Origin of the sequence: Azospirillum sp. SYSU D00513, assembly GCF_017356015.1 — a bacterium.
Taxonomy (GTDB): domain Bacteria; phylum Pseudomonadota; class Alphaproteobacteria; order Azospirillales; family Azospirillaceae; genus Azospirillum.
Genome location: NZ_JAFIQV010000019.1, coordinates 1 through 54,307, shown reverse-complemented (window position 1 = coordinate 54,307; position 54,307 = coordinate 1). Strand labels below are relative to the sequence as shown.

Genomic DNA, 54,307 nt, shown 5'->3' with positions numbered 1-54,307 from the left:
GATGACGGTGGAGGTCGAGGCGGTCGGGCTCGCCCGTGCCGAATCCGACCACATCGGCAACTGCCTGCGCCAGCTTCCGATGGTCGCGCAGGTTCGGCTGGCCGAGCGCACCGTGCCGGCCGAACTGCTGGGGGCCGAACTGCTGGCCTGCGCGGAGTAGCCCCGGCTACTCCGCCTTCCCCGCCGGCGAGGCCGACGCGTCGCCGGCGTCCTCCGTCTTGTCCGTATCCTCCTCCTTCATCAGCGCAGCCGCGCGCTGGAGCTTGCGGAACTGCATGACGGAGAAGGGAAGGCTGATGACATAGACCAGCCCGACGCACAGCAGCGTCCACCAGGGCTGGCTGACCAGCGACGCCGCCAGCAGGCCGACGCCGACCAGACCCGGCACGACGTAGCTGGTCGGCACCCGGACCCCCTTGAAGGAGAAGGTCGGCAGGGTGCTGACCATCAGGATGCCGACGCCCATGGTCCAGGGCACGACCAGGGCGGGATGGCCCGCCCATTCCGGCCCGGCCACGAATCCGGCGATCAGCGGCAGCAGCGCCAGCCCGGCCCCGGCCGGGGCCGGAACGCCGGTGAAGTAGTTGAAGGCCCAGGGCGGCAGGTCCACGTCGCCCAGCCGCGAGTTGAAGCGCGCCAGCCGCAGGGCGCAGCACACCGCGTAGGCCATGGCGGCGACCCAGCCGAGGCCGCCCGCCTCCTGAAGCACCCACTGGTACAGCAGCAGCGCCGGCGCCACGCCGAAGCTGATGACGTCCGACAGGCTGTCCAGCTCCGCTCCGAACTTGCTCTGCCCGTTCAGCATCCGCGCGATCCGCCCGTCCAGCATGTCGAAGATGGCCGAGACGACGATGGCGACCACCGCCGGTTCCCAGCGCTCCAGCATGGCGAAGCGGATGGCGGTCAGGCCGGAGCAGAGCGCCAGCACCGTCAGCACGTTCGGCAGCAGGTGGTTCAGCGACAGCCCGCTCAGCCGCGGGTGCGGCCGGCGCGCGCGGCGCTTGCGGAAGACGGAGGGCTTGAAGACGGGCGGACGCTCCATCAGCGGACCTCCCCCTGGCGCTGCGGCTCGGCCGCATTCAGGTCGGCGATGACCGTCTCGCCGCCGATCGCGTTCTGCCCGACGCAGACCAGCGGGACGACGCCGTCGGGCAGGTAGATGTCGGTGCGGCTGCCGAAGCGGATCAGGCCGAAGCGCTGGCCGGCCTTCACCTCGTCGCCCGCCTTGGCCCAGCACAGGATGCGCCGCGCGACCAGCCCGGCGATCTGCACATAGGCGATCTCGCGCCCGTCGGGCAGCCGGTGGCGGAGCGCCATGCGCTCGTTCTCCTGGCTGGCCTTGTCCAATGCGGCGTTGACGAAGGTACCCTTATGATACTCCGCCGCGACGATGGTGCCGTCGGCGGGCACCCGGTTGATGTGCACGTTGAAGACGTTCAGAAAGATGCTGATGCGGGTGCGCGGCGCCTCGCCCATGCCCAGCTCGGGCGGCGGCACGGCCGGCACGATCATCGTCACGCGCCCGTCGGCCGGGCTGATGAGCAGGCCGGGCCGCGTCGGCGTCACCCGGTCGGGATCACGGAAGAAATAGGCGCACCAGAGCGTCAGCACGAGGCCGATCCAGCCCAGCGGCTCGGCGACGAAGAAACCCAGGATCAGCGAGACCACGGCGAAGGCGGCGATGAACGGCCAGCCGGCGCGGTGGATGGGAACGACTACGGTTTCGATGGCGGACATCGCCGATTTTTCACCCTCTGCCTTCGGAGCGGGGCATTCTAGTCGTCATGGGCCGGCCTTTACAGAATTTTAGCAAGGCTCACGCCATGCTGGTCCCGATACATGAATGAGCGAGGGCCCGTGTCCGTTCCGTCCGCCGCCCGCCTGGAGGCCATGCAGACCATGGCCGAGGTCGCCGAAACCGCCCTGCCGCTGAGCCCCAGCGCCATTTTCATGACGCCCGAGGGCGTTCTCGGCATTGCCAAGCCGCCGCGCCCGTCGAAGCTCCAGTTCACGGTGGACGGACTGTCCTTCAACGTCGCCGTTACCTTCGACGGCACGGAGTCGGTCTGCCAAATCCTCGCCGAGGTCGGCCACGTCCCCTACACCGCCCAGTCGCCGGACCGCCGCCGCAACATCCTGGCCCTGCTGCGCGGCCTGCACGGCGTGAAGCACATCAAGTTCCTGGTGCAGGAAGGCCAGAAGATCCTTCTCTTCTCCGAGTCGCGGCTGGACGGCCACGCCACGCCGGAGGATCTGATCCATCAGACCGTCCTGGTCCTCCAGGAGGCTCGCCCGTTCCTGAAGATCCTGGCTCGGCACCTGTAAGGGGAATGAGGCCGCCGCGCTGGAAAGGCGGGCTGCCTTTTCTGACCACCGGAGCACGGGCAGGCAGCGGTTTCCGCGTTCAGTGTCCGCGCAGATAGACCGGGTCGGGGTCGGCACGATCGGGTGCGTTGCGGCCGGAAGCCAACTCGATCACGGGCCAGGCGCTGCCAGCCTCTTCGACGCCATAGTCGTCGCGGACCCACTCCAGAAAGGTCTGCGTGCACAGCAGGTTGACCGCTGCCGCGGGCTCCCCGGCCATCAGCACGATGATGGCGGCCCGCAGGTTCCGGTCGTCCGCAAGCGTCACGACGCATTCGCCGGCTGCCAGGACTTTGTTGGCGGCCTTCACGGCGGGCAGGATGCTCTCGTCGCCGCGGTCCTTCCAATCCGGAAGCGCGGGGCGCAGGTCTGGCGGGCTGCCCGCACGGCGCCAAAGCTCCAAGGCTCGCCCGTAGCCATCCATGTCCGCCTCGTATCGTTGGCCGACCTCGGTCGGGATGCGCTTGATGCGGTGACGGTTCCTGTCCAGCCATTCGGCGATCTCGGCCCGGTGCTTCACGCGCCGGTCCTTGCCTTCGCCGGGGTCGCGCAGAACCTCATGCCAGACCATGTCCGTGATCCAGAGTTCAGCACCCGGCGCGAACAGCCAGTCGAGCCCCCGCACCATCCCGAGCAGCGAGAGCGGCGTCGTGTCGGGAATGAGGATCCTCGGACGAAGTTCGTCCTGAGCGGGTTCGTCGGTCATGTCCGGCACCTGCCGAACAGCTTCCGCACCCGAGCCAGTTCCGCCTGGACCGCCGCGCGTTTGCTGCCCGACCGGACATCGTCGAGCATCTGCCGCACCGCCGCGTCGAAGTCGCTCACATCATAACCGAGCGGATCGTCGATGCCGCGCACCGTTACGGCGTTCCTGGTCCGTGGCGGCGCGATCGCTTCGTCGGGCACGGGCTCGCCCGCGATTGCCTTGAGGCGGCGGTACTCCTCGACGGACATCATCACGCTGCGCGGCTTTCCATGGCTGGTGACCACGACCGGTTCGCGGACCACGGCACGTTGGATCTCGCCGGTCTTCTGCTGAAGGTCGAGCGAACTGAACACCTGCATGAGCCACCTCCGTCCTAGAAAATACGTGTTTCACGTAATTTTTCAAGGAACGGGATCGGCAAGCCCGCGCGGACGCGCCGTCGATTGGCAAGCGGTCTTCTCAGTTCGACGCGACCGGCAGTTCGAAGATCTGGCCGGGGTAGATCAGGTTGGGGTCGCGGATCTGGCCGCGGTTGGCCTGGTAGATGAGCGTGTAGTGAAGGCCGTCGCCGTAGCTGGTGCGTGCGATTCGCCAGAGGCTGTTGCCGGGCTGGACGACCAGCTTGCGGCCGTCGGGCAGGGATTTCGGCAGGTCGGCCACCTGCACCGGCAGTTCGACGCGGGCGGTCACCTTGCCCTTCTCGGTCACCTGGTCGGCGCGCAGCGTGTAGACGCCGGGGTCGATCTTCCGCTCCGGGCTGTGCTGCCAGCGGCCCTGGCTGTCGGCCTCGGCACGGCCGACCAGCCTGTTGTCGAGATAGAGCTGCACGTCGCTGCCGGCCTGGGCGCGTCCGCCGAGCGCCACCCGGCCGGCGGCGTCGTAGTCCAGCGTCTCCACCATGACCCCGTTGCCCGGCGCGGCCGCGGGCTCCCTCACCGGAGGCGCCATGCCGGACGAGGCTCCGCCCGGATCGGGCAGGTCTGTGGCGGCGACGGTCTGCGGCTTTGGCTCCTCCTTCGGCGCTTCGGGCGCCTGGAGAAGCTGGCTGGCGCCCGTGCCGTCGCGCGGCACGGCGAGCGCGATCACACCCGTCGGCTGCGCTTCGACGGCTTGGCCGGACGGGGTGGTTTCCTGCTCGGACGGCGCCCCGGCCACGGCCTTCGGCGGCTCGGGCACGACGAGCAGCACGACCTTCTCCGCCGCGACGGCCTCGCTGGAACCGGCGTTGCGCGCCGACAGGCTCAGTTCGCGGGAACCCGGCGGCAGCGGGGCGGTGGGCACCAGCGCCCATTCGCCACGGGCGTCGGCGGTGGCGGTGCCCAGCGTCCGGCCGCCGTCCATCACCATGACGGCGGCACCGAGGGCCGCGCGTCCGGCGATCACCGCCTCGCCCTCCGGCGTGACGCGCACGATATCGAAGCTCGGTGCCGCCGGCTTTGCCGGTTCCGCAGCCTTGGCGGCACTGGCGGCCGGTTTGGAAGCCGCTGCGGGCGGCGCGGAAGACGCCGGAACGGGCGCCGGCGCGGCGGCCATGCGCTTGGGTTCCGGAGCCGGTGCGTAGGCATGGTAACCGGTCACGCCGGCCGCGAGCGCGGCCGCCACGCCACCAAGGAGCAGGATCTGCTTCACCGTCGCACCGCCGTTTCGCCCGAGCAAAGGAACTTTGTCACGAGCATAGCACAGATGCGCGTGGAAGCTGAACAGGGGCGAAAGCGATACGGGTAATCCGGATGAACCTTGGGCTTGGCGGTTCTCCTTTATTTCGGAGCCGGGACGGACTTCAAATAGGCGGCGATGGCGGCGCGGTCCTCCTTCGTCAGCTTCGAGGTGGAGTTGCGGACCACCTCGCCCATGGACCCGCCGACGAAGTCGCCGTCCGGCGTCATGCCGAGTTCCAGGAGAAGGGTGATGTCGCCCTCCGACCAGTCGCCGAGCCCATGCTCCGGACCGCCGTGGATCGCCGGCACCTTGTCGCCCTCCACCCCCTCCGGGTTGCCGGCGAGGTAGCGGCCGGAATCCAGCCCGCCCAGCTGGCCTCGCGGCGTGTGGCACTCGCCGCAATGGCCCATGGCATCGACGAGATAGCGCCCGCGGTTCCAGTCCGGCGGCTTGGCCGGGTCGTCGGGAACCGTCCCCTCCTCCAGATAGAGGAACTGCCAGGCCGGCAGCAGGAAGCGCCAGCCGAACGGGGCCGACAGCTCGTGCGGGCGGTTGGGCGCCGGGGACGGGGCCTGCGCGAACAGATAGGCCTTCAGGTCCAGCAGGTCCCGGTCGGTCATCTTGGTGTAGGCGACGTAGGGAAAGGCCGGGAACAGGGACTGGCCGTCCGGCCGCTTGCCCTCGCGGAAGGCGCGGATGAAGTCGGCATCCGACCAGCCGCCGATGCCATGCTCGCGGTCCGGCGTGATGTTGGGCGTGTGGAAGGTGCCGAAGGGCGTCTTCAGCGCCCGCCCGCCGGCCAGCCGCGACTCGGGTTTGTCGTCCTTGGTGTGGCAGCCCAGGCAGCCGGACGCCTGGAAGACATATTCGCCGCGCTGAACCGGATCGGCGGAGTCGGGGCCGCCGGAAACCGGTTGGGCCCCCGCCCCTCCCGCCCAAAGGGCGGACGGGAGGAGCAGGGCAAGGCTGAGGCCTAGGCGCCGCATGGGCTCACTGCTTCTTCTGGCGGAAGTCCTCGTGGCAGCCGCCGCAGGTCTTGCCGACCGCCTGCATCGCCTGCACCACCTGGGCGCGGTCGCCGCCTTCCGTCGCCTTCACCAGGGCGTCGGCGTTGGTCTTCATGGAGGACCACAGCTCCTGGCTCTTGCCCCAGTTCTCCCACAGGCCCGGCTTGGTGTGGCTGTCGCCGACGCCGATGGCTGTGCCCTGCGGGAAGACTTCGGCGACCGGCGTCGCCGCGGCCTTGGCGAGGTTGACCGCACCCGCCTTGGCGGCGTCCAGCGGGCCCTCGTTCTTCGCGAAGGCGGCGACCGGCTTCATGCCGTCGGCGAGCGCCTTCATGGTCTGCTGGCGTTCCTTGATCTGGGCCGCGGGATCGGCGGCGTACGCCGAGCAGAGGCCAAGGCAGGTGAAGAGGACGGCCGTGGCGGCGGTGCGGGCGGAACGCATGTGCAGCATGATGGGGCGAGTTCCCTGTTGTTGAAGGCGCCGGAGGGACCGGCTGGGGTAGCTTGTCACAACCGGGGCAATGGTGTAACCGGCAGCGGCTTCAGGCCAGTAAAAGGATCGTGAAGCCCGGCGGCGGTGTATCGTCCGCCGTGGATGGGCCAGCCAAGGATGGGGAAAGCCATGAAGAAGCCGACATCGGTCTGTGTGTATTGCGGCTCCTCCAGCCGGGTCGCCGAGGTCTACAAGGAAGCGGCGCACGCGCTCGGCGAAGGGCTGGCGCAGCGCGGGATCCAGCTCGTCTATGGCGGCGGGCGCGTCGGGCTGATGGGGATCGTCGCGGACGCCGCGATCGGCGCCGGCGGCAAGGTGGTCGGCATCATCCCCGAGCACATCCAGGCCGCCGAGGTCGAGCACACCGGCCTGAGCGAACTGCACGTCGTGGACAGCATGCACACCCGCAAGCGCATGATGGCGGAGCGGTCCGACGCCTTCATCGTGCTGCCCGGCGGATTCGGCACGCTGGACGAGGCCTTCGAGATCCTGACCTGGAAGCAGCTGGAGCTGCACGACAAGCCGGTGGTGATCGCCGACGTGGACGGCTACTGGCGCCCGCTGCTCGGGCTGATCGACCACATGATCGCTCAAGGCTTCGCCCGGCCGTCGAACCGCGACCTCTTCACGGTCGTGGACCAGCTCGACGACGTGTTCGAGGCTCTGGAAAACGCCCCCGCCCCCACCCGCCCGGTGCTCGGCGAGCGGCTCTAGCTCCAAACCAGGCAGCTCACGCGAGGCCGCGCCGCGCCGCACCTGCGAACTTTCTTTCCATCGCGCGCGGGTGCTATATAACCGCCATCGTTTGGACCGGGGAACCGGGCCGGCGCCCTTCGCGCCCGCCCGGCCCGGCGCCCGCTGGATGGCGCACCCGGCGTTCAAGGAAAAACAACGCCCTTACCCGCTCGGGGAGACACTGTTCACATGACCAAGATCAAGGTAGCCAACCCGATCGTCGAACTCGACGGCGACGAGATGACCCGCATCATCTGGCAGTTCATCAAGGACAAGCTGATCCTGCCCTATCTCGACGTCGACCTGAAATACTACGACCTGGGCATCGAGAACCGCGACAAGACCGACGACAAGGTCACCGTCGAGTCGGCCGAGGCGATCAAGAAGTACGGCGTGGGCGTGAAGTGCGCGACCATCACCCCGGACGAGGCGCGCGTCGAGGAATTCAAGCTGAAGAAGATGTGGAAGTCGCCGAACGGCACGATCCGCAACATCATCGGCGGCACCGTCTTCCGCGAGCCGATCGTCTGCAACAACGTGCCGCGCTACGTCCCGGGCTGGACCAAGCCGATCGTCATCGGCCGCCACGCCTTCGGCGACCAGTACAAGGCGACCGACTTCAAGGTGCCGGGCAAGGGCAAGCTGACGATCAAGTTCGTGCCGGAGGACGGCGGCGCGCCGATCGAGCACGAGGTGTTCGACTTCCCCGGCGCCGGCGTGGCGCTCGGCATGTACAACCTCGACGAATCGATCGAGGGCTTCGCCCACTCCTCCTTCCTGTACGGGCTGGAGCGGAACTTCCCGGTCTACCTGTCCTCGAAGAACACGATCCTCAAGGCCTATGACGGCCGCTTCAAGGACATCTTCCAGCAGGTGTTCGACGAGCATTACGCCGACAAGTTCAAGGCCAAGGGCCTGACCTACGAGCACCGCCTGATCGACGACATGGTCGCCTCGGCGCTGAAGTGGGACGGCGGCTTCGTCTGGGCCTGCAAGAACTACGACGGCGACGTGCAGTCGGACATCGTGGCGCAGGGCTTCGGCTCGCTCGGCCTGATGACCTCCGTGCTGATCACGCCGGACGGCAAGACGGTCGAGGCGGAAGCCGCCCACGGCACGGTGACCCGCCACTACCGCGAGCACCAGAAGGGCAAGGAGACCTCCACCAACCCGATCGCCTCGATCTACGCCTGGACGCAGGGCCTGGCCTACCGCGGCAAGTTCGACGGCACGCCCGAGGTGGAGCGCTTCGCCAAGACGCTGGAGCAGGTCTGCGTGGAGACGGTCGAGGCCGGCTTCATGACCAAGGACCTCGCCATCCTCATCGGGCCGGAGCAGCCCTGGCTGACCACCAAGCAGTTCCTCGACAAGCTCGACCAGAACCTGCAGAAGAAGATGGCCGCCTGAGCCTCGCGCTCGGCCATACCGGTCATGTGAACCGGACTTGTGGACGGGGGGCTTCGGCCCCCCGTTTTTCGTTGGGGAACGCACTTTCCAGAGCGGCAGGCCACCCCCACATCGTCTGCTCGACCTTGGAGGTGCCGCGGATGGATGGGATGGAACGGCTGCATGCCTCGGCGCGGCTGCGCCGGCTGGGCGAACGGCTCACGGGCGAGCGGCCGACGCTTGGCGAGGTCTTCGCCGATCTGGGCGACCGCGCGCCGGGATTCCTGCTGCTGGCCCTGGCGGTGCCGGCCATCGTGCCCACCCCCGGCGTGCCGGCCGGATTCGTGTTCGGCACGATCCTGTCGTTGATCGCCATTCAGATGATCGTCGGGCGCGGGCGGCTGCATGTCCCGGACTGGCTCGCCCGACGCCGGATCCGCCGCACGGTGCTGAGCGCGGTGCTGGCGCGCGCCACCCCCATGATCGAACGGATCGAAAACCGGCTCCTGCCCCGCTACCCGGCCATGGTGCGGGCCGGCATGTTGCGCCCGCTGGGCCTCGTCGTGCTGGTGATGGGCGTGTTGATCGCCCTGCCCATCCCGCTCGGCAACACGCTGCCGGGCCTGGCCGTGATCGTCATCGCGCTGGGGCTGATCGTCGGCGACGGGCTGGCCGTGCTTGCCGGACTCGGCATCGGCGCTCTGGCGGCCGTCACCTCCATCGGGCTCGTCTTCGGCACCATGTGGCTGATCGGCGTGTCGCCGATCTGACGGGCTATCGCCTCTGTCCGCCAGTTCCGCCGGGGAACAAAGCCGGCGGCCGCCGCATTGTCCGGAGGGATTGGACGACGCGGCGGGCGGGGACGGCATGGCCGGATCGCGGAATGAGGAAAGCTATCTCCGGGCGCTGGGGCGCGCCTTCGCCGGTGCGGTGATCTTCGCCTTCCCGCTTCTCATGACCATGGAGATGTGGGAGCTGGGCTTCACCATGAACCGGCTCCGCCTGGGGCTGTTCGTGCTGCTGAGCCTGCCTTTGCTGGTGGCGCTGTCCTACTATTCGGGATTCCAGCGCACGCGCTGCCGGCGGGATGACGTGATGGACGCGCTGACCGCCTTCGCCGTCGGGTTTCTCGCCTCCACCGTGCTTCTGCTCATGTTCGGCGTCATCGAACTGAGCATGCCGGTCAGCGAGATCGTCGGGAAAATCGCCCTCCAGACCGTCCCCGCGAGTATCGGCGCGATGCTGGCCCGCCGGCAGCTCGGCGAGGAAGGCCACCCGGACGAGCAACGCCGCAAGGAGGCCACCTACGCGGGCGAGCTGTTCCTGATGGGGGTCGGCGCGGTGTTCGTCGGCTTCAACGTCGCCCCGACCGAGGAGATGGTCCTGATCTCCTACCGGATGTCGGTCTGGCACGTGGCGGCGCTTGCCCTGCTGTCCATCGGCGCGATGCACGCCTTCGTCTACACGCTGGGATTCGAGGGGCAGGAAAGCATGGGCGACGGCTCGCCCGGCGGCACCTTCCTGCGCTTCACGCTGGTCGGCTACGCCATTGCGCTGCTGGTCAGCCTGTACCTGCTGTGGACCTTCGAGCGGACGGTCGGCCTGTCCCCCATGGAGCTGGCCTCGACCGTCGTGGTGCTGGGCTTCCCCGGCGCTCTGGGGGCCGCGACCGCCCGTCTGATCGTCTGAGCCGCCGTAGGAGAGGCCCGCATGTCCGCAGCCGAACAGACCGCCCGCAGCCGGGACCAAGACCGGAACCGTGACCGGCGGGGCAGCGCGGGAGATCGCGGGGAAGACCACGGCGACCAAGCCCCGCCGAAACCGCCGAAGCTGGCCTATGCCGGGGCCGCCATCGGCGCGCTGCTGTTCGCGCTGTGCGTCGGGCTGCTGGGCTATGAGGGGCTGTCCCCGACCGAGGGCAAGCCGGCCATCGAACTGCGCGTGCTGGACGTGACGAAGACCGGGTCGAGCTGGCTCGCCCGGATCGAGGCGCGCAACGATGGCGACGCCACCGGGGCCGGCGTCATGGTCGAGGGCACGCTGATGTCCGGCGGGTCGGAACTGGAGAAGGCGCAGGCCGAATTCGACTATGTCCCGAGCGGATCGAGCCGCCGAGGCGGTCTCTTTTTCAGCCGGGATCCGGCGGGGTTCGAGCTGCGGCTTCGCGTGCTGGGCTACGTGGAGCCCTGACCTGAACAAAGCGGGGGCCGCGCTGTTCTTCGTGGGCATCATCGAACCGGGAGCCCGAACACTATGAACCGCCTGACCATCGAGGAGGCGCAGCGGCGCGTCCACCAGTTCCTGACCCTGGACATGGTGGAGGCCCTGCGCTCGGTCGAGTACGAGGCGCCTCCCCTGTCCGACTGGCCCGCCGACGTGCGCCTGTCGGACCAGCACCGGGCGGTGGTCACCTTCAGCCATGTCGACGGGGCGTCCGACTGCCTGTACCGGATCGCGGCCTTCGGCGACGCGATGATCATGCGCCTCCAGCTCAACGTCCGGCGTTTCGTCGTGGTCTATCAGGTGCCGGCCGACGCACCCGGCGGGGACTTGGCCGCAACCCGGATCGACAGCGACACCGTCGCCGGCCATTTCGAGCGCTGGGCCATCGGCGCCCGTCACGCCGGCTGGCAGATCGGCTGGCGCGACGGAACCGACCCTTGGCGTCCGGACCGGCGCGCGGTGGAGACCTACTGCTATGCCATGCTGGCCGAGGACTTCCTCGACAACCCGCTGGAGCAGCTCTACTGGCGCACGGACATCGTCCAGATGACGCGCGCCTTCATGCTGGAGTCCCGGCGCATGGGGATCCGGCTCGAGGCACCGGAGCGGATCCCCTGACGCACTCTTGCCGTCAGGCGAGGTCGAACAGCAGCACCTCGGCGTCGCCGGTGCCCTCCAGCAGCAGCGCGGTTTCGTCCTGGATGGCGGCGCCGTCGCCCTCCTTGAGGTCGATGCCGTTCAGCCGCGCCTGCCCGCGCGCCACCTGCACCCAGCCGTAACGGCCGGGGCGCAGATCGTGGCCGACGCGGTCGCCCTCGCGCAGGACGGTGCTGTAGAGGTCCACGTCCTGGTGGATGGTGACGCTGCCCTGGCGGCCGTCACGCGAGGCGACCAGCCGCAGCCGGCCCAGCTTCTCCTCCAGCGGGAAGGCCTTCTGCTCGTAGCCCGGCGCGATGCCGCGCGCTTCCGGCAGGATCCAGATCTGGAGGAAATGCACGGGATCGGTGGCCGACGCGTTGAACTCGCGGTGGCGGATGCCGCTGCCGGCGCTCATGCGCTGGACCTCGCCGGGGCGGATCACCTCGCTCGTGCCGGTGGAGTCCTTGTGGGCCAGCGCGCCGTCCAGCACGTAGGAGATGATCTCCATGTCCGCGTGCGGGTGGGGCGGGAAACCGCCGCCGCCGGCCACCCGGTCGTCGTTGATGACGCGCAAGGACCGGAAGCCCTGGTGGCGCGGGTCGTGGTAGTGCCCGAACGAGAAGCTGTGGCGGCTGCTCAGCCAGCCCATGTCGACCGCGCCGCGCTCATTGCCGTGACGTACCGTGATCATGCTCGGTCCTCCTTGTCGGTGGCGCGGCGCCCGGGTCGATGCCCGTGGAGCGCTTCGGCCGTGTTCGTTCATCCTGTCTGCGGCTAATATCGGCCGGAAGGGGTGTTTGAACAACGCCACCAATTGGGCTCTATCTGTTCCTGTATCCGCAACAATCGGACGCGCCATGCCCGCCATGCCAGACGTCGGCTCCCTGCTGCTCGCGATGGACCTGATCGGCGTCTTCGTCTTCGGCCTCAGCGGCGGGACCCTGGCGGTGCGCCGTCGGCTCGACCTGTTCGGGGTGGTGGTCCTGTCGATGGCGGCCGCACTGGCCGGCGGGGTGGCGCGCGACCTGCTGATCGGCGCCACCCCGCCTTCCAGCTTCCGCGACGACCGCTACCTGATCGCCGCACTCGTGTCGGGCTTCGCCGCCTTCTTCTTCCACGGGACGATCAACCGGCTGGTCAAGCCGGTGCTGGTGCTGGACGCGGTGGGGCTGGGGCTGTTCGCGGTGGCCGGCTGCAACAAGGCGCTGACCTACGGCATGGCCCCGGTGCCGGCCATCCTGCTCGCCGTGCTGACCGCCTGCGGGGGCGGAGTCGTGCGCGACCTGCTGGTGATCGAGGTGCCCCGGGTCCTGCGCGAGGAGATCTACGCCTCGGCCGCCCTGCTGGCCGCCCTCATCGTCGTGGCCGGCCAGCAACTCGGCCTTCCCGAACAGCCCGTCGCCATCGCCGCGGCGCTCGCCGCCTGCCTCCTGCGCATCCTCAGCGTCCTGCGCGGCTGGAACGCGCCCCGCGCGCCGGGGACGTAGGGCCGTATAGGATCGGACTCACAAACTCCCGCATGAGGGACGCTCCCATGCCTGCATCATCGCCGAACGGCCCCGGTTGCCGTCCTCAACGCCGGGCCTTCCTCGTGTCCCGGCAACGGGTCCGACCGCTCAGTCCGCCAGCAGAAGCGCTAAACAAGGCGCGCAAACGGTTCCGCCTCGGCATCGTGAGCCGAGTCATCGAAGACGTCCTTTTCCGTCGGGCGGTTCTTCGGGTTAGCGAAGATCGCTTCGATGCCCTCCTGACTCAGCTGGAGGCGGCACCGAAGGTCAATGCCCGGCTGCGTGCCCTGATGGCGAGAACGCCACGCTGGAAATAGAGGCCGCGGAGGCTTAAGCCCTCTACAGCCCCAGATAGGCCTGCTTCACCGCCGGGTCGGCGAGCAGCGCCTCGCCCGTGCCCGACAGCACGACGCGGCCGTTTTCCAGCACATAGGCCCGGCTCGCGAGCTTCAGGGAGGCCGCGACGTTCTGCTCGACCAGAACGATGGTCATGCCATCGGATGCCAGGTCGCGGATGATGCGGAACAGCTCCTGCACCAGGGCCGGCGAGAGGCCGAGCGACGGTTCGTCGAACATGATCAGTTCGGGCTTGCCCATCAGGCAGCGCCCGATGGCGAGCATCTGCTGCTCGCCGCCCGACAGGGTACCGGCCGCCTGGCCGAGCCGTTCGCGCAGGCGCGGGAACAGGTCGAGCACCCGGTCGAAGGTCGCGCGCGCCGTCGCGCGGGCGCGCGGGATGACCGCACCCATCTCCAGGTTCTCGCGCACGCTGAGCGTCGGGAAGATCTGCCGCCCCTCCGCCACCTGGCCGATGCCGAGGTCGCAGACGACGTGGCTCGGCAGGCCGGCGATCTCCTGCCCCTTGAAGCGGATCGAGCCGCGCGTCGGCTTCCAGATGCCGGCGACGGTGCGGATCAGCGAGGTCTTGCCGGCCCCGTTGGCGCCGACGATGGCGGTGGTGGCGCCGGCATCCACCGACAGGGTCACGCCGTCGAGCGCCTGGGCGTCGCCGTAATGGAGGTCGAGATCGGTAACGGTCAGCATGGCCGCGGCATCCGGGGAAAGGACCGGCACTTTAACGCGGGCGCGGCCGTTGTCGAGCCCTTCACACTCCCTTTCACAGCCCTTCTCACGCCGGGGAGACCCGGTCGCGCAGCGCCCGGCGGATGATCTTGCCGGTGGTGGTCATGGGCAGTTCCGCCACGAACTCGATGGCGCGCGGGTATTCGTGGGCGGCGAGCCGCGTCTTCACATGCTGCTGGATCCCGGCCACCAGCGCCTCGTCCGGCGTCACCCCGTCCTGGAGCACGATGAAGGCCTTCACGATCTCCGTGCGCAGGGGATCGGGCACCCCGACCACGGCGGCCATGCGTACGGCGGGGTGGCCGATCAGGCAGTCCTCGATCTCGCCGGGGCCGATGCGGTAGCCGGACGACGTGATCACGTCGTCGTCGCGCCCGACGAAGCGGATGTAGCCCTCCGCGTCCAGCTCGCCCTGGTCGCCGGTGACGAGCCAGTCGCCGACGAACTTCGCCTCCGTCGCCGCCGGGTTATTCCAGTAGCCGAGGAACATCACCGGATCGGGCCGCCGCACGGCGATGAGCCCCAGCTCGCCGGGGCCGAGCCGCCGCCCTTCCCCGTCGATCACGGCGACGTCGTGGCCGGGCACCGGACGGCCCATGATGCCGGGCTTGGAGGGCATCACCGTGCCGCAGGAGGACACGATCATGTTGCACTCGGTCTGGCCGTAGAACTCGTTGACCGTGACGCCGAAGGTCCGCCGTCCCCAGTCCAGCAGCTCCGCGCCCAGGGTCTCGCCGCCGCTGGCGATGGAGCGCAGGCTGTAGTTCCAGCGCGCGGCCGGGTCGGCGACGCCGCGCAGCATCTTCAGCGCGGTCGGCGGCAGGAAGGCGTTGCGCACGCCGAACTCCGCCATCAGCGCGAAGGCCGCCTCCGGATCGAACTTCTCGAAGCGGTGGGCGACCACCGTCACGCCGTGGTGCCAGGCCGGCAGCAGCACGTCCAGCAGCCCGCCGATCCAGGCCCAGTCGGCGGGGGTCCAGATGCGGTCGCCCGGCTGCGGGAAGAGGTCGTGCGAGATCTCCACCCCCGGCAAATGGCCGAGCAGGACGCGGTGCGCGTGCAGCGCCCCCTTCGGCTGGCCCGTCGTGCCGGAGGTGTAGATGATCAGCGCCGGGTCGTCGGCGCCCGTGTCCACCGGCCGGAAATCCTCCGACGCCCCGGCCAGCAGCGCGTGGAAGTCGAGGCAGCCTGTCGGCGGGTTGCCGGCCGCGTCGATGCACAGCACCAGCCGCAACGCCGGAAGCCGGTCCCGGATGGCCGCCAGCTTCGAAGCCCCGGTCCGGTCGGTGACCACCGCGACGGCGCCGCAATTGCCGAGCCTGTATTCCAGCGCCTCCTCCCCGAACAGGGAGAAGAGCGGCACGGCGACGGCGCCCATCTTGTAGGCCGCGACATGGGCGAAGGCGGTTTCCGGCGCCTGGGGCAGCAGGATGCCGATCCGGTCGCCCCGCCCCACGCCCTGCCCGGCCAGCAGGCTGGCCAGCCGGTTGGAGGCGGCGCGCAACGCCGCGAAGCTGTACTCCTCGACCCGGCCGTCCCGGCGCTTGTGAATCAGCGCGAGCCGCTCCGGGTCACGCTCGGCCCACTTGTCGCAGACGTCCACGCCGATGTTGTAGCGCTCCGGCACCGTCCAGGCGAAACGGTCGCGCAAGGCCTCGTAGCTGTCCGCCTTCGGCAGCATGCCCTTGTCCTCCCCCGGCTTGCGGACCGGCCTGCGCCGGACCATTTTCCACGATCATAGGAGCAAGCCAGCCGCGGCGGAATAGTTTGCGGACATGGCCTGTTCATGGAGTCAGGTTCAACCACGTTCGGCCGGGCTTCCCGGGCGGACCGCCCCTCACGCGAAGAGAAGCGATATGACAGCCAAGCCGTTCGTTGCCGCCGCCCTTTCACTCGGCCTTCTCGCCGGATGCGCCGCGCCCGGCAACCAATATGGCTCCGGTGGGTACGACAGCGGGTATGGAACCAAGCAGACGGCGGGCACCGTCCTCGGCGGCGTGGTCGGCGGCCTTGCCGGCTCGCAGATCGGCGGCGGCACCGGCCGCATCGTCGCGACGGGCATCGGCACGCTGCTGGGCGCCGCGCTCGGCAACGCGGCGGGCCAGTCGCTCGACCGTGCCGACCTTGCCTACGCCGAGCAGGCCCAGGCCCGCGCCTACGCCGCCCCGACGGGCGAGACGATCCGGTGGCAGAACCCGCAGTCCGGCAACTGGGGCACCTACACCCCGACCCGCGAGGGCTACACGCCGTCGGGCCAGATCTGCCGCGAGTACCAGACCACCATCACCATCGACGGCCGGCTCCAGCAGGGCGTCGGCCAGGCCTGCCAGGAGCCGGACGGCCGCTGGCGCGTCGTGAGCTGACGCTCCGCTCCTCGGGCGAAAAAAGGGCGTGCCGGAAACGGCGCGCCCTTTTTTTCATGGTTCCAGCCTTTCGAGGTTTTCAGATGCCCTCGGCGCCGAGATAGGATTCGATGACGCGCGGGTCGGCGACGATCCCGGCTGGCGTGCCCTCGGCGATCTTCTCGCCATGGTCGAGCACGACCACATGGTCCGACAGCGCCATCACCGCGCGCATCACATGCTCGATCATCAGGATGGTCAGCCCCTCGCGGCGGTTCAGCTCGCGCAGGACCTCGGCCATGCGGTCCACCTCGGTCGGGCGCAGCCCCGCCAGCACCTCGTCCAGCAGGAGCAGGGTCGGCCGGGTGGCCAGCGCCCGCGCGACCTCCAGCCGCTTGCGGTCGGGCAGCGTGAGGCTGCGCGCCGGGCGCGCCGCCTGGTCGGCGAGGCCCAGCCGCTCCAGCACGGCCCTGGCCTGACGGCGCGCGGTCTCGACCGACCGTTCGCGGGCGAGCGCGCCGACCAGGACATTCTCCTCCACCGACAGATCCCCGAAGGGCTTGACGATCTGGAAGGTCCGCCCGATTCCGGCGGCACAGACCTGGTTCGGCCGCAGCCCGGTGATGCTCCGGCCCTGGAGCATGACCCGTCCCTCGTCGGGCGGGAAGACGCCGGCGATCAGGTTGAAGGTCGTCGTCTTGCCGGCGCCGTTCGGGCCGATCAGGGCCACGATGCCACCCTGCGGCACGGCGAAGCTCACCTCCGACACTGCCTTCAGCCCGCGGAACCGCTTGGAGACTCCGGCGACCTCGAGAAGCGCGGTCATCGCGTGCCCTCCCTGTTCGGCGGCACCGCCGTTTCGCCCGGCCGGCGGGCGAGCCCCAGCCGGCGCGCCAGCCAGGGCCAGACGCCCTCCGGCCGGAACACCACGATCGCCACCAGCGCCACGCCGTAGAAGAGCTGCTTCAGACCCGGCAGGTCGTAGCCGGTGACCTCGATCAGATAGGTCAGCAGCTCGCCCAGCGGCGTCAGGATGAAGGCGCCGAGGATCGGGCCGAACAGCGTGCCGATGCCGCCGACGATGGCCGGCAGGATGATCTCGATGGAACGGCCCATGGAGAAGACCTGCTCGGGGAACAGGTTGTTGAAGTAGAAGGCCTGGAACACGCCACCCAGCGCCGTCAGGGCCGAGGACACGACCACGGCGGACATGCGGGCGCGGAACAGGTCCACGCCCGAGGCCTCGGCGGCGTCCGGCTCCTCCCGCACGGCGAGCCACTGGTAGCCGAGGCGGCTGTGCAGAAGCGCGCGGGCAAGCGCTAGCGCGCCAGCGACCAGGGCCAGCGCCACATAGTAGAACAGCACCGGCGAGCCTCGCAGGTTGGCGAGGTCGTTGCCGGCCTCTTCCGCCACCGGGATGAAGAAGCCGGCCGACCCGCCGAGCCAGCCGATATGGTCGAAGCCGATGCGGGCGACCTCGGCGAAGGCGATGGTCAGCAGCGCGAAATGCACCCCCCGCACGCCGAATCGGAAGCTGAGGAACCCGATGAAGGAGCCGGCGGCGACGGCGGCGAGCATCGCCGCCCAAAGGCCGAGCCAGGGACCGATCCCGAAATGGACGAAGAGTGCCGCCGCGACATAGGCGCCGAGCCCCACATAGAGCGCGTGGCCGAGCGACAGCAGGCCGGAAAAGCCCATCATCACGTTCCAGGCCTGCCCCACATAGGCGAACCACAGGACGGTGGTCAGGACCGAAAGGACATAACGGTCCGCGACGAGCGGTGCCGCCAGCAGCAGTGCGCCGGCCAGCGCCAGCAACAGGATGCCGCGCCCGGTCATGCGCGTTTCCCCAGAAGGCCCTGAGGGCGCAGCAGCAGCACCAGGATCAGCACCAGATAGGTGAAGAGCGACTTCATGGAGGGCATCAGCAGGAATCCGGCCAGTGCCTCGGTCACGCCGATCAGGACGCCGCCCAGAAGCGCCCCCGGCAAGCTGCCGAGCCCGCCCACGATGACGATGACGAAGCTCAGCAGTGTGTATTCGGGCGCCAGCTGCGGGCGGCTGTCGACCAGCAGCGTCATCAGCGCACCCGCGACGCCGACGACGGCGGCGCCCAGCCCGAAGGTGAGCGCGTAGAGCCCGTCGATGTTCAGCCCGACGACGCGCGCACCCAGCGGGTTGTCGGCGCAGGCGCGGATCGCCTTGCCGGTGCGGGTGAAGCGGAAATAGGCGAAGAGCGCCGCCGCCACCAGAACCGCCGCGATGCCCGCCCGCACCTTCACCGCATCGAGCAGGAGCGGCCCGATCTCCACCGTGTCGAAGGAATAGGGGAGCATGATGTTGCGGGAATCCGGCCCGAACAGCATCAGCATGGCGTTCAGGATGATCGTCGCGATGCCCAGCAGCAGGATGAACTGCATGTGTTCCGGCCGTTCGACGAAGCGGTTCACGACCCCGCGCTGGAGCAGCCAGCCGAAGGCGAAGAGCGCCGCCGCCACGAGCGGCGCCGACAGCAGCGGGTCGAGCCCGGCCCATCCCGCCAGCAGCACCGAGCCGTACATGCCGGCCACCATCATCTCGCCATGGGCGAAATTCACGACCCGGACCACGCCGAAGATGACCGACAGTCCGAGCGCTGCCAGCCCGTAGACCAGTCCGGTCAGCAGGCCGGAGGCGACGATGTTGAGGTAGAAATCGAAGGGCATGGCCGGAGGGGCACCGTCGCGCGGGAACGGAAGCCTGCCGGTTACCAGCCCCCGGCGGCCCAGGCAAGCAGGAAGATGGACGCGAACCGCCGAAAGACGGCGGCTTCCGGCCGTCCCGCCAACAGTGCCGGTGGTAACTTCGCCGCCGCTCGCCTAAAACAGGGTATGGACGGGCACCCGGATCGGACGGCCACCCGGATCGAGCAGCAGGAATATCCATGGACAGCATCGAACAGACGCTCGCGGTCGCGACCGAACACCACCGGGCCGGCCGGACCGCCGAAGCCGAACGGCTCTACCGCGAGGTCCTCGACCGCTCTCCCGGCCATCCGGACGCGCTGCATCTGCTCGGCGTCGTGGCCCTTCAGTCCGGACGGCCGCAGGACGCGGCCGAGCTGATCGGCCAGGCCGTCGCGCGGGACGCGGAATCCGCCCTGTTCCACGCCAACCTCGGCCACGCGCTGCACGCGCTGGGCCGCAAGCGCGAGGCGGCGCTGAGCTTCGCCCGCGCGCTGGCTCTGCTGTCCAACCGGGGCGAAGGCTGGGGCAACGTCGCGGCGCTTGCCAACCTCATCCGGCGCTACGACGACGAGACGCGCCGGGCCGCGGCGGCCGAACTGGACGCTCGCTACGCGCTCGGCGACGTGATGCGCCGGGAATCGCTGCTCTTCCACCTGTCCGGCGACGTCACCCATTACGAAAATCTCGCGGCGGCCGTGCTGGACGATCCTCTGCGCTTCTCCGTGCCCTCGATCCATTACGCCTACTGGGGCATGGCCATGCAGATGTTCCAGGGCGCCGTGCGCTCGGGCAACGCCGGCCGCTTCACCGGCGGCGACTATCTGCGCCTCTACCGCCTGCTGGTGGAGGAAACGCGGCGGCGCTACGGCCTGACCAGCCGACTGAGGCCGGTTCCCCCGCGCGCCGCGGTGAAGCGCATCGCGCTCGTCACCAACCAGATGCTGGGCGAGGGGCACCAGCCGACCGTGGACGCCTTCGATTACGCCCGGCGCCTGCAGGACGAGTTCGGGTGCGAGGTGCTCGTCGTCAACAGCAACATGATGGCGATCACCGCCGAGAACGGCTTCGTTCCGGAATACGCCTACAACGTCACCGAGGAATACCGGGGAGAGCAGACCATCAACGCCTTCGGCGCGCAGGTGCGGATGGCCTCCTTCCCGCAGAAGACCTTCGACGAGGAGAAACTGCGGTCGATCATCGACTGCATCGAGGGCTTCGATCCCGACGCCCTCGTCGCCTTCGGCGGATCCAACATCGTGCCCGACCTGTTCGCAGGTTTCCGGCCGGTGGTCTGCGTCCCGACCTCCTCCGGCCTGCCCCCGTCGCTGGCCAGCCTGATCCTCGGCTATGACGAGGAAGACAGCGCCGCATCCTGGCCCGCCGAGCTGCGGGGCCGCTTCCGTCCCTTCTCCTTCGGCTTCACCCTGCCGCCGACCGCTGAAGGCGGCGGGCGCGCCGGCTTCGGATTGCCGGAGGACGGCCCCCTCTTCGTCGCCGTGGGAAACCGCCTGGACCAGGAGGCCGGCGCGGAGTTCCTGGCGCTCGCCGACGAGCTGCTCGACCGCCTGCCGGAGGCACGCCTCGCCTTCGCCGGCGCCGTGGAGGAGCTGCCGCGCCGGCTGGCGGGGTTGCGCAACGCCGCGCGCGTCCAGGCGCTGGGCCATGTCGGCGACGTGCGGGCGCTGTACCGGACCGCGACCGCCTACCTCAACCCGCGCCGCCAGGGCGGCGGCGGTAGCGCGGCTTTCGCCTTGGCGGAGGGGCTGCCGGTCGTCACCCACGCCGCAGGCGACGTGGCGCGGGTGACCGGTGCCGCCTTCGCCGTCCCGGACGACGCGGCCTTCATCGGGCGGGCCGCCGCCCTTGCCACGGACCCGGCTTTCCACGAGGGTCAGGCGGAGAGCGCCCGCACCCGCTTCGCTGCCATCGGCGACCGCAACCGGTCGGTCGAACGCCTGCTGGCCTATTGCCTGGAAGCGCAGACGGCGGCCTGAGGCGGACGTGCGCGCGGCCGGCGACGCCGGCCGCTTCCGGACCTGTCAGGCCCGCTTGGCCCAGCCCGGCGCCGGGAAGACCGGCTCCATCTCCGCCGAGCCCTTGGGCAGGACGACGGTCGGGCGCTGGTTGCGGTTCTGCACGCAGGCCGAGACGAGCTGGGTGTTCTGCCCCTTCTCGTCGAAGGTGATCGCCGGCCCGACCATCAGCTTGTCGGTCAGGTTGGTCCGGCGCAACGCCTCCAGCATGGCGGCGGGTTCGGCGGTTCCCGCGCGCTTGAAGGCGTCGGCGGCGACCAGGATCGCCTCGAAGGTGAAGGCCACGTTGAAGGCGTAGCCCTCGAAGCGGTCGTTCGGGAACTGCTTCTTGAAGGCCGCCGAGACGCGTTGCGTCAGTTCCGCCTTCGGGTCGTACCAGGGCAGGTTGGTGATGGCGTAATCCGAGTATTTGCCCAGCACCTTGTAGAACTGCTCGTCATAGAGTCCGGGCGAGCCGGGCGAGACGATCCCCGTCGGTTCCCAGCGCTGCTTGACCATCTCGCGCACCAGCATGATGGCGTCGTTGGCCCGGGTGGTCACGATGGCGAGGTCCGCACCCGTCGCCCTGGCCTTCGCCACCTCAACCGCGAGATCCTGCGCCTTCGGGTCGTAGGCGATCGAGTCCAGCAGCTTGAAGGGCATGCCCAAGGTCGGGAACAGGGCGTCCATGGCCGCCTTGTTCGCCATGCCGAAGGTGTCGTTGGCGTGCAGGAACACGGCCGACTTGGGCGTGGTGCCGGTGGCGGCGAACAGGTCCTTGGTCAGGGCCATGCCGTTCGACACGAGCATGGTCGAGGTCGGGAAATTGCGGAAGATCGTCCTGTAGCCCTGCTCGGTCAACTTGTCGGCGGCGGCGACGTTGATCACCAACGGGACGCCGCGCTGCTCGCAGACCTGGGCGGCGGCGGCGGTCTGGCCGCTGTCGAAGGCGCCGACGATGACGTTGGCACCGTCGTTGATCAGCTTTTCCGTGCGCGAGCGCGCGATGTCGGCGTTGGACTCCGTGTCGGCCGGCAGGATCTCGATCCGGTGGCCGAGGTCGGAGAGAACCGCCGGTGCTATATCCGCGCCGCGCTGGCAGGCTTGCCCGGCCTGCGCCAGATGGCCCGAACGCGGCAGCAGCACGCCGACCTTCAGCAGCTTCTCCTGTGCGATGGCCGGCGCACCGCCGAAGGCGGCCAGCGTGCCCGCCGTGACGGCGGCACCACCGAGCACGCCGCCGAACTGCCGGCGCGTCAAGCCAACCGGAAGGCGTCCCCCGGCAGCGCCGTTCTTCTGCTTCGTATCGTCGTTCATGTCAGGGCCATTGTCCTTACCAGTGGTCCGGTGCCGCGATGATCGGGCCTGCCGATTTTCCGCCATGCCCCGCCGCAGTAAAGTGGAATCCACCGACGGGCCATCGGATTCCGCTTCCGTGCCCCTGGCGGCGCTGCTTCCGGCGGATCATCCGCCCGTCCGGAACGTTGCCCCTGCGGACCGTCACCGCCCGAGACGCACGCCATGCCGCCCCGCCCCCGCACCGTCGCGCCCGCCACCTCCGCCCCCATGTCGGCCGCCCTCGAGCCACCCGGCAAGGAGGAGTTCGACATCGACGAGGTCTTCCGCCGCCTGCGGGAAGCGGTCGCGGGCTTGCCCAAGGCGGCGATGTTCGACCTGCGCGACCAGGGCCACGCAACACCCTTCGAACAGCTCGTCGGAAGCCTGATCTCCGCGCGCACGCGGGACGAGACGACGACCGCCGTCTGCAAGCGCCTGTTCGCCGTCGCCCGCACCCCGGCCGAAATGGCGGCACTGGACGAAGCGGACCTCGTCCGCCTGCTCGACGGCGCCACCTTCCCCGAGCCCAAGGCCCGCGACCTGATCGCCCTGTCCCAACGCATCCTGGCCGATCACGGTGGGGAGGTCCCCGACAGCCTGGAGGAGCTGATGGCCTTCCGCGGCGTCGGTCCGAAGATCGCCGCCCTGACGCTGGCGGTCGGTTATGGGCAGCCGGCCGTGGCGGTGGACGTCCATGTCCACCGCGTCACCAACCGCTGGGGCTATGTCGCGGCCGGAACGCCGGAGCGGACCATGCAGCAGCTCATGGAACGGCTGCCGCGCGGCTACTGGATCGAGATCAACGAGCGGCTGGTGCCCTTCGGCAAATGGATCTGCACGGGCGAACGCCCGCGCTGCTCCGGCTGTGCCCTGCTGTCCATGTGCCGCCAGGTGGGCGTCACCGCCCATCGGTAAGTCAGGCGGACATCACCCCGCCCACCGGAAAAAGCGATGCCGCCACGGCTCAGCGGCGCCGGTCGCCGCCCAGGCGCGGGCCGGCGGTCAGCTCGTCGCGGCGGCCGCCGAAGGTCGGCTCCAGCCGCGCCTCGCGCCGCTCCTGCCGGACGGGCGCCTGGACCGGTGCCGAGGCCCGGCCGCTGCGCCACCAGGCGAAGCCCAGCCCGCCGACGGTCGCCGCCAGCACCGCCATGAGGACATAGCGCAGCGCGCCCGTCGCCCAGGACGGCAGGAAGGAGCCGCCTCCCAGCGCGCTGGAACCCGGCTCCACGGTGGGAACCGGCTCGCCGGAGGCGGTGGTCGCGGCGACGTTGGGACGGGGGGCCGCCTGGGGCGCCGGCTCCGCGCCGCGCGGTGCGGAGCCGGCAGTGCCCAGCGTACCGCCGGCGGCGGCACCGCTGCCGGGGAAGCCGCTGGAGAAGGCGGCGCCGCCGCCCTCCTGCCCGCCCAGCGCCTCGACCTTTCCGGTGGAGTTGGCCGCGCGCGGCGCGACCTCGCGGGTCTGGCGCGGGGTCTGGCCCGGCCCGCCGCCGCCCGGCTTCTGCTGGGCGAGGTTGCCGACCGTCGGTGCGGCCTTGGCCTGCCGCTCCGCCATCATCTTGCTCACGGTCGCCTGGTCGAGCTTGCCGGTGGCCGGAAGCCCATTGGCCTTCTGATAAGCGCTCAGCGCGGCGCCGGTCTGCGGCGTCATCTGACCGTTGGCCCGGCCGCCGATGTTGTAGCCCTTGTCCTTCAGAATCGTCTGCGCCCATTGCAGGTCGCCGGCGCTCTGCGCCAGGGCCGCCGTTCCCGGCAGGCCGCTGGCCGCCAGACCAATCACAACCGGCAGCACGAGAACCCGGCGCGCACGGTTCGATCCGCCAGACATGTCCACCCTCCGTCCAAGATCCCCATGGATCCACAAGCGAAAGGATTAGTTAGCAGATTGCGGGCTTTTTTCGGGCGCGATTTTTCTGTGTCCCGAGCCTGCTGAAAGGGGGCATGCCGATAGGACCCATGCCGATGGGGGCAAGGCCGTTCCGCCATGGCCGGTCCATAAAATGCATGGTATCTTCCGCAGGGTGAAGAAAGGGGACCGCCATGACGATGCGGAACGCGGTGCTTCTGCTCGGAAGCGTCCTGGCCCTGGCGGCCTGCGGCAGCACGCCCACCCACCGCGAGTGGGAGGCCACCGACGGCTCGGCCACGCTTGCCTTCGACGAATGCGACGAGCAGGTCGACACCACCATGCGGCTGCGCGGCTATCCGGTGAACCCGCTGCCGGAAACCCCGCAGTTCAGCTACCGCAAGGAAATCTTCGCCCAGTGCATGCGCCGCAAGGGCTACGTGACCGAATAGCCGGGCCGGCCAGGCGCGGTCCCAAGGCGCAAACCGACGCGTTCAGCCGCCCGAGATGCGGTGGTCCAGCCGGTCATCGGCCAAGCCGGCCGGCTCCTGATGGATGAGCACCTCGGCGTTCGGGAAGGCGCCGCGCAGGACGCGTTCCACCCCGTCCGTGATGTCATGGGCCTGCGCGACGTTGAGGTGCGGGTCCAGCTCCAGATGCAGTTCGATGAAGATCGCCGTGCCGGTGCTGCGCGTGCGCAGGTCGTGCATGCCGTGGGTGCCCGCATGGCCGTTGACCAGGTCGTGGATCCGGTCGCGGTCCTCCGGCGGCAGCTCGCGGTCCATCAGGATGTGCAAGGCGTCGCGCGCGACGTTCTTCGCCCCATGCAGCAGGAAGGCGGCGATGCCCAGGCCGAAGGCCGGATCGAAGGAGGCGATGCCCGTCCACTGGCTCAGCAGGATGGCGACGATCACCGCCGCGTTCATCAGCAGGTCGCCGGAATAATGCAGCCGGTCGGCGCCGATGGCGACCGAGCCGGTGGCCTTCACGACCCGCCGCTGGAAGGTGACCAGCCCCGCCGTCAGCAGAATGGACATCACCATGATGGCGATGCCCACCGTCCCCTCCCCGACCGGGGTCGGGGAGAAGAGGCGGCGGATCGCCTCGATGGTCAGGAAGACGGCCGAACCGGCGATGAAGGCGGCTTGGGCCAGCGCCGCCAGCGCCTCCGCCTTGCCGTGCCCGTAGCGGTGCTTCTCGTCCGCCGGGCGCAGGGCTTGGCGGACGCCGAACAGCATCACCAGCGAAGCCATGAGGTCCGTGGTCGAATCGATCAGCGACGACAGGATGCTGACCGAATCGGTCAGCAGATAGGCCACCAGCTTCGACGCGATCAGCGTCGCCGCGACCGAGACGCTGGCGTAGGTCGCGCGGCGGCGCAGCTGGTCCAGCTCCGCCGGCTCCATCGCACGCTCCGCCCCCAGCATCATGGGTAGAGATGCTCCGTCGTCCAGGCCGCCGGCTCGGCGCCCTCGGCGTTGGCGCGCAGGTAGAGAGTCCGTTCGTGCAGGCGGAAGGGGCGGTCCTGCCAGAACTCGATGCGGCGGGGCAGCACGCGGAAGCCGGTCCAGTGCGGCGGGCGCGGCACGTCGCCGAGACCGAACTTCGCGGCGAACTGCGCCACCCGCTTCTCCAGCTCCCAGCGCCCTTCCAGCGGGCGCGACTGCTGCGACGCCCAGGCGCCGATGCGGCTCTCCCTGGGGCGGCTGTTGTAATAGGCGTCGGCCTCGGCGTCCGAGACCTGCTCGACCGCTCCCTCCACCCGGACCTGGCGCCGCAAGGTCTTCCAGTGGAAGCAGAGGGCGGCGTTCCGGTTCGCCAGGAGCTGCTCGCCCTTGCGGCTTTCCGTGTTGGTGTAGAAGACGAAGCCGCGGGGGTCGGTCCCCTTCAGCAGCACCATGCGCACCGACGGCAGGCCGTCCGCGTCCGCCGTGGCGAGCGCCATGGCGTTGGGGTCGTTCGGTTCGGACGTCCCCGCCTCCGCCAGCCAGTCCTGGAACAGTTCGTACGGATCCCGTTCGGCCATCGCGTCCCTCTCATCGGATTTCCGGCCCGCCCGCCGGGGGCGCGGCCTGTCACAGCTTCGTCCCAGCGAACAGGACAATTCACAGATAGCATAAGGTCGCATATACCAGTGTCCAGCAGCGCGCCGTAAGCAGGGCGCCCGGCCATACATCTTTCGAGGCAACTGTCGATGTTCGTGAAGTCACTCGTTCCGGCCGTCCTGGCGCTCGGGCTCCTGGCCGGATGCACCGCCACCTCCAAGACCGAGAGCGCGGCCGCCTCCGGCAGCGTCATCGGGGCGAAGTTCGGGAACGGCGGTAAGTTCGCCGACAATGGCGTGGACAGCCTCGTGGGCGCCTTCATCGGCCCGGACATCCGCTCCTCGCTGAGCCAGGCGGACCAGGAATACGCCGAGAAGGCCACGCGCACCGCCTATGCCGGCCCGATCGGCGAATGGGTCCGCTGGCAGAATCCGCAGTCCGGCAATTCGGGCACGATCATCGCCCTGCGCGAGGGCTACAGCAGCAACGGCACCTACTGCCGCGTGTACCGCATGACGGTCAGCGCGGGCGGCAACTCGGACCTCGCCTTCGGAACAGCTTGCAAACAGGCCGACGGTGCGTGGAAGATCGTCCGCAACAGCTGATCTTCCCGTGAACCGGCCCCCGAGGTGGCGATCCCTTGTCCGTGTCCTCCATGCGTGATCCCTACCAGATCCTCGGCGTCTCCCGTTCCGCGAGCGCGGACGACATCAAGAAGGCGTACCGTCAGCTCGCCAAGGTCCACCACCCCGACCTGAAGCCGGGCGACGCCGGAAACGAGGAGCGGTTCAAGGAGATCTCGGCGGCCTATTCGCTGCTGTCCGATCCCGAGAAGCGCGCCCGCTACGACCGCGGCGAGATCGACGGCTCCGGCCAGCAGCGCCACGCCGGCCGCTCGGGCTTCCGCTCGGGCGGCGCGCGCAGCCGCTCCTTCAGCGACGACGACCCCTCCTTCAACTTCGGCGGGGAGGACTGGTTCTCCGACCTGTTCGGCGGCGGACGCCGCCGGAGCGGCGGTGGTGCCGGACCGGGCGCCGGCTCCTCGGGCGCCAAGGCGCGCGGGACCGACATCGCCTATTCGGTCACCGTCTCCTTCGTGGAGGCGGCGCAGGGCACCAAGCGCCGCATCAACCTGTCCAACGGCAAGAGCCTGGAGGTCGCGGTGCCGCCCGGCACCGAGGACCAGGCGAAGCTGCGGCTGAAGGGCCAGGGGCTGGGCGGCATGGGCGGCATGTCGGCCGGCGACGCCATCGTCGAGGTGCATGTCGAACAGCACCCCTTCTTCACCCGGCAGGACGGCGACATCCACATGGAAATGCCGATCACCCTGTACGAGGCGGTGCTCGGCGCCACGGTCCGCGTGCCCACCGTCAGCGGCCCCGTCGCCGTGAAGGTGCCGCCGGGCTCGAACACCGGCTCCATGCTGCGTCTGCGCGGCAAGGGGGTGGTGAGCCAGAAGACCAAGCAGACCGGCGACCAGTATGTGAAGCTGAAGGTCGTCCTCCCGGAGCCGCCGGACGCCGAGCTGGTGAAGTTCATGGAAGGCTGGTCCAAGACCCGCAGCTACGACGTGCGCAAGAAGGCCGGGCTGGAGTAATACCGGGTTCGGAAAATTCCGACCTCCGAACCCGGTATAGGGCCGCGACTGCGGCCCCGCGCCCCGCCCCCCGCGCCACGGGGCGCGGAAGTCCTGACCACAGGTCAGCACTTCATGAAAATCGTATAAAGCCCCGCTCCTTCCCCAGCCCGCCCGCGCACAGCGCGGGCGGGCTCCATTCCCCTCAGCTGTGCGTGCGCACCGTCCGCTGGCCCGGACGGAAGGGGAGCGCCGGGGTTCCTTCGTCCGGCGGCGGGTCAGACAGCAGCAGCTTGATGGGCACGCCCAGCATCTCCTCCTGCTTGCGTTCGGCCTGCTCCAGCAGATGCGCGGTCCGCTCCTGCCAGGCCAGGTTCAGCCCGCCGAGCCCCCGCACCGAGCCGCGCAGCCCGATGCCCAGCGACTTCATGAGGTCGAGCAGCGTCGACTCGCTGAGGTCGCGGGCGACGACCCAGGAATCGCGTGTGGTGTGCGCGACCCAATGGGCGTCGCGCAGCTGTTCCAGCATGCCGTCGATCAGCACGGCCCCGACCGGCACGCGCCCGACCAGCGTGCGCCGCCGGATGCCGACGCCGAGACGGCTGGCGTCCATCATCTCGTGCAGCACGGCGAGCGCCAGCGCCAGCCGCTGGCCGGGCAGAAGCCCCTCCGGCCCGCTGCGGGTGATCTTGCCGGCCCGCCATTCCGGGATGGCCGCGGTCACCACCGCCCCGAACAGGACGGTGGACCAGGCGATGTAGAGCCAGAACAGGAAGATCGGCACGGTCGCCAGCGCGCCGTATATGGTCTGGTAGGCCGGATATTCCCGCATGTACCAGGCGAATCCGGCCTTCGACGCCTCCAGCAGGAAGGAAGCCACAGCCCCGCCGATGGCCGCGTCCAGCCACCGCACCTCCCGGTTCGGGATGATGAGGTAGAGCAGCGTGCAGCCGATCAGCTGGAGCACGAAGGGGGCCACGGCGCCGATCCCGACCAGCGGGTCGGCCACCCCCTCCAGATGGGCGTACTGGAGCGCCGTCCAGAGCGCGCTCGACAGGGACAGGCTGGCCCCGGCGAACAGCGGGGTCAAGGACACCACCGCCCAGAAGGATAGGATGCGGGTGATCAGCGAGCGCGGCTGCCGCACGCGCCAGATGCCGGCGAAGGACCCTTCGATGGTCCAGATCAGCAGCACGGCCGACACGGCCAGCCCGATCACGCCGAAGATCGGCATCTGGCCGGCGTTGGACATGAAGCGGCCGAGATACTCCAGGATCGCGTCGCCGATCTCCGGCACGAGATTCTTGAAGATCAGCGACTGCACCTGGCTCTGCAACGCGCCGAAGGCCGGGAAGGCCGAGAAGATCGCGAAGCCGATGGTCATGATCGGCACGATCGCCAGAAGCGACGTGTAGGTCAGCGCCGCCGCCGTCTGGAAGCAGTTGTCGTTGTAGAAGCGCAGGGCCGAATAGCCGACCAGCCCGCCTATGTCCCGCAACTTGGCGACGATGCGCTCCCATGGTCGCTTGCTGTGCGTCTCGTCCCTCATGGGGCTCCTCCCGGCGTCATTCGCCCGACCTTATCTTGACCCATCCCCAAGGGGGTGGCCTTAAATTGACTGGCCAGGGCTTTCGTGTAGGATGCGCCGCACTTTTCACGGCACAGCAGTGATGCACGAGGTTCTGATGTCCAACCCGAAGCCGCTCATGGACGGCAAGCGTGGCCTGATCATGGGCGTGGCGAACGACCGCTCCATCGCCTGGGGTATCGCCTCCACCCTGGCGCAGCATGGCGCCGAGCTGGCCTTCACCTACCAGGGCGACGCGCTCGCCAAGCGCGTGAAGCCGCTCGCCGAGCAGCTCGGTTCGCGCATCGTCGTGCCGTGCGACGTGACCGACGAGGCCAGCATCGACGCGACCTTCGACGCCATCAAGGCGGAATGGGGCAATCTCGATTTCGTTGTCCATGCGATCGCTTTTTCCGACAAGAACGAGTTGGACGGCAAGTACCTCGACACGTCGCGGAACAACTTTCTCCGCACGATGGACATCTCCTGCTACTCCTTCACCGCCGTCGCCCAGCGCGCCGTGCCGCTGATGAACGAGGGCGGCAGCCTCGTGACGCTCTCCTACTATGGGGCCGAGCGCGTCATGCCGCACTACAATGTGATGGGCGTGGCCAAGGCGGCGCTGGAAGCCAGCGTGCGCTACCTCGCCGTCGATCTGGGCGGCCAGGGCATCCGCGTCAACGCCATTTCCGCCGGCCCGATCAAGACGCTGGCCGCCAGCGGCATCGGCGATTTCCGCTACATTCTGAAGTGGAACGAGCTGAACGCACCGCTGAAGCGCAACGTCACCATCCAGGAGGTCGGCAACGCTGGCCTGTTCCTGCTGAGCGACCTCGGCAGCGGCGTCACCGGCGAGGTGATGCATGTGGACAGCGGCTATCACACGGTCGGCATGGTCGCCGTGGACGAGGCCGCCGGCGTGGCCCAGCTGCTGGGCGGGCTGAGCGGCGCCGGGAAGGAGTAAGGCGATGGCCGGCAACAGCTTCGGAACGCTCTTCCGCTTCACCACCTGGGGCGAAAGCCACGGCCCGGCGATCGGAGTGGTGGTGGACGGCTGCCCGTCGCTGTTGCCGCTCGCCGAATCGGACATCCAGCCCTGGCTGGACAAGCGCCGGCCGGGCCAGTCGCGCTACACCACCCAGCGCCAGGAGCCGGACCAGGTCAGGATCCTGTCGGGCGTGTTCGAGGGCCGGACCACCGGCACCCCGATCTCCCTGATGATCGAGAACACCGACCAGCGCTCCAAGGATTATGGCGACATCGCGTCGAAGTTCCGGCCGGGCCACGCCGACTACACCTACTGGAAGAAATACGGCATCCGCGACTACCGCGGCGGCGGCCGGTCGTCGGCGCGCGAGACGGCCTGCCGCGTGGCGGCGGGTGCGGTGGCGCGCGCGGTGCTGGGCTCCGCCATCACGGTGCGCGGCGCCCTGGTGCAGATCGGCCCGCACAAGGTGGACCGCGCCCGCTGGGACTGGGCGGAGGTGGACAACAACCCCTTCTTCTGCCCGGACGCGCAGGCGGCAAGCCAGTGGGCCGACTATCTGGACGGAATCCGCAAGAGCGGCTCGTCGGTCGGCGCCGTGGTCGAGGTCGTCGCCTCGGGCGTGCCGGTGGGGCTGGGCGACCCGCTCTACGACAAGCTGGACAGCGACCTCGCCCGCGCGATGATGACCATCAACGCGGTGAAGGGTGTGGAGATCGGCAACGGCTTCGACGCGGCGAGCCTCACCGGCGAGGAGAACGCCGACGAGATGCGCGCCGGCCCGGAGGGCGAGCCGCTGTTCCTGTCCAACCACGCCGGCGGCATCCTGGGAGGCATTTCCACGGGGCAGGACGTCGTCGTGCGCTTCGCCGTGAAGCCGACCAGCTCCATCCTCACCCCGCGCCGGACCATCGACGTGAACGGCGCCGAGACGGACATCCTGACCAAGGGCCGCCACGACCCTTGCGTCGGTATCCGCGCCGTGCCGGTGGGCGAGGCGATGATGGCCTGCGTGCTCGCCGACCATCTGCTGCGCCAGCGCGCCCAGCAGGGGCGCTGAAGCCTCTTCTCTTGGGGCGCTGACGCCGTGGCCTCAGCCGGCCGGGGCGCCGCCCTCGGCCTTGGCGTATTTCCTCTTCGCCACCTCCAGCGACGCGATCAGCTGCTTGCCGGTCGCACCGCCGTCGCCGCTGATGCGGCCGTTCATGACCGCCCGGATGGCGTCCACATGCGCCCGGATCAGCAGGCGCTCGTTCGGGGTGATGGCGTCGGGGGCGGCGCTCGTCGCCTCGTAGAGCGACTTGGCGACGTGGGTGATCAGGGGATAGCCGAAAATGCCGCCCTGCCCGCGCATCTCGTGCGCCGTCCGGTTGATCTGCCCGATCAGCCCGGCGGCCGGTTCCGTGCCCAGCCGCTCGACCCGGCGGGCCAGCTCCTCGACCTCAGCGCCGATCCAGTGGGCGTAGTCGCCGGCGCGGTTCTGAATCTCCTGCTCGGCGGCGGCCAGGATCTCGTCCGGCAGGGTCGGCACCGGCCCGTTGGGCAGGATGCCGATCTTGGCGCCCAGCCGGTAGGGCAGATCGAAATGGACGACCGGGTAGCGCTCGATGGCCGCGGGCTTGGACTTGCTGTGCACGACCAGGATTTCCGCCGGATCGGTCAGGCGGCAGTCCATCTGGACGGGCCGCTGCGCCCGGCGCCGGTCAGGGCCGAAATAGCCCTTGGCCAGCACGTAGCGGCGCGGCCGGGCCAGCGCGTGCAGCAGGCGGCTGGACAGGGTATGGGCCGAGAAGGGCTTGGCGATGAAGTCCGTGGCCCCGAGGTCGCGGGCCTGCTCCACATAGCCGCGGTCGGCCGCCCCCGACAGCATCAGCACCGGCATGAACTTGTCCGGCGACCGCGCGCTGTTGCGGATCCAGCGCAGCAGCATCAGCCCGTCCACCTCGGGCATCATCAGGTCGGAGATGACGACGTCCACCGGGGCCGTTCCCGGCGGCAGCGCCGCGCGCCGCTCCTCCAGGAAGCGCACCGCCGCGATGCCGTTCACCACCGCGTGCACGGACCCGACCCCGATGGTCCGCAAGGTCGCGGTGAGGACCGAGCGGATGAAGCCGCTGTCCTCCACCACGAGGACGGAGAGGAGATCCAGTCTCGGCGCGGTGCTGCCACCGGTTCCCTTGCCGGGTTCCTTGCCGGGTCCGTTCATGCGGTCGGTCCTGCGTTCCATTCTCCGCCAGCCGCCCGGGGCAGGCTTTCGGTTGCGTGGGTCGTATGTCCTTCTTCTTTGCACGCGATTCCGGGATTGGCGAGCGAGAAAGCCGAGACGCTGCCGGAGCCGGCGGAAAGGCTGCCCTGCACGGCGCGCGTGTCCCTGCTTCCCGCCGCGCCGGGCTCAGGAGTCCAGCAGCGTGCGGGCCAAACGGTCGGAATCGACGTTGCGCCCGGACAGCACCGCCACCGTCCGGCCTTCCGCCTCCGCCTTGCCCGCGAGGATCGCGGCGGTGGCGGCGGCACCGGCCCCCTCGGCCACCAGCCCCGCGCCATGCAGCGCCCGCACGGCGGCGGCCACCTCCGCCTCCTCCACCTCGACCAGCGCGTCGGCCAGGGATCCGATGGCCTCACGCGCCAGGGCGCCGAGTGCGGCGACGGCGATGCCGTCGGCCAGCGTCGGCCCGGCCCGGCGCGCGAGCCGCACCCCGACGACGCGGACGGACGGCTTCAGCGCCTTCACAGCCGCCGCGACCCCCGCCAGCAGCCCACCGCCGCCGACCGGCACCACCAGCGTGTCCAGCTCCGGCAGGTCGTCCAGCAACTCCAGCCCCAGCGTTCCCTGCCCGGCGATCACGTCGGGGTCGTCATAGGGGTGGATGAAGGTAAGCCCACGCGCCGCCGCGACCTCCAGCGCCCTGGTCCTGGCCTCCTCCACCCGCGCGCCGGACAGGATCACCTCGGCCCCCAGCGCGAGGCAGCGCTCCACCTTGCAGCGGGGTGCGGTCTCCGGCATCACGATGACCGCGCGGGCGCCGAGCCGGGCGGCGTGCAGGGCGATGCCGGCGGCGTGGTTGCCCGCCGACATGGCGATGACGCCGGCCGTCCGCTCCGCCGCCGACAGCCGCAGCAGCCGGTTCAGCGCGCCGCGCTCCTTGAAGGCGCCGGTCGCCTGGAAGGATTCGGCCTTGATCCAGAGGTCGGGGCCAAGCGACGGCGTGCGCAGCAAAGGCGTGCGGACGATGTGGCCGGAGATCCTGTCCGCCGCCTCCTCGATGGCCGACAGGGGCAGCCAGCCGGGAAGACGGTTTTCAAAAGCCGGTGGAACAGGACAACGGAACGGCAGGGCGGACGGACGGATGGCGTGCGCTGAGGGCATCGCGGGGCTTCCTCGAAGATCGGAGCGGCAGGCAGGGAGAATGCGGGCGGCGACCCGGTCCGCCTCAGCGGACCGGGCTGATCATTCGCGCGAGAATCCCGAAACGCTCCGCCGGCAAGGCGGCGATCCGAAGGGCATCGAAAATGCAAAAAGCCGGATTGGCGGTTCCGGCAGACCCAATGTGCAGCGACACGCCACACCTCATCCCAGATTCGAAGCAGGACCAGGAATCTCCGGCGCTCGTCAGAGCGCCGGGGCGGTCATTCGCATTCGAAGGGTCGGGACGGTCTTCATGATGGGCACAGGGTTACCCTACCCCCGGTGCCACGGTCAAGCCCGCATCAGCGCCCGTCGCGCCGGGCGGTGAAGGCCAGACGTTCGAGCAGATGGACATCCTGCTCGTTCTTCAGCAGGGCTCCGCAGAGCGGCGGGATCAGCCGGCGGGGATCCTTGGCGCGCAGGGTCTCCGGATCGACGTCCTCGACCATCAGAAGCTTGATCCAGTCCAGCAGCTCCGAGGTGGAGGGCTTCTTCTTCAGGCCCGACACGTCGCGCAGGTCGTAGAAGAGTGCCATCGCCTCGCGCAGCAGGTCCGCCTTCAGGCCGGGGTAGTGCACCTCGACGATGCGCTCCATCGTCTCCCGGTCGGGGAAGCGGATGTAGTGGAAGAAGCAGCGGCGCAGGAAAGCGTCCGGCAGCTCCTTCTCGTTGTTGGAGGTGATGACGACGATGGGCCGGCGTTTCGCCTTGATCGTCTGCTTGGTCTCGTAGACATGGAATTCCATCCGGTCGATCTCCAGCAGGAGGTCGTTGGGGAACTCGATGTCGGCCTTGTCGATCTCGTCGATCAGCAGCACGGGCGGCTTCGGCGCCTCGAAGGCTTCCCAGAGCTTGCCGCGCACGATGTAGTTGGAGATGTCGTGGACGCGGGCCTCGCCGAGCTGGCTGTCGCGCAGCCGGCTGACCGCGTCATACTCGTAGAGGCCCTGCTGCGCCTCGGTGGTGGACTTCACGTGCCACTGGATCAGCGGCCGGTTCAGGGCGCGGGCGATCTCCACCGCCAGCACGGTCTTGCCGGTGCCGGGCTCCCCCTTCACGAGAAGGGGGCGCTCCAGCGTGATGGCGGCGTTGACCGCCACCATCAGGTCCTCGGTGGCGACGTAGCTGTCCGTTCCGGTGAAGCGCATGCCTCGTCCCTTCCCCTTGGCGGCCTCAGCCGGCCTTCGCGGCAACCGCCTTTTCGATGGCCTCGACCGCAGCCGGGGCGAGGCTGGCGTCCGGACCGCCGGCCTGGGCCATGTCCGGACGGCCGCCGCCGCCCTTCCCGCCCATGGCCTCGGCGCCGACGCGGACAAGGTCCACGGCGCTGAAGCTGGCGGTGCGGTCCTCCGTCACCGCGACGACGAGGGAGGCCTTGCCCTCGTTCGCCGCGATCAGCACCACGATGCCGGATCCGATCTGCTTCTTCAGCTCGTCGGCCATGGGCTTCAGGTCCTTGGCCGACAGGCCTTCCATGACGCGGGCGACGAAGGTGACGCCGCCGATGTCCTTGGTCTCGCCGCCGCCATGGCCGGGACCGCCGCCGCCCAGCGCCACCTGGCGGCGCAGCTCGGCCAGTTCGCGCTCCATCCGGCGGCGCTCCTCGACCAGGACCGCGACGCGGGCCGGGACCTCCTCGGGCCGGACCTTCAGGGCCGAGGCCGTCTCGGCCAGCAGATGGTCGCGGCCGGACAGCCAGGCCTTGGCGCCCGTGCCGGTCAGCGCCTCGATGCGGCGCACGCCGGCGGCCGACGCGCTCTCCGACACGATCTTCATCAGCCCGATGTCACCGGTGCGGCGGACATGGGTGCCGCCGCACAGCTCGACCGAGAACTCCTTGTTGGCGTGCGCGTCGCGCCCGCCCATGGAGACGACGCGGACCTCGTCGCCGTATTTCTCGCCGAAGAGCGCCATGGCGCCCTGCTCCTTCGCCTCGTCCGGCGACATCAGGCGGGTCACCACTTCGCTGTTGGCGAGGATGCGGCGGTTGACCTCGTCCTCCACCGCGGCGATGTCCTCGGCCGTCAGGCCGGTGGGCTGGCTGATGTCGAAGCGCAGGCGGTCGGGGGCGACCAGCGAGCCCTTCTGGGTGACATGCTCGCCCAGCCGGCGGCGCAAGGCCTCGTGCAGGAGATGGGTGGCGGAGTGGTTGGCGCGGATGGCCGAGCGGCGCTCCGTGTCCACGCGCAGCTCCACCACGTCGTCGACCTTCAGCGTGCCCTTGATGACCGTGCCGACATGGGCCCAGACGGCGCCCAGCTTCTTCTGCGTGTCGGAGACGGTGAATTCCGCCCCGCCAGCCGAGAGGATCACGCCGGTGTCGCCGACCTGGCCGCCCGACTCGCCGTAGAAGGGCGTCTGGTTCACGACGACCAGCACCTGGTCGCCCGTCGCGGCCTCGGTCACGCGCCCGTCGCCCTTGACGATGGCGGTCACCTTGCCCTCCGCCACCTCGGCGTCGTAGCCCAGGAACTCGGTGGCGCCCAGCTCGTCGCGCAGCTCGTACCACAGCTTCTCGGTCGCGGCCTCGCCCGAGCCGGCCCAGGACTCGCGCGCCTTGCGGCGCTGCTCGTTCATGGCGGCGGTGAAGCCGTCCTCGTCCACCGTGCGGTTGCGGCCGCGCAGCACGTCCTGCGTCAGGTCGAGCGGGAAGCCGAAGGTGTCGTAGAGCTTGAAGGCGACCTCGCCCGGCAAGGGCTGGTCGGCGCCAAGCCTCGTCAGCTCGTCCTCCAGCAGGCCCAGGCCGCGCTCCAGCGTCTGCTTGAAGCGGGTCTCCTCCAGCTTCAGCGTCTCCACGATCAGGGCGCGGGCGCGGCCTAGCTCCGGATAGGCATCGCCCATCTGCTGGATCAGGGCCGGCACCAGGCGGTGCATCAGCGGCTCGCGCGCGCCGATCATGTGGGCGTGGCGCATGGCGCGGCGCATGATCCGGCGCAGCACGTAGCCACGCCCCTCGTTCGAGGGCAGCACGCCGTCGGCGATCAGGAAGGAGCAGGAACGCAGATGGTCGGCGATGACCCGGTGCGAGACGGCGTGCGGGCCGTCCGGATCGGTCTTGGTCGCCTCGGCCGAGGCGAGGATCAGCGCCCGCATCAGGTCGATGTCGTAGTTGTCGTGCTTGCCCTGCAGCACCGCCGCCAGACGCTCCAGCCCCATGCCGGTGTCGATGGACGGCTTGGGCAGCGGGATCAGGTCGCCCGGCCCGCGCTGCTCGAACTGCATGAAGACGAGGTTCCAGATCTCGATGAAGCGGTCGCCGTCCTGGTCGGCCGAGCCCGGAGGTCCGCCCGCGATGCTCGGGCCGTGGTCGAAGAAGATCTCGGAGCAGGGGCCGCAGGGGCCGGTGTCGCCCATGCGCCAGAAATTGTCGTCCGTCGGGATGCGGATGATGCGGTCGTCCGACAGGCCGGCGATCTTGCGCCACAGCCCGGCGGCGTCCTCGTCCGAGGTGTGGACCGTGACCAGCAGCTTCTCCGCGGGGAGCCCGTATTCCTTCGTGATGAGGTTCCAGGCGAACTCGATCGCGTCCGGCTTGAAATAGTCGCCGAAGGAGAAGTTGCCGAGCATCTCGAAGAAGGTGTGGTGGCGCGCCGTGTAGCCGACATTGTCCAGGTCGTTGTGCTTGCCGCCCGCGCGCACGCATTTCTGCGAGGTCACCGCCCGCGAATAGGGCCGCGTTTCCGCGCCCGTGAAGACATTCTTGAACTGCACCATGCCGGCGTTGGTGAACATCAGCGTGGGATCGTTGCGCGGCACCAGCGGCGACGATTCCACCACCCGGTGGCCGTTCTTGCCGAAATAGTCCAGAAACGTGCGGCGGATATCGTTGGCGGTCTGCATAGGGCTGTCCAAGGCTCCGGAACTCAGGGCTCGGCCAGACGCGACCGAACGGCTGCTTTTAACGTGACTCGGCCAGCCTGTCCACAGCACGCCACCCGGACGGGTTGTCCGAAGGGGTTTGCGCTTTCGGAGTGAGGATTTGGCGTGGAAACGGGGCGGATGCTGGCGTCGCGCAGGAGCACGTGACTTTAAATCATGGGCCGGTCACGCGGCGCGCGGCCGCACCTCCTCCTCGATCCGGCGCCCGGCGGCCCGGCGGGCGACCTCCAGGTCGTACCGGCTCTGGAGGTTCAGCCAACTCTGCGCGTCGGTCCCGAAATAGCGCGCCAGCCGCAAGGCCGTGTCCGCGGTGATGGACCGCCGGCCGAGCACGATGTCGTTGAGGCGCGAACGCTCCACGCCCAGGTTCCGGGCCAGCTGGTAGACGCTGAGCCCGAGCGGCTCGATCCAGTCGTGGCGCAGGATGGCGCCCGGATGGATCGGATCGAGAGGGGCTGTGCCCTGTTCGGCCACATCGCTGAAATCGACGCGGCCGGCTTCGACGTCCTGGCGGCGGATGCTCATCGAAACCTCCTCAATGGTAATCGCAGAACTCGACATCGTAGGCGTCGCCATCGGCCCACCGGAAGCAGATGCGCCACTGCCCGTTTACGCGAATGCTGTGCTGTCCGGCACGCCTGCCCTTCAGGAGTTCAAGATGGTTCGCGGGCGGCACCCGCAGGAAGTCGAGCCCCGTCGCCGCGTCAATCTGCTGGAGCTTCGCCCCGGCACGCCGAACCACGTCCGCCGGGATGCCCTTGGTGACGATCCCGGAGAAGATGGCGGCAGTCCGCTTGTCGGCGAAGGTCTTGATCACGCTGTATCGTGGCGTGCCGCTAGCGTAGCGTCAAGCGGTACGTCGCGCTATTCGGTACGAATCCATTCCGAAGGCCGGGTCCTCGTAGACGGGAGCCCGACGTTGAACAAGGACCTCTCAACGCGCATTATTCCTTGCCGGAGGAGACGATCATGACGCTCTACGACACGGACTTCTTCGCCTGGACACAGGATCAGGCCGGGCGGCTCCGGCGCTTGGCGGCGCAACATCGACCTGGACCTCGATAACCTCGTCGAGGAGATCGAGGGCCTGGGGAACGAGCAGCGGCACGCCGTTCAGACCGCTCTCCTGCGGACCGTCGAACATCTGCTGAGACTGCAACATTCGCTCAACGACGAGCCACGCCGCAGGTGGCGGAGGGCCGTTCTGAACCAGCGCGTCGAGCTGCAATCCCGGCTGGAGATGAACCCCAGCCTGAAACAGCCCGAGCATCTTGAAGACATGCTCGCCGATGCCTGGACGCTTGGCCGGCGCTTGGCCCGCGCTGGCCTCATGGATGAAGACGAGCTGGACGCCGCGGAGACGATCCCCGTCAATTGTCCTTACACGGTCGATCAGATCCTCGATCTCGACTGGTGGCCGCCGGAGCCCGAGGGGAAGCGGTGAGGATCCGGAACGGGCGTCTTAGTCTCCGGGCACGGCATCCCGAGCCCCGTCCTCATCCAGCTCCATGATGCGCAGGCGCGAGCGCATTCCGCCGACGACCGCTTCCGCAAGCGCCTCCGGAAAGCCGGGGGGAAGAGTGCCGAGAACCTGGTCGATGGCTTTCGGGGCGCTGACGATCACGTTTTGCAGGATTTCCTCGACCATCGCGGCGGGCAGGTTGCCAAGGGATGCGGTCTGGCGGAAGTGGCGCGGAGCGATCCGTTCGATCCCGTAATGGCGCTTGGCGCCGACGGCCATGGACAGCTTGTACCGGTTGCGTGGGATTTGACCCGCATCGACGTTGGGCTGCACCGACATCACGTCATAGAGCGGAGTCAGGCGGAACCGGCCGCCGGAGCCCAGGAACAGGCTGAAGTTCTTCGCGTGCCCGTCCGTCGCGCCCAGCAGCCAGAAGACCAGTTGGGTTTTCAGGAACCGCTTGCGGTCTCCCTCCGGTTCGTCGCTCGCGCCAAGCTGGTTGAGAATCCGAACGATGCGGGGACCGCCGTCGGCCTCGTACTTCGCGGCTGGGTGGACCGCGAACACCTGGCAGAAATCCTCCTGGGGCACGCGCAGCAGACGCCCATCCCTTGTCCGACGCCGGTCGAACCGCTCGACCACGAGCACCTTACGGTCCTCGAACATGGCGATCTCCGCCGCAGCGCTCGGCAGCCCCATGGCCTCGGCGAGGCGAAGGCAGAGATACTCGTTCTCGACGCTTGCCGACAGGTCCAGCCCGTCGCTCCGCACCCCGAGGGACGGTTTGAGTATGTGCGTCGTCGCGGTCGTGCCATGCGGGATCAGCCAGCGTCCCTCGTGGCGCAGAAGTGCGGTCTTTTCCTGAACACCGGCAAGGGAGATGCGGAACCCCTCCTCGTGGCCGGCACCAAGCGGAGCTTGCGCGAGGTTGCGCAGCATCCCGGCGATCTCGGCTTCGTCCACGGCGCGCCCCTCCACGGCGCCCGCAGGACCGGGCTCCGATCCGTCGGGGAGAAACTGGAGCGCGCCGACGCAATCCCGTCCGATCCGCGCGAGAAGGCTGTAGGCGTCGTCCCCTTCCGCACCCGAGCGCGCGGCCACAAGCCGGCGGATCGCGCCGTTGTCGGGAAGCAGGTTGTCGAGGACGGCGATGACCGGCGCGCCGATGTGGCGCCGGTCGTCCAACGGCAAGGACAGGGAGACCGGGATGGCGTGTTCCCAGCCCAGCCAGCCCTCGTCGTACCGGAAGTCGATGGCACCGCTCGCCTGGCGGCGCAGGCGCCCCACGAGCCGCCCGTTGAGCAGCAGGTTGAGGGATGCGGCCGCGCCGGAGCGCGGCATCAGAACAGATCCTCGATGTCCGCGGGGTCAGCCTTCGTCCTTGGCCGGATCACCAGTTCCAGGTCGAGCGCTGCCAGGACATCCGCGAGCGTTTGCAGGCGGGCTTCCGGATTGCCGCCTTCCAGCTTGGAAACCGTGGCCTGCTGCAAGCGGGCCATCGCGCCAAGGTCGGCTTGGCGGAGCGAGCGTTCCGTCCGGAACCGGCGCAAAGCGTTCCCGATCTGCTGAGGACTGCGTGCGATGAGGTCCATGGGACCTGCCCTTCTTCTGTCCATACGGAAAGTCGATCTCTCGGCGAGCTATGCGCGAGCGCGCATAAAGAGACTTTATACGCGATTGCATATAGGAACAAGAGATGTGCGGTCGCACATACGAAGCCGTACTGCACACAAGAGTAACCCGCCCGCGACCTTGCCCGCCGTATGGGGTATCTATACCTACGATTGAATCCGTGCCTTGAGGACTCACCGGCGCGTAGTCTGCCCGTTCCTTCGCGGCTGGGTGGGACGGGCGGATGCGGCGGTTGCGGACGCACCAGCGTTTGGTTTCGGACATCGCGCGGGCCATCGCCGACGGGCAGACCGACCTGCGCGACGTGCTGGCGGCGGTCACGCCGGGCGGGGGGAAGAGCCTGCTGCCGGTGATCATGGCGGCGGAGCTGATCCGTGCCGGCCGCATCGACCGGGTCTGCTGGATCGTCCCCCGCGACAGCCTGCGGCTCCAGGCGGAGGAGGCCTTCGTGGACCCGCTGTGGCGCGAGGCGCTGGGGCACGGCGTCGCCCTGCGGGCGGCGGAGAACGGGCGCGACCTGTGCCGGGGTATGCAGGGCTACATCACGACCTACCAGGCCATCGCGGCGGCGCCGGACCTGCACCTTCAGGAGTTCCAGCGGCACCGCTACCTCGTCGCCATCGACGAGCTGCACCATCTGCCCGCCGGGGCCGAGGGGGAGAACGGCGGCCCCGCCGAGGAGGAGACGAGCTGGAGCCGCGCCATCCTGCCCCTGCTGGACTGCGCCGAGGTGCGGCTGCTGATGAGCGGCACGCTGGAGCGGGCGGACGGCAAGCCGATCCTCTGGCTGCCCTACCGCCCGGCGCGGGGCGTCCGCAAGGTCCGGGAAATCGACTTCAAGGCGCCGGGCTGGGCCATCGTCGGCTATTCGCGCCGGCAGGCGCTGGCGGAGAAGGCCATCCTGCCCGTGACCTTCGGGGCGATGGACGGCACGGCCAGCTGGCTCGACGCCGCGCGCCGGGAACAGGCGGTGGACGCGCTGTCGCAGGCGGGCGAGCGGATGCGCCCGGCCCTCTTCACGGCACTGCGCACGGGCTTCGCCACGGCGATGCTGCGCGAGGCCTACCGCGCCTGCCGCGACCACCGCGCCCGCCGCCGCGCCGAGCTGAAGGCGGCGGACGCCGACGCCAAGGGGCTGGGCAAGCTGCTGGTCATCGCCCCGGACCAGACCACGGCGCGCCAGTATCTCGACACCCTGCGCGGCTGGATGCCCGGCGCGCAGGCGGAACGGGCCGTGCGGCTGGCCATCTCCGAGCACAAGGACGCGCAGGAGACCGTCGCCGCCTTCCGCATGCGCGCCGAGCCGGCCGTCCTCGTCTCGGTCGCCATGGCCTACGAGGGCATGGACTGCCCGGCGATCAGCCATGTCGCCTGCCTCACCCACATCCGCTCGCGCCCCTGGCTGGAACAGGCCATCGCGCGCGCCACGCGGGTCGATCCGCACGCCGGCGACTACGAGCGCCAGTCCGCGGTGGTCTATCACCCCTGCGACCCGCTGTTCGAGCAGTTCCGGCGCATGATCGAGACCCAGCAGGGCACGCGCGCCATGATCCGCGCCCGGCGCAACCAGCATGAGCTGCCCTTCGAACCGGCGGACGGGCAGGAACGCGAACCGGAGATCGTGCCCCTGGAGTCCAACGCCACGGCGCTGAGCTTCTCCCAGGTTGCGCCGGGGCCGGACTTCGGCGCGCCGGCCCAGGACGCCGACCGGCGGCAGGCGCCCGCGCAAGGCGACCTGCCGCTCACGCCGAGTGCGGTCGAGCACCATCTGCGCCAGCGGATCGGCCAGATGGTCGCGGCCCAGGTGATCGAGGACGAGGACAACAACCTCGTGACGACCGGGCCGGTCGGCTATCACGCCTACAACGCCGTCCTGAAGCGGGTTCTCGGCAAGGCGCGCTCGGAGATGACGCTCGCCGAGCTGGAGGCCGCCGGCGGCTGGCTGGAGCGCAACCGGATCTCCGACCATCTCCATCTGTTGGAAGAGGATCCCCAGTACCGCTGGTCCAGCCGGCGGGCGCGCCCGGGGCGTCCGCCGCGCCCGGCCCCGTCCGGTCCGCCGGCGCCCTGGCGCGGCCGTCCAGCACCACCGCGGCGAACCTGAAACAGGGCAGGAGCCCATGAAGACCTGGCTGCGCCGCCGCGCCCACCGCATCTTCCACCCGCTGGCGGGCGCCGACCCGGCCACGCTGGCCGCCGTGCTGCGCGAGGGCGGCGGCGTGGCGCCGCTCCAGCTGCACCGCGTGGCGACGGCCCTGGGGAGCGCCGCGATCCGCACCCCCTTCGACCTGCTGGAGCGGCGGGCGGTGGGGCGCGAGGCCGGCAAGGGGCCGGAGGCTGGCGCCACGCCGCCGCTCTTCATCCTCGGCCATTGGCGCAGCGGCACCACCCATCTGCTGAACGTGCTGAGCCAGGATCCCCGCTTCGCCGCCCCGACGCCGCTCGACGTCGGGCTGCCCTGGAGCGTCCTCGGCCTCAGCCTGTTCTGGCGCACGCGTCTGGAGGACTGGCTGCCGCCGGACCGCATCATCGACCGCATGCCGGTCACCCCCGACGCCCCGCAGGAGGACGAGCTGGCGCTCGCCCTGATGCAGCCGCTGTCCTACTATCACGGCATCTTCTTCCCCAAGCGCCTGGAGCCGGCCTTCCGCCAGGGGGTGCTGTTCGAGGACTGCGCGCCCGAGGCGCTGGAACGCTGGCGCCGCTGCCTCGCCCTTTTCCTGGCGAAGCTGGAACTCAGGCACGGCGGGCGGCGCCTGCTGGTGAAGAACCCCGCCCACACGGCCAAGGTCGCGCATCTGCGCGCCCTGTGGCCGGACGCCGCCTTCGTCCACATCCACCGCGACCCCTATGAGGTCTACGCCTCCACCGGCCGCATGCTGCGCACGCTCTTGCGGGAGTTCGCCCTCCAGCGCCACGACCCGGCGGCGGTGGACGGGCTGGTGCTCGACCTCTACCCGCGCATGATGGAGCGCTTCGACCGGGACACGGCCGGGCTGCCGCCCGACCGCTTCGCGGAGATCCGTTACGAAGACTTCACCGCCGACCCGCTCGGCCAGCTTGAATCCCTGTATGACCGCCTGCGGCTGGGATCCTTCGCCGAGGCGCGCCCGGCCTTCGAGAGCTATCTGGACGGGCTCCGCGGCTACCGGCGGCGCCATCACGCCGGGACGGCGGATGCCGCACCGGACGTGCTGGCGCGCTGGGGCTTCGCCTTCGACCGCTGGGCTTACCCGCGCCGGGGAGCCTGATTACGGGAACGCCGAGGGTGGCATTTCCCCATCTTCTTTCCCGAAAGGGAAGCCATAGCCGCAGGATTGCTTCCCAGCGCTTGCAAGCCTACTTGGGCAAACCCTTTCCAAGAGTGATTATCTTGATATGCTCTTCCTTCGGATTACTCCTTGGGGGGTTGGGCATGTCGGGTTCTGATCTGTCTCGCGTGGATGTGTCGCGCCGTTCGGTTCTGCTCGGCAGCACCGCGCTGGTGGCCGCCGCGGCGGTGCCGCCGGCCATGGCGCAGGGGCATGCGCACGCCCCGCATCCGGGCGCGCTTGGCAGCCTCATGCGGTCGCCGGGCGAACGTCCGGCGGCGGTTCGGGCACCCACACAGGCACCCACGGCGGCCCTCACCGCGCACGGCTTCCCCCAACCCCTGAGCATCCCCCTGGCCGCGGGTGGGCCGCCGTCCACGCTGACCATGAAACCGGGCAGCTTCACCATCGGCGACCGCGACGCGAAGAACCTGCGGGTTTACGAGGGAGCCCCCTTCGGCCCGACGCTGCGCATGGGGCAGACGGGGACCTACCAGGTCACGGTGGTCAACCGGCTCGGCCTCAACCCCGACCAGGCGGCGCCGCACATCATCAACATTCCCAGCCAGTTCAACACGACCAACCTGCACACCCATGGCCTGCACGTGTCGCCGAACGGCGTGAGCGACAACGTCTACATCGAGATCCTGCCGGAAGGCACCGCCGAATCCTACGCGCAGGGCCCCGACAGCTATGTCGGCAGCCTGACCTACCGCTATGAGCTGACCGATCACACGCCGGGCACCTTCTGGTACCACCCCCATCGGCACGGGTCCGTCGCGGTCCAGGTGGCGAGCGGCGCGGCCGGCGCCCTGGTCATCGACGGCGGGCCGGGCACGATCGACGCGGTGCCGGAGATCGCCGCCGCCGCCGAACGGGTCATGCTGTTGCAGCAGGTGGCCCTCACGCCGGACGGCACCCTGCCCGACTTCGACGCGCTCTGGAGCGGCACGGCCAAAGCGGATTGGAGCCTCAACGGCACCGTCAACGCGACCATGCCGATGCAGCCGGGCGAGGTGCAGCGCTGGCGCTTCGTGAACACGGGCTTCGCGAGCCTGGCGAAGGTCCAGCTTACCGCCGCCGACGGATCGGCCGTCCCGCTCCAGCTCATCGCGGTGGACGGTGTCAATTTCACGAAGCCGGCGACGGTGCAGGCGGTCTACCTCGTCCCCGGCGGCCGCGCGGACGTGCTGGTGAAGGCTCCGGACAAGGCGCAGGCCCTGACCCTGCTGGTGGGCGGCTACGTCGACATCGCCGCCGGATTCGAGATCGGCGGGAGGATGGTGGAATCGCCTTTCGACAGCAATGGCAGCACCGTCCTGCTGACGGTGAAGGTGTCCGGCGATCCGAAGCCGATGCCGCTTCCGGCGGGACCGTTTCCCGCTCCCATCGTGCCCGACGTCTTGTCGCAGAAGCCATCGGCGCAACGCTATCTTGAGTTCACGGTCGCCCAAGTGCCCGAACAGGCCCCGCCGGGAACCGGGAACCAGTTTCCCTCCTACCGTCCGGACGCCTGCCCGTCGTTCAAGTTCTACGTCAATGGCGAGCTGTTCTGCCCCGGCCGCGTGATGTTCCAGCCGCGGATCGACACGGTGGAGGAATGGCAGGTCTTCAGCCCCGGCCCCGACAGCATCAATTTCGCCCACATCTTCCACATTCACGTCAATCCGTTCCTCGTGACGGAAGTGGAGGGCCAGTCCTTGAGCACCCCGCAATGGCGGGACACGATGATCGCCGGCGCCAAGGGCTACAAGGCCCTGACCAAATACACGGAATTTGCCGGCACCTTCCCGATCCACTGCCACATCCTGGAGCATGAGGACATCGGCATGATGACGAACGTGTCGGTCATCGATCCGAAGAACCCCACGGGCCAGAAGCACGCCGGCCACCATTGAGGCATCGTCGGTGCCCGGCCGCGCCGCCGCGGTACGGGCGCTGAAAACGGCCACGAAAAAAGCCCCTCTCCGCGAGGAGAGGGGCTTTCGTCGTTCAGGACCTGATTTGAAGGATCACTCCGGCGTGGCGGCTTCGCCGTCGGCTTCCGGGGTGCCCATCATGGCGTCGGCGACGAGGCCGGCGTTGCCGCGGATCTTGGCCTCGATGGCGTCGGCCACCTCGCTGTTGGTCCGCAGATAGGTCTTGGCGTTCTCGCGGCCCTGGCCGATGCGGGTGCCGTCGTAGCTGAACCAGGCGCCGGACTTCTCCACCACCCCGGCCTGCACGCCGAGGTCGAGCAGTTCGCCGACCTTGGACACGCCCTCGCCGTACATGATGTCGAACTCGACCACGCGGAACGGCGGGGCCATCTTGTTCTTCACCACCTTCACGCGGGTCTGGTTGCCCACCACCGTCTCGCGGTCCTTGATGGCGCCTATGCGGCGGATGTCCAGGCGGATGGAGGCGTAGAACTTCAGCGCGTTGCCGCCGGTCGTCGTCTCCGGGTTGCCGAACATCACGCCGATCTTCAGGCGGATCTGGTTGATGAAGATCACCAGGCAGTTCGACTTGGAGATGGAGCCGGTCAGCTTGCGCAGCGCCTGGCTCATCAGGCGGGCGTGCAGGCCGACGTGGCTGTCGCCCATCTCGCCTTCCAGCTCGGCGCGCGGCACGAGGGCGGCGACGGAGTCGACCACCAGCACGTCCACGGCACCGGAGCGCACCAGCGTGTCGGCGATCTCGAGCGCCTGCTCGCCGGCGTCGGGCTGCGAGATCAGCAGCTCGTCGATGTTCACGCCGAGCTTGCGGGCGTAGGACGGGTCCAGCGCGTGCTCCGCGTCCACGAAGGCGCAGGTGCCGCCGGCCTTCTGGGCCTGGGCGATGGCGTGCAGCGCCAGCGTGGTCTTGCCCGAGCTTTCCGGCCCGTAGATCTCGATGATGCGGCCGCGCGGCAGGCCGCCGATGCCCAACGCGATGTCCAGGCCGAGCGAGCCGGTGGAGACCACCTCGGTCTCGACCGACGTGTCCCGGGCACCGAGCTTCATGATCGAGCCCTTGCCGAAAGCGCGCTCGATCTGGCTCAGCGCGGCATCCAAGGCCTTCTGCTTATCCATGGAATCCTTCTCGACCAAACGAAGCTGTGCGGACGACATGCCCGGCCCCCCTTCTTAGACCACAGGGTCTGTTCTCTTGCAACGGGGCACATCGTACCAGTTTTGTTCTCCTCCGCCAAGGGAAAACGTTCTCGTGATGTTCTCCTCTTCCGGAACGGAAACAGGAACTCCCTCCCCCTTCGAAAAAGGCGGAAAAAGGCCCTGGAACGCCCGGTTTCCCGCTTGCGCGGGAGCGGCGGAGGAAACGGTGGATTGAGGGTTTGCAGGGGTTGCCGGCCCCTCTCCGGGGCCGGCCCTTATATGGGGAGCCGTCAGGCTCCGCGCATCACTTCTTTCACCTTCGAGGCGAGCTGCTTCAGCGAAAAGGGCTTGGGCAGGAAATGCGCCACCTCGACGCCGTCGATCTCGCCCAACCGGTCCTCGGCGTAACCGGAAATGAAGATCACCTTCATGTCCGGACGCTTCTCGCGGACGTGGCGGGCCAGCGTCGGGCCGTCCATCTGCGGCATCACCACGTCGGTGATCAGCAGGTCCACCCCGTCCCCGTCCGGGCCGAGCTGCTGGAGCGCCGCCTCGCCGTTGCGGGCCTCCAGCACATGGTAGCCCTTGTTGCGCAAGGCGCGGGCGGAGAAGACGCGGACGGCGTCCTCGTCCTCCACCAGCATGATGGTGCCGGAACCCGTGAGATCGCTGCCCCGGCGCTCCCGCGGCTCGGCCTCGACCGGCTTGGGCTGGCCCTGGTGGCGCGGCAGCAGGATGGTGAACTTCGCCCCTTCCCCCGGCTCGGAATCGACGAAGACGAAACCACCGGTCTGCCGCACGATGCCATAGACGGTGGAAAGGCCCAGGCCGGTGCCCGCCCCCACCTCCTTGGTGGAGAAGAAGGGCTCGAAGATGCGCTGGAGGTTCTCCTTGGGGATGCCGGTGCCGGTGTCGATGACCTCCACCAGGACATAGTCGCCGGGGGGAACCGTTTCATGCTCACGGCGCTCGGCGCGCTCGACCTTGTGGTTGGAGGTGACGATGGTCAGCCGCCCGCCGCCGGGCATGGCGTCGCGCGCGTTGACCACGAGGTTGATGATCACCTGCTCCAGCTGGTTCTGGTCCACCTTGACGAGGCCGAGGTCCCGGCCATGGATCATCTTCAGCTCGATGTTCTCGCCGATCAGCCGGCGCATCAGGCTCGCCAGTTCGGCCAGCACGTCGGTGACGCTGATGATGCGCGGCTGGAGGGTCTGCTGGCGCGAGAAGGCCAGGAGCTGACGGACGAGGTTCGCCGCCCGGTTGGCATTCTGCTTGATCTGCATGATGTCGCTGAAGGACTGGTCGCCCGGCTTGTGCCGCAGCAGCAGCAGGTCGCAGAAGCCGATCATCGCCGTCAGCAGGTTGTTGAAGTCGTGCGCCACGCCGCCGGCGAGCTGGCCCACCGCCTGCATCTTCTGCGACTGGGCGAACTGCGCCTCCAGGCTCTTGCGCTCGGTCAGGTCGATGAAGTGCAGGATCAGCCCGGCCCCGCCCTCGGCACCCACGGCGTTGAGCCGGCGCGCGTAGAGCTGGGCCATCAGCTCCCGGCCGACCGACAGGCGGACCTCCAGCGGCGCCGCCGGGTCGGCGCCGCCGAGCACGGCCTGCAGCCGCTCGGCCACCATGGCGCGCTCGTCGGGCACGATCAGGTCGGCCATCGGGCGGCCGGCCACCGCGGCGGAGTTGCAGCCGATCAGCGTCGCGAAGGCCTCGTTGCACTCGACCACATGCCCGGACTCGTTCACCTGGGCGATGCCGATGGGGGCTTCCTCGAAGAAGCGCTGGAAGCGCTGCTCGGAGATGTGCAGCGCCTTCCGCCACTCATGCTCCGGCGTCAGGTCGCGGACGACGGAGCGGGTGTGCACCGCTCCCCCCTGCTCGGCCCGCACCACCGTCTGCGCGACCGACGCCTCGAACACGCTGCCGTCGAGCCGGCGCATGGTCACCTCGCCGCGCTGGTCGGTGCCGCCGCCCTCCATCAGGTCGTAGGGGGCCGCACCCGCCGGCGGGTGGGCCAGCACGTCGTGCAGGAAGCGGTCGCCCTCCATCAGCTCGTAGGGCGAGGCTCCGAGCCAGCCGGCCAGGGTGGCGTTGGCGAAGACGAAGCGCCCGTCCTCGTCCACCGAGAAGAAGCCGACCGGGGCATGGTCCATGAAGTCCACGAGCTTGGCCTGCTCGCGGTTCATCACCATTTCCAGCTCGCGCCGGGCGGTGATGTCCTCGACCCGCCAGTGGACGGCGCCGGGGAAGCCGGCGATGGGCATGGCGCGGACGCGCCGCCACTCCGGCGGGCGGTCGCCGCGCGGGACCATCAGCTCCGCCGTCGCCGACCTTCCGGCCCGCACCCGTTCGTGCAGGTGCCGGAACTCGGCGAGGCTGTCGGGATCGCCCGCGAACTGCCGCTCCAGCGTGTCGAGCGCCGAGGCGCCCTCGACCCAGCCCGTGAGTTCCCGGAAGGCGGCGTTGACGAAGGCCGGCTGCTCGCCGCCGTCGCAGACGAGCTGCCCGGCGCTCAAGCCCTCCAGCGCGCCGGTCAGCAACGCGCCCGACCGGTTCACCCGGCGGTGCATGGCGATGAGCCGGACCGCCAGCCCCACCGCCCCGACGGTGGCGGCGAGCCCGCCCGCCCAGGCGACCGCCTCCTGGTCCAGCAGCAGCCCGGCGGCGACCAGGGCGAGGCCGGCCGGCAGCAGGAGCCCCAGCCCGAACAGGGCGAGCGTCCCGCCCGGCCCGCCGTCGGCGAAGCCGCCCACCGGACCGCCCACGGAACCGGCGCGGGAGCGGGCACGGCCGATGTCGTTGAATGAGGTTTCGTCCACCGGAACTCCCAAAAGCGCTTCACCGCCTCGGCGTTCCGGCCGGCCCCGACGGGCCGCTTGCCCCTCAGGTCCGAACCGGACGCCGCTTCAGCTTGAAAACATAGGTAATCACTTCCGCGACCGCACGATAATGTTCGGACGGCACCTCGTCGTCGATATCGCAGGTGGCGTATAGCGCACGGGCGAGAGGCGGGTTCTCGACGATGGGAATGTCGTTTTCCGTCGCCACCTCGCGGATCTTCAACGCCACGGCGTCCACGCCCATCGCCAGCACGACCGGGGCCGCCATCGTGTCGGGGTCGTATTTCAGCGCCACGGCGTAGTGGGTCGGGTTGGTGACCACCACGTCGGCACCCGGCACCGCCGCCATCATGCGGGTGCGGGCGCGCTCCATGCGGATCTGGCGGATGCGCCCCTTGACCTGGGGATCGCCTTCGGACTGCTTGTGCTCGTCCTTCACCTCCTGCTTGGTCATCCGCATCTTCTGGCTGTAGGTGTGGCGCTGCCAGAAGACGTCCGCCCCCACGATCACCGTCAGGATCGCCAGCACCCCGGCGAGCAGGCGGTAGGTCAGGTCCTCCATCTCCAGCACGAGCCGCATGAGGTCCAGCCCGATGAAATGCTCGACCGAATGCATCATCGGCTGGAGCGCCAGGTAGCTGACGATCCCCACCACGGCGATCTTGGCGATGCCCTTCAGCAGCTCCACGCCCTGCGTGCTCGGCTTGAACATGTTCTGGAGCCCGGCCAGCGGATTGAGCTTCTCGAACTTCGGCACGAGCAGCTGCCAGGACATGTGCCAGCCCGTCTGCACGATCGAGCTCATCACCGCGGCCATGAAGAACAGCAGCATGGGCAGCCACAGCGTCCAGAAGATGTCGTAGGCCACGCGCCGCAGCACGGCCCCCACGCCCGCCCGGTCCATGGGAAGCTCGTTGAACTGCTCCAGGTAGAAGTGCAGGCGCTGCGCCAGCCCCGTCATGGTCCCCGGGATCACCGACACCAGAAGGACCAGCATGATCGCGACCGCGAGCCAGTTCGCGACCTCGCGGCTGGTCGGGAACTGGCCCTGCTTGTGGGCCTCGTCCAGCTTCTTCTGTGTCGGTTCTTCTGTTTTTGATGTCTCATCCGCATCTTCGGACAAGGCCGGACCCTCCCGTCAGATGGGTTTGAGGAATTCCACGAAGGCGGATTCGAAATGGCCGAGCCAGAAGGCCATCATCGCGCCCAGCGTCAGCGCGAACAGCAGCAGCCCCAGCGCCACCTGGAGCGAGTTGAACAGGAAGAAGATCTGGATCTGCGGCGCCATCTTGCTCAAGAGGCCGAGCGCCAGCGCGAACAGCATGCCGGTGATGAGGAAGGGTGCCGACATCTGCACGCCGATCAGGAAGCTGCGCGCCACGAGCTGGCCGATGGCGTTCGCCATGTCGTCCACCGGCAGCGGCGCGCCGGGCACGAACATCGCGTAGCTGTCCACCACCGCCAGGATCAGCAGGTGGTGCATGTTCGTGATGAAGATCAGCAGCAGCCCGAGCCAGCCCATCAGCGCGCCCGGCAGGGACCCCTGGCTCGCCAGCGCCGGGTTGAAGACCTGGGCGTTGGCGAGGCCGGCCTGCACGCCGATCACCGCACCCGCCACCTCCAGCGCGCTCATCAGCAGCCGGGCCACCGTGCCGAGGAACAGCCCGACCGTGATCTCCCCCGCCAGCAGCACGGCGAGGCGGAACACTTGGTCCGGCATGGGGGGAAGCTGCCCCGCCAGCACCGGCGCCACCAGCACGCTGACCACCAGCGAGAAGAGCAGGCGCGCGCGCGCCGGCACGAAGGCATCGCCGATCGTCGGCATCACCATGAAGGCGCTGCCCACCCGCATGAAGACGAGCAGCCAGACGAAGATCTGCTCGCCCAGGAGCTGCTGGAGGGCGTTCATCCGCGAAGGGGCATGGCTGGGGCGAAGGGCGGCGTCTGGCGGGCGGCGGGCGTCAGCCGCCGGCCCCGGGGCTGCCGGGCGAGGCGGCGCCGATGGCGACGATGCGGTCGGCGACCTCGCGCTGGAAGAACTCCGTCATCTCGCCCAGCATGAAGGGCATCAGCAGGATCGACAGGCCGAAGGTGAGCAGCAGCTTCGGCACCATGGACAGGGTCTGCTCGTTGATCTGGGTGACGGCCTGGAAGACCGAGATCACCGTGCCGACCAGCATCATGATGACCAGGATCGGCCCCATCACGATGCAGAGCGTGACGATGGTCGTCCGGCAGATCTCGATGACGTCGGTCTCGGTCATGGCTGTTGGTTCAGGGCTGGGATGTCTGGTCCGGGCGCGCCGTCAGATCGGCATGCGCAGGATTTCCTGGTAGGCGCTCAGCACCTTGTCGCGGACGCTGGTCACGGTCTGCAGCGTGACCTCGGCGTTGGTCACGGCCTGCACCACGTCGGTCAGGTCGGCCTGGCCGACGGCGGCGAGGCCGGTCATCTTCTCGCCCTTCTGCATGGTGCCGATGGCGTCCTTGGCCGCGTCCTGCAGGACCTCGCCGAAGGACAGGCCCTCGCGCGGCGCCATGCCGCTTCCCGCGGTCTTGGCGGCCGTGTTGGCGTAGGCGGCGGCGGCGTTGATGGCGTTGACCATGGGATCGGCTCCCTTTCCTTGGAGGCGTGTCGCGTGCGGGTGCGGGTGTGCGGGCGTCAGGTGCGCAGGATGTCGATGGTGCGCATCAGCATCTGGCGCGAGCTGTCGATGACGTTGAGGTTCGCCTCGTAGCTGCGCTGCGCCTCGCGCATGTCCATCGCCTCGACGAGCGAGTTGACGTTCGGCAGCAGCACGTAGCCGTCGGCGTCGGCCGAGGGGTGCGAGGGGTCGTAGCGCCGCTCGAAATCCTTCTTGTCCAGGTCCACCTTGGCGACCCGGACGGTGTCCACCTGCATCTGGCGGTCCATCATGTTCTGGAACACGACGACCTTGCGGCGGTACGGCAGGTCGCCCGGAGTCTCCGCGGTCGAGTTGGCGTTCGCGAGGTTTTCCGCGATCACCTTCAGCCGGGTGCCCTGCGCCTTCATGCCGGCGGCCGAAACCGCCATCGCCTTGTAGAGATCCATGGCCGTGCCCTCTCCTTAGCGCCCTCAGCCGCCGCCGCTGCGGATGGCGGTCCTGATCATGTTGACCTGCTTCTTGTACAGGTTCGTGATGGTCTGATAGTCCATCGTGGTCTGGCTGACCTTCAGCATCTGCTCTTCGAGCACGACGTTGTTGCCGTCGGGCGCGGTCTCGTACGGGTTGCGGACCCGCTGCTCCTTGTCCATACCGCCGGGGCCGCGCGTGCCCTGGAGGTGGGCGACGTTGGTCGCCGCCGGCTGGATGCGCCGTCCGTCCGACAGGGCGTCGCGGAAGGAGAAGGGCTTCAGGTCCCTGCCCTTGAACTCCGGCGTGTCCGCGTTGGCGATGTTCTGCGACAGCACCTCCTGGCGCTGCGTCAGCCATCCCATCTTGCGCGACATCAGCTTGAAAAGGCCGAGGTTGCCGAGGTCCATGGGCCCTGTCCCGGATTGCGGCCCCGCGCGAAGGCACGGCGGCACGGAGAAACCAGCCCTCATGTTCCGCCGTCTTCCTTAATGAAGGATGAATCCCGCCCGACGGGACGGCTCTGGACGCCCTCCAGCGCCGTGATAAGGTGCGGCCACCGGAAGCGCGGCCAATCCCCCTCACACCGGGGAACCGCGCCCTCCGCCAGACCACAAGCCGAGGCCGACCCCCATGACGACCCGCCGCAACGCCGCCCGCAGCGCCATCCTCGCCGCCGCCCTCCTCCTGCCGCTGTCCGCCGGAACGGCCGCCGCCGCCGGGACGGTCGCGGTGACGGAGGCCTGGGCGCGGGCGGGCACCGCCTCGGCACCGACGGGCGCCGCCTACGTCACGCTGAAGAACTCCGGAAGCGAGGCGGACCGCCTCCTCGGCGCCTCCAGCCCGGTCGCCGAGCGGGCGGAGTTGCACACCCACAGCATGGACAAGGGCGTGATGGTCATGCAGGCCGTCCCGGCCATCGACATCCCGGCGGGCGGCTCCGTCACGCTGCGCCCCGGCGGCACCCACGTGATGCTGATCGGCATGAAGCAGGCGCTGACCGTCGGCAGCCGCTTCCCCCTGACGCTGACCTTCGAGAAGGCCGGCGCCGTCACGGCCGAGGTCTCCGTGGAACGCGCGGGCGCCATGGGACCGGCCGGCGCCACAGCACCGCATGACGGGCACCAGGGCGGTCATGGCGGCGGACATCAGGGCGGCCATGAGGGCGGCGGCCACGCCCATCCCCAGTAAAGGGCTTCTTTTGGGGAATGGAGGCGGACGGCGCAATCCGCTCCCCACATCCAATGCCATGGTAAGTTCAACGGATCCAACCACTTAGCCGTCACCCCCGCGAAAGCGGGGGTCCAGGACGTTTCCACAGCATTCGTTCTGCGGACTCCTGGATCCCCGCTTTCGCGGGGATGACGG

At 69.3% G+C, this 54,307-nt stretch carries 55 protein-coding genes and 1 pseudogene (1 of these 56 cut by a window edge); 22 read left to right on the top strand and 34 right to left on the bottom strand.

The genetic code is table 11. The annotated features are described in order from the left end of the window. Positions 1–160, top strand: the end of a protein-coding gene (locus tag JUB11_RS15610; protein ID WP_247887087.1) for a hypothetical protein. It extends 212 nt beyond the left edge of the window; the window shows 160 of its 372 coding nt (coding positions 213–372); its start codon lies off the left edge, out of view; the stop codon is at positions 158–160. A 6-nt stretch (positions 161–166) separates the two neighbouring features. Here JUB11_RS15610 and pssA read toward each other — a convergent pair whose 3' ends face one another. Then, positions 167–1,042, bottom strand: coding sequence for a CDP-diacylglycerol--serine O-phosphatidyltransferase (pssA, locus tag JUB11_RS15605; protein WP_207459483.1), 876 nt, complete (start codon positions 1,040–1,042; stop codon positions 167–169). Continuing rightward, positions 1,042–1,764, bottom strand: a pseudogene (locus JUB11_RS15600) (phosphatidylserine decarboxylase); the annotation flags it as partial. The pseudogene JUB11_RS15600 and the gene pssA, both read right to left, overlap by 1 nt. A 93-nt stretch (positions 1,765–1,857) precedes the next feature. Between JUB11_RS15600 and JUB11_RS15595 the strand changes: the two are divergent. Further along, entirely contained in the window at positions 1,858–2,325 is a 468-nt protein-coding gene (locus tag JUB11_RS15595) for a hypothetical protein (protein ID WP_207459481.1), read from the top strand. Between the two features lie 79 nt (positions 2,326–2,404). Here JUB11_RS15595 and JUB11_RS15590 read toward each other — a convergent pair whose 3' ends face one another. The 5 genes from JUB11_RS15590 to JUB11_RS15570 all read right to left on the bottom strand — a co-directional run bounded on the left by JUB11_RS15590 (position 2,405) and on the right by JUB11_RS15570 (position 6,187). Next, a complete protein-coding gene (locus tag JUB11_RS15590) occupies positions 2,405–3,070 on the bottom strand; it encodes a hypothetical protein (RefSeq protein ID WP_207459480.1) in 666 nt (221 codons plus the stop codon). After that, positions 3,067–3,429, bottom strand: a complete 363-nt coding sequence (locus JUB11_RS15585) for a type II toxin-antitoxin system Phd/YefM family antitoxin (protein WP_207459479.1) — start codon at positions 3,427–3,429, stop codon at positions 3,067–3,069. The genes JUB11_RS15590 and JUB11_RS15585 overlap by 4 nt, the downstream gene beginning before the upstream one ends. 100 nt (positions 3,430–3,529) lie before the next feature. Further along, the gene (locus JUB11_RS15580; protein WP_348771437.1) at positions 3,530–4,699 is read right to left on the bottom strand and encodes a LysM peptidoglycan-binding domain-containing protein; all 1,170 of its coding nucleotides are present in this window, start codon (positions 4,697–4,699) and stop codon (positions 3,530–3,532) included. Positions 4,700–4,827: 128 nt separating this feature from the next. Next, positions 4,828–5,715 (bottom strand): cytochrome c, encoded by an 888-nt coding sequence (locus tag JUB11_RS15575; protein ID WP_207459478.1) that lies wholly within the window; start codon positions 5,713–5,715, stop codon positions 4,828–4,830. A gap of 4 nt (positions 5,716–5,719) precedes the next feature. Next, the gene (locus tag JUB11_RS15570; protein WP_207459477.1) at positions 5,720–6,187 is read right to left on the bottom strand and encodes a cytochrome c; all 468 of its coding nucleotides are present in this window, start codon (positions 6,185–6,187) and stop codon (positions 5,720–5,722) included. A gap of 171 nt (positions 6,188–6,358) precedes the next feature. On the opposite strand from JUB11_RS15570, the gene JUB11_RS15565 reads away from it, so the two are divergent. From JUB11_RS15565 to JUB11_RS15540, 6 genes are all read left to right on the top strand, one after another. Next, on the top strand, positions 6,359–6,943 hold the full coding sequence (locus tag JUB11_RS15565) for a TIGR00730 family Rossman fold protein (RefSeq protein ID WP_207459476.1): 585 nt from the start codon (positions 6,359–6,361) through the stop codon (positions 6,941–6,943). Between the two features lie 210 nt (positions 6,944–7,153). Beyond that, entirely contained in the window at positions 7,154–8,371 is a 1,218-nt protein-coding gene (locus JUB11_RS15560; RefSeq protein ID WP_207459475.1) for an NADP-dependent isocitrate dehydrogenase, read from the top strand. A gap of 149 nt (positions 8,372–8,520) precedes the next feature. After that, entirely contained in the window at positions 8,521–9,120 is a 600-nt protein-coding gene (locus tag JUB11_RS15555) for an exopolysaccharide biosynthesis protein (RefSeq protein ID WP_207459474.1), read from the top strand. A 70-nt stretch (positions 9,121–9,190) separates the two neighbouring features. Beyond that, positions 9,191–10,039, top strand: coding sequence for a TIGR02587 family membrane protein (locus JUB11_RS15550; RefSeq protein ID WP_247887086.1), 849 nt, complete (start codon positions 9,191–9,193; stop codon positions 10,037–10,039). Between the two features lie 21 nt (positions 10,040–10,060). Further along, complete coding sequence (locus tag JUB11_RS15545) at positions 10,061–10,540, top strand: hypothetical protein (protein WP_207459473.1); 480 nt, start codon at positions 10,061–10,063, stop codon at positions 10,538–10,540. A 63-nt stretch (positions 10,541–10,603) separates the two neighbouring features. Beyond that, the gene (locus JUB11_RS15540; protein WP_207459472.1) at positions 10,604–11,191 is read left to right on the top strand and encodes a hypothetical protein; all 588 of its coding nucleotides are present in this window, start codon (positions 10,604–10,606) and stop codon (positions 11,189–11,191) included. A 13-nt stretch (positions 11,192–11,204) separates the two neighbouring features. Here the strand turns inward: JUB11_RS15540 and JUB11_RS15535 are convergent, their stop codons facing one another. Beyond that, complete coding sequence (locus tag JUB11_RS15535; RefSeq protein WP_207459471.1) at positions 11,205–11,903, bottom strand: pirin family protein; 699 nt, start codon at positions 11,901–11,903, stop codon at positions 11,205–11,207. 166 nt (positions 11,904–12,069) lie between these two features. Here JUB11_RS15535 and JUB11_RS15530 point away from each other — a divergent pair, with 166 nt between their 5' ends. Next, a complete protein-coding gene (locus JUB11_RS15530) occupies positions 12,070–12,699 on the top strand; it encodes a trimeric intracellular cation channel family protein (RefSeq protein ID WP_247887085.1) in 630 nt (209 codons plus the stop codon). A 360-nt stretch (positions 12,700–13,059) separates the two neighbouring features. Here the strand turns inward: JUB11_RS15530 and JUB11_RS15520 are convergent, their stop codons facing one another. Then, a complete protein-coding gene (locus tag JUB11_RS15520) occupies positions 13,060–13,764 on the bottom strand; it encodes an ABC transporter ATP-binding protein (protein WP_207459469.1) in 705 nt (234 codons plus the stop codon). Positions 13,765–13,849: 85 nt separating this feature from the next. After that, positions 13,850–15,484 (bottom strand): acyl-CoA synthetase, encoded by a 1,635-nt coding sequence (locus JUB11_RS15515; RefSeq protein ID WP_207459540.1) that lies wholly within the window; start codon positions 15,482–15,484, stop codon positions 13,850–13,852. Between the two features lie 175 nt (positions 15,485–15,659). Between JUB11_RS15515 and JUB11_RS15510 the strand changes: the two genes are divergently transcribed. Further along, a complete protein-coding gene (locus JUB11_RS15510) occupies positions 15,660–16,166 on the top strand; it encodes an RT0821/Lpp0805 family surface protein (RefSeq protein ID WP_207459468.1) in 507 nt (168 codons plus the stop codon). A gap of 79 nt (positions 16,167–16,245) precedes the next feature. Here the strand turns inward: JUB11_RS15510 and JUB11_RS15505 are convergent, their stop codons facing one another. The 3 genes from JUB11_RS15505 to JUB11_RS15495 are packed head-to-tail and all read right to left on the bottom strand — an operon-like array spanning position 16,246 to position 18,850. Then, positions 16,246–16,971, bottom strand: coding sequence for an ABC transporter ATP-binding protein (locus JUB11_RS15505; protein ID WP_207459467.1), 726 nt, complete (start codon positions 16,969–16,971; stop codon positions 16,246–16,248). Beyond that, positions 16,968–17,984 (bottom strand): branched-chain amino acid ABC transporter permease, encoded by a 1,017-nt coding sequence (locus tag JUB11_RS15500; RefSeq protein WP_207459466.1) that lies wholly within the window; start codon positions 17,982–17,984, stop codon positions 16,968–16,970. Before JUB11_RS15500 ends, JUB11_RS15505 begins: the two co-directional genes overlap by 4 nt. Then, complete coding sequence (locus tag JUB11_RS15495) at positions 17,981–18,850, bottom strand: branched-chain amino acid ABC transporter permease (RefSeq protein ID WP_207459465.1); 870 nt, start codon at positions 18,848–18,850, stop codon at positions 17,981–17,983. Before JUB11_RS15495 ends, JUB11_RS15500 begins: the two co-directional genes overlap by 4 nt. Positions 18,851–19,068: 218 nt before the next feature. Here JUB11_RS15495 and JUB11_RS15490 point away from each other — a divergent pair, with 218 nt between their 5' ends. Continuing rightward, on the top strand, positions 19,069–20,865 hold the full coding sequence (locus JUB11_RS15490; protein ID WP_207459464.1) for a tetratricopeptide repeat protein: 1,797 nt from the start codon (positions 19,069–19,071) through the stop codon (positions 20,863–20,865). Between the two features lie 45 nt (positions 20,866–20,910). On the opposite strand, the gene JUB11_RS15485 is transcribed toward JUB11_RS15490, so the two are convergent. After that, positions 20,911–22,200: an ABC transporter substrate-binding protein gene (locus JUB11_RS15485; RefSeq protein ID WP_207459463.1), complete on the bottom strand. Its 1,290-nt coding sequence runs from the start codon at positions 22,198–22,200 to the stop codon at positions 20,911–20,913. Positions 22,201–22,404: 204 nt separating this feature from the next. Between JUB11_RS15485 and JUB11_RS15480 the strand changes: the two genes are divergently transcribed. Continuing rightward, positions 22,405–23,136, top strand: coding sequence for an endonuclease III (locus JUB11_RS15480; RefSeq protein ID WP_247887084.1), 732 nt, complete (start codon positions 22,405–22,407; stop codon positions 23,134–23,136). Between the two features lie 49 nt (positions 23,137–23,185). Here the strand turns inward: JUB11_RS15480 and JUB11_RS15475 are convergent, their stop codons facing one another. Further along, a complete protein-coding gene (locus tag JUB11_RS15475; RefSeq protein WP_207459462.1) occupies positions 23,186–24,046 on the bottom strand; it encodes a peptidoglycan-binding domain-containing protein in 861 nt (286 codons plus the stop codon). A gap of 212 nt (positions 24,047–24,258) precedes the next feature. Between JUB11_RS15475 and JUB11_RS15470 the strand changes: the two genes are divergently transcribed. Continuing rightward, positions 24,259–24,516, top strand: a complete 258-nt coding sequence (locus tag JUB11_RS15470) for a hypothetical protein (RefSeq protein WP_207459461.1) — start codon at positions 24,259–24,261, stop codon at positions 24,514–24,516. 42 nt (positions 24,517–24,558) lie between these two features. Here the strand turns inward: JUB11_RS15470 and JUB11_RS15465 are convergent, their stop codons facing one another. Further along, positions 24,559–25,494: a cation diffusion facilitator family transporter gene (locus tag JUB11_RS15465; protein WP_247887083.1), complete on the bottom strand. Its 936-nt coding sequence runs from the start codon at positions 25,492–25,494 to the stop codon at positions 24,559–24,561. Beyond that, entirely contained in the window at positions 25,491–26,090 is a 600-nt protein-coding gene (gene pdxH / locus JUB11_RS15460) for a pyridoxamine 5'-phosphate oxidase (protein WP_247887082.1), read from the bottom strand. Before pdxH ends, JUB11_RS15465 begins: the two co-directional genes overlap by 4 nt. Positions 26,091–26,258: 168 nt before the next feature. Here pdxH and JUB11_RS15455 point away from each other — a divergent pair, with 168 nt between their 5' ends. Continuing rightward, positions 26,259–26,714 (top strand): RT0821/Lpp0805 family surface protein, encoded by a 456-nt coding sequence (locus JUB11_RS15455; protein WP_207459459.1) that lies wholly within the window; start codon positions 26,259–26,261, stop codon positions 26,712–26,714. A 41-nt stretch (positions 26,715–26,755) separates the two neighbouring features. Continuing rightward, positions 26,756–27,706 (top strand): J domain-containing protein, encoded by a 951-nt coding sequence (locus tag JUB11_RS15450; protein WP_348771439.1) that lies wholly within the window; start codon positions 26,756–26,758, stop codon positions 27,704–27,706. Positions 27,707–27,890: 184 nt separating this feature from the next. Here the strand turns inward: JUB11_RS15450 and JUB11_RS15445 are convergent, their stop codons facing one another. After that, entirely contained in the window at positions 27,891–29,234 is a 1,344-nt protein-coding gene (locus tag JUB11_RS15445) for a YihY family inner membrane protein (protein ID WP_207459458.1), read from the bottom strand. Positions 29,235–29,370: 136 nt separating this feature from the next. Between JUB11_RS15445 and fabI the strand changes: the two genes are divergently transcribed. Then, positions 29,371–30,216, top strand: a complete 846-nt coding sequence (gene fabI / locus JUB11_RS15440) for an enoyl-ACP reductase FabI (protein WP_207459457.1) — start codon at positions 29,371–29,373, stop codon at positions 30,214–30,216. Between the two features lie 4 nt (positions 30,217–30,220). Then, positions 30,221–31,297: a chorismate synthase gene (gene aroC / locus JUB11_RS15435; protein WP_207459456.1), complete on the top strand. Its 1,077-nt coding sequence runs from the start codon at positions 30,221–30,223 to the stop codon at positions 31,295–31,297. 33 nt (positions 31,298–31,330) lie between these two features. Here the strand turns inward: aroC and JUB11_RS15430 are convergent, their stop codons facing one another. From JUB11_RS15430 to JUB11_RS15405, 6 genes are all read right to left on the bottom strand, one after another. After that, positions 31,331–32,464: a response regulator gene (locus JUB11_RS15430; protein ID WP_247887081.1), complete on the bottom strand. Its 1,134-nt coding sequence runs from the start codon at positions 32,462–32,464 to the stop codon at positions 31,331–31,333. A gap of 165 nt (positions 32,465–32,629) precedes the next feature. After that, positions 32,630–33,604, bottom strand: coding sequence for a pyridoxal-phosphate dependent enzyme (locus JUB11_RS15425; protein WP_207459455.1), 975 nt, complete (start codon positions 33,602–33,604; stop codon positions 32,630–32,632). A gap of 341 nt (positions 33,605–33,945) precedes the next feature. Next, the gene (locus tag JUB11_RS15420; RefSeq protein WP_207459454.1) at positions 33,946–34,791 is read right to left on the bottom strand and encodes a MoxR family ATPase; all 846 of its coding nucleotides are present in this window, start codon (positions 34,789–34,791) and stop codon (positions 33,946–33,948) included. Between the two features lie 25 nt (positions 34,792–34,816). Further along, complete coding sequence (gene alaS, locus JUB11_RS15415) at positions 34,817–37,483, bottom strand: alanine--tRNA ligase (RefSeq protein WP_207459453.1); 2,667 nt, start codon at positions 37,481–37,483, stop codon at positions 34,817–34,819. A gap of 204 nt (positions 37,484–37,687) precedes the next feature. After that, a complete protein-coding gene (locus JUB11_RS15410) occupies positions 37,688–38,047 on the bottom strand; it encodes a HigA family addiction module antitoxin (RefSeq protein ID WP_207459452.1) in 360 nt (119 codons plus the stop codon). Positions 38,048–38,057: 10 nt separating this feature from the next. Continuing rightward, positions 38,058–38,339 (bottom strand): type II toxin-antitoxin system RelE/ParE family toxin, encoded by a 282-nt coding sequence (locus JUB11_RS15405; protein ID WP_207459451.1) that lies wholly within the window; start codon positions 38,337–38,339, stop codon positions 38,058–38,060. Positions 38,340–38,531: 192 nt separating this feature from the next. Between JUB11_RS15405 and JUB11_RS15400 the strand changes: the two genes are divergently transcribed. Continuing rightward, positions 38,532–38,966, top strand: coding sequence for a DUF29 family protein (locus tag JUB11_RS15400; RefSeq protein ID WP_207459535.1), 435 nt, complete (start codon positions 38,532–38,534; stop codon positions 38,964–38,966). 18 nt (positions 38,967–38,984) lie between these two features. Here the strand turns inward: JUB11_RS15400 and JUB11_RS15395 are convergent, their stop codons facing one another. Both JUB11_RS15395 and JUB11_RS15390 read right to left on the bottom strand, forming a co-directional pair. Beyond that, positions 38,985–40,325 carry a type II toxin-antitoxin system HipA family toxin gene (locus JUB11_RS15395; protein WP_207459450.1) on the bottom strand — a complete coding sequence of 447 codons (1,341 nt, stop codon included), beginning with the start codon at positions 40,323–40,325 and terminating at the stop codon, positions 38,985–38,987. Further along, on the bottom strand, positions 40,325–40,576 hold the full coding sequence (locus JUB11_RS15390) for a helix-turn-helix domain-containing protein (RefSeq protein ID WP_207459449.1): 252 nt from the start codon (positions 40,574–40,576) through the stop codon (positions 40,325–40,327). Before JUB11_RS15390 ends, JUB11_RS15395 begins: the two co-directional genes overlap by 1 nt. A gap of 263 nt (positions 40,577–40,839) precedes the next feature. Between JUB11_RS15390 and JUB11_RS15385 the strand changes: the two genes are divergently transcribed. The 3 genes from JUB11_RS15385 (at position 40,840) to JUB11_RS15375 (ending at position 45,825) form a co-directional block, all read left to right on the top strand. Further along, positions 40,840–42,720, top strand: a complete 1,881-nt coding sequence (locus tag JUB11_RS15385; protein WP_207459448.1) for a DEAD/DEAH box helicase family protein — start codon at positions 40,840–40,842, stop codon at positions 42,718–42,720. Between the two features lie 16 nt (positions 42,721–42,736). Then, a complete protein-coding gene (locus tag JUB11_RS15380) occupies positions 42,737–43,867 on the top strand; it encodes a sulfotransferase (protein ID WP_207459447.1) in 1,131 nt (376 codons plus the stop codon). Between the two features lie 164 nt (positions 43,868–44,031). Further along, a complete protein-coding gene (locus JUB11_RS15375; protein ID WP_207459446.1) occupies positions 44,032–45,825 on the top strand; it encodes a multicopper oxidase domain-containing protein in 1,794 nt (597 codons plus the stop codon). 114 nt (positions 45,826–45,939) lie between these two features. On the opposite strand, the gene recA is transcribed toward JUB11_RS15375, so the two are convergent. From recA to flgB, 8 genes are all read right to left on the bottom strand, one after another. After that, entirely contained in the window at positions 45,940–47,019 is a 1,080-nt protein-coding gene (gene recA, locus JUB11_RS15370; RefSeq protein ID WP_207459445.1) for a recombinase RecA, read from the bottom strand. Positions 47,020–47,291: 272 nt separating this feature from the next. Then, positions 47,292–49,823 (bottom strand): PAS domain S-box protein, encoded by a 2,532-nt coding sequence (locus tag JUB11_RS15365; protein ID WP_348771436.1) that lies wholly within the window; start codon positions 49,821–49,823, stop codon positions 47,292–47,294. A 64-nt stretch (positions 49,824–49,887) separates the two neighbouring features. Then, positions 49,888–50,967 (bottom strand): flagellar biosynthesis protein FlhB, encoded by a 1,080-nt coding sequence (gene flhB, locus JUB11_RS15360; protein WP_207459444.1) that lies wholly within the window; start codon positions 50,965–50,967, stop codon positions 49,888–49,890. Positions 50,968–50,982: 15 nt separating this feature from the next. Then, positions 50,983–51,753, bottom strand: coding sequence for a flagellar biosynthetic protein FliR (gene fliR, locus JUB11_RS15355; RefSeq protein WP_207459443.1), 771 nt, complete (start codon positions 51,751–51,753; stop codon positions 50,983–50,985). Positions 51,754–51,805: 52 nt separating this feature from the next. Beyond that, positions 51,806–52,108, bottom strand: coding sequence for a flagellar biosynthetic protein FliQ (locus JUB11_RS15350; RefSeq protein ID WP_207459442.1), 303 nt, complete (start codon positions 52,106–52,108; stop codon positions 51,806–51,808). 42 nt (positions 52,109–52,150) lie between these two features. Continuing rightward, positions 52,151–52,450, bottom strand: coding sequence for a flagellar hook-basal body complex protein FliE (fliE, locus tag JUB11_RS15345; RefSeq protein ID WP_207459441.1), 300 nt, complete (start codon positions 52,448–52,450; stop codon positions 52,151–52,153). A 56-nt stretch (positions 52,451–52,506) separates the two neighbouring features. After that, on the bottom strand, positions 52,507–52,917 hold the full coding sequence (flgC, locus tag JUB11_RS15340; protein WP_207459440.1) for a flagellar basal body rod protein FlgC: 411 nt from the start codon (positions 52,915–52,917) through the stop codon (positions 52,507–52,509). A 24-nt stretch (positions 52,918–52,941) separates the two neighbouring features. Then, positions 52,942–53,349 carry a flagellar basal body rod protein FlgB gene (gene flgB / locus JUB11_RS15335; RefSeq protein ID WP_207459439.1) on the bottom strand — a complete coding sequence of 136 codons (408 nt, stop codon included), beginning with the start codon at positions 53,347–53,349 and terminating at the stop codon, positions 52,942–52,944. Positions 53,350–53,572: 223 nt separating this feature from the next. Between flgB and JUB11_RS15330 the strand changes: the two genes are divergently transcribed. Continuing rightward, positions 53,573–54,130: a copper chaperone PCu(A)C gene (locus tag JUB11_RS15330; protein WP_207459438.1), complete on the top strand. Its 558-nt coding sequence runs from the start codon at positions 53,573–53,575 to the stop codon at positions 54,128–54,130. The last annotated feature ends 177 nt before the right edge of the window (positions 54,131–54,307 follow it).

Bases quoted from the DNA above. Each gene is read 5' to 3' on its own strand.
- JUB11_RS15395 (WP_207459450.1), bottom strand. From the start codon at position 40,325: ATGCCGCGCTCCGGCGCGGCCGCATCCCTCAACCTGCTGCTCAACGGG.
- JUB11_RS15575 (WP_207459478.1), bottom strand. From the start codon at position 5,715: ATGCGGCGCCTAGGCCTCAGCCTTGCCCTGCTCCTCCCGTCCGCCCTT.
- JUB11_RS15385 (WP_207459448.1), top strand. From the start codon at position 40,840: ATGCGGCGGTTGCGGACGCACCAGCGTTTGGTTTCGGACATCGCGCGG.
- JUB11_RS15590 (WP_207459480.1), bottom strand. From the start codon at position 3,070: ATGACCGACGAACCCGCTCAGGACGAACTTCGTCCGAGGATCCTCATT.
- JUB11_RS15350 (WP_207459442.1), bottom strand. From the start codon at position 52,108: ATGACCGAGACCGACGTCATCGAGATCTGCCGGACGACCATCGTCACG.
- JUB11_RS15535 (WP_207459471.1), bottom strand. From the start codon at position 11,903: ATGATCACGGTACGTCACGGCAATGAGCGCGGCGCGGTCGACATGGGC.
- alaS (WP_207459453.1), bottom strand. From the start codon at position 37,483: ATGCAGACCGCCAACGATATCCGCCGCACGTTTCTGGACTATTTCGGC.
- recA (WP_207459445.1), bottom strand. From the start codon at position 47,019: ATGTCGTCCGCACAGCTTCGTTTGGTCGAGAAGGATTCCATGGATAAG.
- pssA (WP_207459483.1), bottom strand. From the start codon at position 1,042: ATGGAGCGTCCGCCCGTCTTCAAGCCCTCCGTCTTCCGCAAGCGCCGC.
- JUB11_RS15380 (WP_207459447.1), top strand. From the start codon at position 42,737: ATGAAGACCTGGCTGCGCCGCCGCGCCCACCGCATCTTCCACCCGCTG.
- JUB11_RS15375 (WP_207459446.1), top strand. From the start codon at position 44,032: ATGTCGGGTTCTGATCTGTCTCGCGTGGATGTGTCGCGCCGTTCGGTT.
- JUB11_RS15500 (WP_207459466.1), bottom strand. From the start codon at position 17,984: ATGACCGGGCGCGGCATCCTGTTGCTGGCGCTGGCCGGCGCACTGCTG.
- flgB (WP_207459439.1), bottom strand. From the start codon at position 53,349: ATGGACCTCGGCAACCTCGGCCTTTTCAAGCTGATGTCGCGCAAGATG.
- JUB11_RS15475 (WP_207459462.1), bottom strand. From the start codon at position 24,046: ATGTCTGGCGGATCGAACCGTGCGCGCCGGGTTCTCGTGCTGCCGGTT.
- JUB11_RS15390 (WP_207459449.1), bottom strand. From the start codon at position 40,576: ATGGACCTCATCGCACGCAGTCCTCAGCAGATCGGGAACGCTTTGCGC.
- JUB11_RS15530 (WP_247887085.1), top strand. From the start codon at position 12,070: ATGCCCGCCATGCCAGACGTCGGCTCCCTGCTGCTCGCGATGGACCTG.
- JUB11_RS15560 (WP_207459475.1), top strand. From the start codon at position 7,154: ATGACCAAGATCAAGGTAGCCAACCCGATCGTCGAACTCGACGGCGAC.
- JUB11_RS15555 (WP_207459474.1), top strand. From the start codon at position 8,521: ATGGAACGGCTGCATGCCTCGGCGCGGCTGCGCCGGCTGGGCGAACGG.
- JUB11_RS15495 (WP_207459465.1), bottom strand. From the start codon at position 18,850: ATGCCCTTCGATTTCTACCTCAACATCGTCGCCTCCGGCCTGCTGACC.
- JUB11_RS15540 (WP_207459472.1), top strand. From the start codon at position 10,604: ATGAACCGCCTGACCATCGAGGAGGCGCAGCGGCGCGTCCACCAGTTC.
- JUB11_RS15515 (WP_207459540.1), bottom strand. From the start codon at position 15,484: ATGCTGCCGAAGGCGGACAGCTACGAGGCCTTGCGCGACCGTTTCGCC.
- JUB11_RS15430 (WP_247887081.1), bottom strand. From the start codon at position 32,464: ATGGAACGCAGGACCGACCGCATGAACGGACCCGGCAAGGAACCCGGC.
- JUB11_RS15520 (WP_207459469.1), bottom strand. From the start codon at position 13,764: ATGCTGACCGTTACCGATCTCGACCTCCATTACGGCGACGCCCAGGCG.
- JUB11_RS15420 (WP_207459454.1), bottom strand. From the start codon at position 34,791: ATGCGCTTCACCGGAACGGACAGCTACGTCGCCACCGAGGACCTGATG.
- JUB11_RS15565 (WP_207459476.1), top strand. From the start codon at position 6,359: ATGAAGAAGCCGACATCGGTCTGTGTGTATTGCGGCTCCTCCAGCCGG.
- JUB11_RS15465 (WP_247887083.1), bottom strand. From the start codon at position 25,494: ATGATGCTGGGGGCGGAGCGTGCGATGGAGCCGGCGGAGCTGGACCAG.
- JUB11_RS15545 (WP_207459473.1), top strand. From the start codon at position 10,061: ATGTCCGCAGCCGAACAGACCGCCCGCAGCCGGGACCAAGACCGGAAC.
- JUB11_RS15410 (WP_207459452.1), bottom strand. From the start codon at position 38,047: ATGAGCATCCGCCGCCAGGACGTCGAAGCCGGCCGCGTCGATTTCAGC.
- JUB11_RS15470 (WP_207459461.1), top strand. From the start codon at position 24,259: ATGACGATGCGGAACGCGGTGCTTCTGCTCGGAAGCGTCCTGGCCCTG.
- pdxH (WP_247887082.1), bottom strand. From the start codon at position 26,090: ATGGCCGAACGGGATCCGTACGAACTGTTCCAGGACTGGCTGGCGGAG.
- JUB11_RS15585 (WP_207459479.1), bottom strand. From the start codon at position 3,429: ATGCAGGTGTTCAGTTCGCTCGACCTTCAGCAGAAGACCGGCGAGATC.
- fliE (WP_207459441.1), bottom strand. From the start codon at position 52,450: ATGGTCAACGCCATCAACGCCGCCGCCGCCTACGCCAACACGGCCGCC.
- JUB11_RS15445 (WP_207459458.1), bottom strand. From the start codon at position 29,234: ATGAGGGACGAGACGCACAGCAAGCGACCATGGGAGCGCATCGTCGCC.
- JUB11_RS15455 (WP_207459459.1), top strand. From the start codon at position 26,259: ATGTTCGTGAAGTCACTCGTTCCGGCCGTCCTGGCGCTCGGGCTCCTG.
- JUB11_RS15570 (WP_207459477.1), bottom strand. From the start codon at position 6,187: ATGCTGCACATGCGTTCCGCCCGCACCGCCGCCACGGCCGTCCTCTTC.
- flgC (WP_207459440.1), bottom strand. From the start codon at position 52,917: ATGGATCTCTACAAGGCGATGGCGGTTTCGGCCGCCGGCATGAAGGCG.
- JUB11_RS15510 (WP_207459468.1), top strand. From the start codon at position 15,660: ATGACAGCCAAGCCGTTCGTTGCCGCCGCCCTTTCACTCGGCCTTCTC.
- JUB11_RS15505 (WP_207459467.1), bottom strand. From the start codon at position 16,971: ATGACCGCGCTTCTCGAGGTCGCCGGAGTCTCCAAGCGGTTCCGCGGG.
- aroC (WP_207459456.1), top strand. From the start codon at position 30,221: ATGGCCGGCAACAGCTTCGGAACGCTCTTCCGCTTCACCACCTGGGGC.
- JUB11_RS15480 (WP_247887084.1), top strand. From the start codon at position 22,405: ATGCCGCCCCGCCCCCGCACCGTCGCGCCCGCCACCTCCGCCCCCATG.
- JUB11_RS15485 (WP_207459463.1), bottom strand. From the start codon at position 22,200: ATGAACGACGATACGAAGCAGAAGAACGGCGCTGCCGGGGGACGCCTT.
- fabI (WP_207459457.1), top strand. From the start codon at position 29,371: ATGTCCAACCCGAAGCCGCTCATGGACGGCAAGCGTGGCCTGATCATG.
- JUB11_RS15425 (WP_207459455.1), bottom strand. From the start codon at position 33,604: ATGCCCTCAGCGCACGCCATCCGTCCGTCCGCCCTGCCGTTCCGTTGT.
- fliR (WP_207459443.1), bottom strand. From the start codon at position 51,753: ATGAACGCCCTCCAGCAGCTCCTGGGCGAGCAGATCTTCGTCTGGCTG.
- JUB11_RS15330 (WP_207459438.1), top strand. From the start codon at position 53,573: ATGACGACCCGCCGCAACGCCGCCCGCAGCGCCATCCTCGCCGCCGCC.
- JUB11_RS15490 (WP_207459464.1), top strand. From the start codon at position 19,069: ATGGACAGCATCGAACAGACGCTCGCGGTCGCGACCGAACACCACCGG.